47 protein-coding genes, 2 tRNA genes and 1 pseudogene (1 of these 50 only partly in view) are annotated in these 57,671 nt (G+C 44.9%); 24 read left to right on the top strand and 26 right to left on the bottom strand.

Going from position 1 to position 57,671, the window contains the following annotated elements:
• Together clcA and AB4512_RS14310 are read left to right on the top strand one after the other, a co-directional pair.
• Positions 1-1,045, top strand: partial view of a H(+)/Cl(-) exchange transporter ClcA gene (gene clcA, locus AB4512_RS14315; RefSeq protein ID WP_136981891.1) — the 3' portion only. It extends 362 nt beyond the left edge of the window; the window shows 1,045 of its 1,407 coding nt (coding positions 363-1,407); its start codon lies off the left edge, out of view; it ends in the stop codon at positions 1,043-1,045.
• Positions 1,046-1,251: 206 nt separating this feature from the next.
• Positions 1,252-2,232 (top strand): TDT family transporter, encoded by a 981-nt coding sequence (locus AB4512_RS14310; protein ID WP_372175081.1) that lies wholly within the window; start codon positions 1,252-1,254, stop codon positions 2,230-2,232.
• Between the two features lie 158 nt (positions 2,233-2,390).
• Here AB4512_RS14310 and hmpA read toward each other — a convergent pair whose 3' ends face one another.
• Positions 2,391-3,587: an NO-inducible flavohemoprotein gene (gene hmpA / locus AB4512_RS14305; RefSeq protein WP_017062636.1), complete on the bottom strand. Its 1,197-nt coding sequence runs from the start codon at positions 3,585-3,587 to the stop codon at positions 2,391-2,393.
• 368 nt (positions 3,588-3,955) lie between these two features.
• On the opposite strand from hmpA, the gene norR reads away from it, so the two are divergent.
• Positions 3,956-5,548 (top strand): nitric oxide reductase transcriptional regulator NorR, encoded by a 1,593-nt coding sequence (gene norR, locus AB4512_RS14300; protein WP_017062637.1) that lies wholly within the window; start codon positions 3,956-3,958, stop codon positions 5,546-5,548.
• 89 nt (positions 5,549-5,637) lie between these two features.
• The gene (locus AB4512_RS14295; RefSeq protein ID WP_017062638.1) at positions 5,638-5,997 is read left to right on the top strand and encodes a glutaredoxin; all 360 of its coding nucleotides are present in this window, start codon (positions 5,638-5,640) and stop codon (positions 5,995-5,997) included.
• A gap of 109 nt (positions 5,998-6,106) precedes the next feature.
• Here AB4512_RS14295 and AB4512_RS14290 read toward each other — a convergent pair whose 3' ends face one another.
• Positions 6,107-6,742 carry an OmpA family protein gene (locus AB4512_RS14290; RefSeq protein WP_029235219.1) on the bottom strand — a complete coding sequence of 212 codons (636 nt, stop codon included), beginning with the start codon at positions 6,740-6,742 and terminating at the stop codon, positions 6,107-6,109.
• Between the two features lie 258 nt (positions 6,743-7,000).
• Here AB4512_RS14290 and AB4512_RS14285 point away from each other — a divergent pair, with 258 nt between their 5' ends.
• The 6 genes from AB4512_RS14285 to AB4512_RS14260 all read left to right on the top strand — a co-directional run bounded on the left by AB4512_RS14285 (position 7,001) and on the right by AB4512_RS14260 (position 12,606).
• Positions 7,001-7,627: a thioredoxin domain-containing protein gene (locus tag AB4512_RS14285; RefSeq protein ID WP_017062641.1), complete on the top strand. Its 627-nt coding sequence runs from the start codon at positions 7,001-7,003 to the stop codon at positions 7,625-7,627.
• A 76-nt stretch (positions 7,628-7,703) separates the two neighbouring features.
• Positions 7,704-8,177 (top strand): FKBP-type peptidyl-prolyl cis-trans isomerase, encoded by a 474-nt coding sequence (locus AB4512_RS14280; RefSeq protein ID WP_372175080.1) that lies wholly within the window; start codon positions 7,704-7,706, stop codon positions 8,175-8,177.
• A 180-nt stretch (positions 8,178-8,357) separates the two neighbouring features.
• Positions 8,358-8,948: a TetR/AcrR family transcriptional regulator gene (locus AB4512_RS14275; protein ID WP_017062643.1), complete on the top strand. Its 591-nt coding sequence runs from the start codon at positions 8,358-8,360 to the stop codon at positions 8,946-8,948.
• Between the two features lie 143 nt (positions 8,949-9,091).
• Positions 9,092-10,123 (top strand): NADP-dependent oxidoreductase, encoded by a 1,032-nt coding sequence (locus tag AB4512_RS14270; RefSeq protein ID WP_372175079.1) that lies wholly within the window; start codon positions 9,092-9,094, stop codon positions 10,121-10,123.
• Between the two features lie 35 nt (positions 10,124-10,158).
• Positions 10,159-10,779, top strand: a complete 621-nt coding sequence (locus AB4512_RS14265) for a glutathione S-transferase family protein (RefSeq protein ID WP_017064479.1) — start codon at positions 10,159-10,161, stop codon at positions 10,777-10,779.
• Between the two features lie 150 nt (positions 10,780-10,929).
• On the top strand, positions 10,930-12,606 hold the full coding sequence (locus AB4512_RS14260; RefSeq protein ID WP_372175078.1) for a pseudouridine synthase: 1,677 nt from the start codon (positions 10,930-10,932) through the stop codon (positions 12,604-12,606).
• 166 nt (positions 12,607-12,772) lie between these two features.
• On the opposite strand, the gene AB4512_RS14255 is transcribed toward AB4512_RS14260, so the two are convergent.
• The 3 genes from AB4512_RS14255 to AB4512_RS14245 form a co-directional block, all read right to left on the bottom strand.
• On the bottom strand, positions 12,773-13,066 hold the full coding sequence (locus AB4512_RS14255; protein WP_080582263.1) for a YkgJ family cysteine cluster protein: 294 nt from the start codon (positions 13,064-13,066) through the stop codon (positions 12,773-12,775).
• Between the two features lie 175 nt (positions 13,067-13,241).
• On the bottom strand, positions 13,242-14,426 hold the full coding sequence (locus tag AB4512_RS14250) for a D-alanyl-D-alanine carboxypeptidase family protein (RefSeq protein ID WP_017064476.1): 1,185 nt from the start codon (positions 14,424-14,426) through the stop codon (positions 13,242-13,244).
• A gap of 178 nt (positions 14,427-14,604) precedes the next feature.
• Positions 14,605-15,192: a DUF4136 domain-containing protein gene (locus tag AB4512_RS14245; RefSeq protein WP_372175077.1), complete on the bottom strand. Its 588-nt coding sequence runs from the start codon at positions 15,190-15,192 to the stop codon at positions 14,605-14,607.
• 268 nt (positions 15,193-15,460) lie between these two features.
• Between AB4512_RS14245 and AB4512_RS14240 the strand changes: the two genes are divergently transcribed.
• Positions 15,461-15,715, top strand: coding sequence for a YgjV family protein (locus tag AB4512_RS14240; RefSeq protein ID WP_017068159.1), 255 nt, complete (start codon positions 15,461-15,463; stop codon positions 15,713-15,715).
• Between the two features lie 135 nt (positions 15,716-15,850).
• On the opposite strand, the gene AB4512_RS14235 is transcribed toward AB4512_RS14240, so the two are convergent.
• Entirely contained in the window at positions 15,851-17,314 is a 1,464-nt protein-coding gene (locus AB4512_RS14235) for a diguanylate cyclase domain-containing protein (protein ID WP_372175076.1), read from the bottom strand.
• Between the two features lie 294 nt (positions 17,315-17,608).
• Entirely contained in the window at positions 17,609-20,776 is a 3,168-nt protein-coding gene (locus AB4512_RS14230) for a chitinase C-terminal domain-containing protein (RefSeq protein WP_372175075.1), read from the bottom strand.
• Between the two features lie 476 nt (positions 20,777-21,252).
• On the opposite strand from AB4512_RS14230, the gene AB4512_RS14225 reads away from it, so the two are divergent.
• Positions 21,253-22,839, top strand: a complete 1,587-nt coding sequence (locus tag AB4512_RS14225; RefSeq protein ID WP_017072212.1) for a BCCT family transporter — start codon at positions 21,253-21,255, stop codon at positions 22,837-22,839.
• 128 nt (positions 22,840-22,967) lie between these two features.
• Here AB4512_RS14225 and AB4512_RS14220 read toward each other — a convergent pair whose 3' ends face one another.
• Complete coding sequence (locus tag AB4512_RS14220; protein WP_017062654.1) at positions 22,968-23,330, bottom strand: RidA family protein; 363 nt, start codon at positions 23,328-23,330, stop codon at positions 22,968-22,970.
• 281 nt (positions 23,331-23,611) lie between these two features.
• On the opposite strand from AB4512_RS14220, the gene AB4512_RS14215 reads away from it, so the two are divergent.
• The gene (locus AB4512_RS14215; protein ID WP_017064470.1) at positions 23,612-24,058 is read left to right on the top strand and encodes a DUF417 family protein; all 447 of its coding nucleotides are present in this window, start codon (positions 23,612-23,614) and stop codon (positions 24,056-24,058) included.
• 115 nt (positions 24,059-24,173) lie between these two features.
• Here the strand turns inward: AB4512_RS14215 and AB4512_RS14210 are convergent, their stop codons facing one another.
• The 6 genes from AB4512_RS14210 to AB4512_RS14185 all read right to left on the bottom strand — a co-directional run bounded on the left by AB4512_RS14210 (position 24,174) and on the right by AB4512_RS14185 (position 28,860).
• Entirely contained in the window at positions 24,174-24,692 is a 519-nt protein-coding gene (locus AB4512_RS14210) for a GNAT family N-acetyltransferase (RefSeq protein ID WP_372152142.1), read from the bottom strand.
• 69 nt (positions 24,693-24,761) lie between these two features.
• A complete protein-coding gene (locus AB4512_RS14205; RefSeq protein ID WP_372152141.1) occupies positions 24,762-25,226 on the bottom strand; it encodes an acyltransferase in 465 nt (154 codons plus the stop codon).
• Positions 25,227-25,344: 118 nt separating this feature from the next.
• Positions 25,345-25,494, bottom strand: a complete 150-nt coding sequence (locus AB4512_RS14200; RefSeq protein ID WP_017062658.1) for a hypothetical protein — start codon at positions 25,492-25,494, stop codon at positions 25,345-25,347.
• 94 nt (positions 25,495-25,588) lie between these two features.
• On the bottom strand, positions 25,589-25,945 hold the full coding sequence (locus AB4512_RS14195; protein ID WP_372133709.1) for a hypothetical protein: 357 nt from the start codon (positions 25,943-25,945) through the stop codon (positions 25,589-25,591).
• Between the two features lie 213 nt (positions 25,946-26,158).
• Entirely contained in the window at positions 26,159-27,406 is a 1,248-nt protein-coding gene (locus AB4512_RS14190; RefSeq protein WP_017064467.1) for a RidA family protein, read from the bottom strand.
• 569 nt (positions 27,407-27,975) lie between these two features.
• Complete coding sequence (locus AB4512_RS14185; RefSeq protein ID WP_017067592.1) at positions 27,976-28,860, bottom strand: AraC family transcriptional regulator; 885 nt, start codon at positions 28,858-28,860, stop codon at positions 27,976-27,978.
• A gap of 193 nt (positions 28,861-29,053) precedes the next feature.
• Here AB4512_RS14185 and AB4512_RS14180 point away from each other — a divergent pair, with 193 nt between their 5' ends.
• The 6 genes from AB4512_RS14180 to AB4512_RS14155 all read left to right on the top strand — a co-directional run bounded on the left by AB4512_RS14180 (position 29,054) and on the right by AB4512_RS14155 (position 34,995).
• Positions 29,054-30,202, top strand: a complete 1,149-nt coding sequence (locus AB4512_RS14180; protein WP_048615371.1) for an iron-containing alcohol dehydrogenase — start codon at positions 29,054-29,056, stop codon at positions 30,200-30,202.
• Positions 30,203-30,427: 225 nt separating this feature from the next.
• Positions 30,428-31,174, top strand: coding sequence for an amino acid ABC transporter ATP-binding protein (locus AB4512_RS14175; RefSeq protein WP_102333483.1), 747 nt, complete (start codon positions 30,428-30,430; stop codon positions 31,172-31,174).
• Positions 31,174-31,971 (top strand): amino acid ABC transporter permease, encoded by a 798-nt coding sequence (locus tag AB4512_RS14170; RefSeq protein WP_372152140.1) that lies wholly within the window; start codon positions 31,174-31,176, stop codon positions 31,969-31,971. Before AB4512_RS14175 ends, AB4512_RS14170 begins: the two co-directional genes overlap by 1 nt.
• 12 nt (positions 31,972-31,983) lie before the next feature.
• The gene (locus AB4512_RS14165; protein WP_017062665.1) at positions 31,984-32,793 is read left to right on the top strand and encodes a transporter substrate-binding domain-containing protein; all 810 of its coding nucleotides are present in this window, start codon (positions 31,984-31,986) and stop codon (positions 32,791-32,793) included.
• Between the two features lie 138 nt (positions 32,794-32,931).
• Complete coding sequence (locus tag AB4512_RS14160; RefSeq protein WP_102428564.1) at positions 32,932-33,858, top strand: amino acid ABC transporter permease; 927 nt, start codon at positions 32,932-32,934, stop codon at positions 33,856-33,858.
• A gap of 192 nt (positions 33,859-34,050) precedes the next feature.
• A complete protein-coding gene (locus AB4512_RS14155) occupies positions 34,051-34,995 on the top strand; it encodes an ADP-ribosylglycohydrolase family protein (protein WP_102428565.1) in 945 nt (314 codons plus the stop codon).
• 63 nt (positions 34,996-35,058) lie between these two features.
• Here AB4512_RS14155 and AB4512_RS14150 read toward each other — a convergent pair.
• Positions 35,059-35,940 (bottom strand): annotated as a pseudogene (locus AB4512_RS14150) (LysR family transcriptional regulator).
• Between the two features lie 102 nt (positions 35,941-36,042).
• Between AB4512_RS14150 and AB4512_RS14145 the strand changes: the two are divergent.
• Entirely contained in the window at positions 36,043-36,654 is a 612-nt protein-coding gene (locus AB4512_RS14145) for a LysE family translocator (protein WP_102428566.1), read from the top strand.
• Positions 36,655-36,722: 68 nt separating this feature from the next.
• On the opposite strand, the gene AB4512_RS14140 is transcribed toward AB4512_RS14145, so the two are convergent.
• From AB4512_RS14140 to AB4512_RS14115, 6 genes are all read right to left on the bottom strand, one after another.
• Positions 36,723-37,910, bottom strand: coding sequence for a DUF1501 domain-containing protein (locus tag AB4512_RS14140; RefSeq protein WP_372175074.1), 1,188 nt, complete (start codon positions 37,908-37,910; stop codon positions 36,723-36,725).
• 8 nt (positions 37,911-37,918) lie between these two features.
• Complete coding sequence (locus tag AB4512_RS14135) at positions 37,919-39,280, bottom strand: DUF1800 family protein (RefSeq protein ID WP_372152138.1); 1,362 nt, start codon at positions 39,278-39,280, stop codon at positions 37,919-37,921.
• 140 nt (positions 39,281-39,420) lie between these two features.
• Positions 39,421-39,852, bottom strand: a complete 432-nt coding sequence (locus AB4512_RS14130) for a GNAT family N-acetyltransferase (RefSeq protein ID WP_372152136.1) — start codon at positions 39,850-39,852, stop codon at positions 39,421-39,423.
• Between the two features lie 90 nt (positions 39,853-39,942).
• Complete coding sequence (locus AB4512_RS14125; protein ID WP_372152134.1) at positions 39,943-40,437, bottom strand: GNAT family N-acetyltransferase; 495 nt, start codon at positions 40,435-40,437, stop codon at positions 39,943-39,945.
• A 72-nt stretch (positions 40,438-40,509) separates the two neighbouring features.
• The gene (locus AB4512_RS14120) at positions 40,510-40,848 is read right to left on the bottom strand and encodes a zinc ribbon domain-containing protein YjdM (protein WP_017088858.1); all 339 of its coding nucleotides are present in this window, start codon (positions 40,846-40,848) and stop codon (positions 40,510-40,512) included.
• 179 nt (positions 40,849-41,027) lie between these two features.
• On the bottom strand, positions 41,028-42,191 hold the full coding sequence (locus AB4512_RS14115) for a threonine/serine exporter family protein (RefSeq protein ID WP_017058966.1): 1,164 nt from the start codon (positions 42,189-42,191) through the stop codon (positions 41,028-41,030).
• Between the two features lie 523 nt (positions 42,192-42,714).
• Here AB4512_RS14115 and AB4512_RS14110 point away from each other — a divergent pair.
• From AB4512_RS14110 to AB4512_RS14100, 3 genes are all read left to right on the top strand, one after another.
• Positions 42,715-42,789 (top strand) — tRNA-Gly (locus AB4512_RS14110).
• A gap of 38 nt (positions 42,790-42,827) precedes the next feature.
• Positions 42,828-42,902, top strand: a tRNA-Gly gene (locus AB4512_RS14105).
• A gap of 307 nt (positions 42,903-43,209) precedes the next feature.
• Positions 43,210-43,467: a hypothetical protein gene (locus AB4512_RS14100; RefSeq protein WP_065583933.1), complete on the top strand. Its 258-nt coding sequence runs from the start codon at positions 43,210-43,212 to the stop codon at positions 43,465-43,467.
• Between the two features lie 126 nt (positions 43,468-43,593).
• On the opposite strand, the gene AB4512_RS14095 is transcribed toward AB4512_RS14100, so the two are convergent.
• The 5 genes from AB4512_RS14095 to AB4512_RS14075 form a co-directional block, all read right to left on the bottom strand.
• Entirely contained in the window at positions 43,594-44,133 is a 540-nt protein-coding gene (locus AB4512_RS14095; protein ID WP_229648411.1) for a cupredoxin family protein, read from the bottom strand.
• A 103-nt stretch (positions 44,134-44,236) separates the two neighbouring features.
• Positions 44,237-47,380 (bottom strand): efflux RND transporter permease subunit, encoded by a 3,144-nt coding sequence (locus AB4512_RS14090; protein ID WP_372175073.1) that lies wholly within the window; start codon positions 47,378-47,380, stop codon positions 44,237-44,239.
• Positions 47,377-49,119 carry an efflux RND transporter periplasmic adaptor subunit gene (locus AB4512_RS14085; protein WP_372175072.1) on the bottom strand — a complete coding sequence of 581 codons (1,743 nt, stop codon included), beginning with the start codon at positions 49,117-49,119 and terminating at the stop codon, positions 47,377-47,379. Before AB4512_RS14085 ends, AB4512_RS14090 begins: the two co-directional genes overlap by 4 nt.
• 10 nt (positions 49,120-49,129) lie before the next feature.
• Complete coding sequence (locus AB4512_RS14080; RefSeq protein ID WP_372058990.1) at positions 49,130-50,557, bottom strand: TolC family protein; 1,428 nt, start codon at positions 50,555-50,557, stop codon at positions 49,130-49,132.
• Between the two features lie 99 nt (positions 50,558-50,656).
• Positions 50,657-51,121 carry a hypothetical protein gene (locus tag AB4512_RS14075; RefSeq protein ID WP_017064449.1) on the bottom strand — a complete coding sequence of 155 codons (465 nt, stop codon included), beginning with the start codon at positions 51,119-51,121 and terminating at the stop codon, positions 50,657-50,659.
• A gap of 233 nt (positions 51,122-51,354) precedes the next feature.
• Here AB4512_RS14075 and AB4512_RS14070 point away from each other — a divergent pair.
• Positions 51,355-57,671, top strand: a 6,317-nt coding sequence (locus AB4512_RS14070) for a VCBS domain-containing protein (RefSeq protein WP_372175071.1), incomplete at its 3' end; no start/stop codon positions are given.

Raw genomic sequence — 57,671 nt, 5'->3', positions numbered from 1 at the left:
ATGGTGGAGAGTATTGCCAGTAAAATTTTTTGGCGGTATGGGCGCATTAGGCTCTGGTATGGTTTTAGGTCGAGAAGGACCAACCGTTCAAATGGGCGGCAGCATTGGTCGCATGGTCACCGATATCTTTCGAGTCAAAGATGACGACACTCGCCACTCACTATTAGCTTCGGGTGCCGCAGGTGGTTTAGCCGCCGCATTCAACGCACCACTGGCTGGCATCATGTTTGTAGTCGAGGAGATGAGACCACAGTTTCGCTATTCACTCATATCAATTAAAGCCGTCATCATCTCCGCGGTTTCAGCCAACATCGTTTTTCGATCAATCAACGGGCAGTCTGCCGTTATCACAATGCCTCAATACCAACCGCCTGAACTGGATGCTCTGTGGTTATTCTTGTTGTTAGGCGTGTTGTTCGGCATGTTTGGTGTGATTTTCAATAAGTTGATTACACTTTCGCAAGACCTATTTGTGGCAATACACAAGAATGACCGTAAACGCTACTTAATGACAGGTTCCCTGCTGGGCGGTTGCTTTGGCTTATTGCTGCTCTATATACCGGAGTTGACTGGCGGTGGTATTGGTATCATCCCGAACATCACTAATGGTAACTACAGCGCAAACGTGCTGCTGTTAATCTTCTTAGGGCGCGTGCTCACCACGCTACTTTGTTTCGGCTCTGGTGCACCGGGTGGTATCTTTGCACCAATGCTTGCTCTAGGAACGCTCTTTGGTTACGCGTTTGGGCTTATCGCGGCGGCATTCTTTCCTGAACTGAATATTGAACCGGGTATGTTTGCAATTGCTGGCATGGGAGCCTTATTTGCCGCCACCGTGCGAGCGCCTATCACCGGTATTCTGTTAGTTATTGAAATGACCAATAACTACTACCTGATCCTGCCGTTGATCATCACCTGCTTAGGTGCGGTAATCATTGCTCAAATGTTAGGTGGGCAGCCAATTTACAGTCAACTGCTTAACCGTACGCTGAAAAACGAAAAACTAAGACAACAAGATCTCCCTCAACAAGAGGAAGTACGTTAATTACAAATGACTCATGAAACAAAAGCACACATTCAACGTGCTTAATCTCCCGATTCCGTATCAAAATCAAAAAAGCAAACGTTAAACTTGGTATCATCCACTCAAAATTAGTTGAGTGCCCTCAAAATCTATTGATGGAAGACCTACACACTCTAACTAAGGCAAATAGTCCAATATTCTGTAATTAACTAAGTCGGAGCAAGTCGTTGAACTGGAGAAGATTAACCCAAGTAAAAAATGTGCCGCCATCTCAGGCGTCTTTAGCACTTGGCGTTATTGGGTTAGGACAAGCTTGGGCGTTATATATCCCGGGCATTGGTGAGATAATTCGTCCCTACCTCGCTGCATTCGGCGCGCTATTATTGCTGCCTGTTTTACTGCGCTATTTAACGAGCTTTAATACCTTCCTTAATGACATTCGCCACCCGTTAAGTGGAAGCTTGATGGCACCAATGAGCATGGCTTTACTGATTCTGTGCGACTATTTAGCCGAGATATCGCCAGCTATCGCCTACCCAGTTTGGTTCTGCGCGCTATTGCTGCACTTTACCATGATGGTGTTGTTCTTTAGTTTTCAGATCATCAACTTCAAAATGTCGAACATTGTACCGAGTTGGTTTCTGTATCCAGTCGGTTTGATCAGCAGTTCCTTAGCTGGCACACAGTTCGGGCACACCGTATTTTCAGAAACACTTGCGATCACTTGTATTGGTATCTATTTCCTTATGTTGCCAGTGGTGTTGTACCGCTTGGTGTTCGAAGGCAATCTTCCTCGCCGAGCAAGACCAACACTCGCTATCATGGCAGCTCCGGTTAACTTGTCTTTAGCCGCTTACTTGGTTAACTTCGACAATCCAGATCCGATTCTAACAGGCGCATTGTCTGGCATCGCCATCACCATGACACTATTGATTTACTTGTGTTACATCCGCCTAATGCGTTTGAAGTTCCAACCTTCAATTGCTGCCGTCACCTTCCCATCCGTGATCAGCGCTATTGCCATGCATCGTCTAACCACATTTTTCGGCGCGGAATACCCACAATGGTATTGGCTACACAAGTTTGGTTTCTTCGAGCTAACCATCGCCACCATTCTAGTGATTTGGGTTGCCGGTGGTTACGTAAAAATGTACTGGCCTGAGTTTTTCGATTCCGACTACATGTCCAAGAAGATGAAACGTTCTTAGATAGAAGCGAAAAGATCTTAGCTGAACCATCGTGTTCTGCAGTAGTCGATGATGTCAGACAAAACCAACCAAACCCAAAAAGGCCTCACACTGTGAGGCCTTTGAATAGGCAAGGTATTAATAGTTCAGGCGAGTGTTACTAGAAATGCCGAGACCTATTAGAAGTTAGCGTGAGGGCCGAATACTTCGTAGTGAACGCGTGAACGGTCAACTTTCATTGCATCTAGCTGCTCTACGATATTCTTCATGAAACCAACAGGACCACAGATGTAGAAATCGCTCTCTTCAAAGCCTTTAGTATCAGAGATAGACGCTAGATCCATTTGACCTTGATGCGTGTTTTCACATGCAGATTCATCTTTGTTCATGTACCACGTTTTCGCTTCCCAACCTTTGTCGGCAACAATATCTTTAACACGAGTCGTGAAAGAGTGTTGGCCTACGTTCTCACAAGCGTGAAGGTAAAGTACTGGCTCGTTTTTATCTTCCGTGTTTAGGAACTCAAGCATAGACTGCATTGGCGTTACACCAACACCTGCAGAGATAAGTGTTACTGGCTTGCTGCGCTCTTGATACATGAAGTCACCCGCTGGTGCGTATAGGCTAACCTCATCACCAACAGCAACCGTATCGTGTAGGTGGTTAGATACAACGCCTTGTGTCTCTTGGCCTTGTCCTTCACGTTTAACAGAAATACGGTATTGCTTGCCGTTTGGCTTATCAGACAGTGAGTATTGACGAATCTCGCTGTATTGAGAGCCTTCTGGTTTCACTTCGATACCGATGTATTGACCTGGTGTGTAATCCAGAACTTCACCGCCGTCTTTTGGCTGAAGGATAAAGCTTGTTACTAGCGCTGACTCTTCGATTTTGTCTGCAATCACAAACGCACGCGCTGCTTCCCAACCACCAACAGCTTGCTTACGCTGTAGGTAAAGTTCAGCTTCACGATCGATGAATACTTGCGCCAAGAATAGGTAAGCGGCTGTCCATGCTTCTTCCACTTCTGGAGTAAAGGCGTCAGCAGCTAGTTCACGTAATGTCTCAATCAGGTGCAAACCAACAATTTGGTAGTGCTCTGGTTGAATGTTAAAGCTTGTGTGTTTCTGAGCAATACGTTCAACGGCTGTTGTTAACGCTGCTAAATTTTCAATGTTCTTTGCATATGCCGCGATAGCTTCAAACAGTGCTACGCCTTGGCGACCTGTTCTTTGGTGAGTCATATTGAAGATATCTTTCAACTCAGGGTTATGCGTGAACATACGTTGATAAAAATGCTGAGTTAAAGCAGGACCTGCACTCTCAAGTAGAGGGATAGTAGATTTGATGATTTCGATATGTGCATTGTTAAGCATGAATTTACTCCGAACACTGAGCCTTATGACCTATATGTCATTTTGACTACTAAAAATTAAGAATGACTTATCGATTTTCTGAAACCTTAGTTATTTTTAGAAACTGAGTTATTTTGACTCGTTTTCATTTCAAAAAATCGCGAAACCTGATTAATGCAACCTGATTGATTGAGATCAAGAATAGTCTGTTTAATCAGCGCTATAATTGGGCTTCTCTGTATCTTCTGCACAATCAGTGCCAACTTTATCAATCCCCGTCATTACTGGTTTTCTTCTCAAAACTCATCTTATAAAAATGTCAAAAAGACCTTTTTTTTAAGTCAATAAGACTCTATTATGTAGATAAACACACACAGTTAGAGTTTTTTATGCAAGATATCTCCGCATCTACCCTCATGGAAATGACCATTGGCCTCGCAAGTGGTGTCAACGATCAAGATCGTTTCAATCGCCTGATCGATGCCATTCGCAAAACCATAACGTGTGATTGTGTCGCGCTTTTAAGCCTTCAAGGCGACACGCTAGTACCTATCGCAATGCAAGGGCTCAGCCGAGATACGTTCGGTCGTCGCTTTATCATTTCAGAACACCCACGGTTTGAAGAGATCTGCGCGTCTCGCTCTCCTGTTCGTTTCGATGCTGACAGCTCCTTACCCGATCCTTTCGATGGTTTGCTTATTGACCATGATGGCGATTTACCAATGCATGCTTGTATGGGCTTGCCTTTGCTATTTGGCGATAAGCTCTTAGGTATTCTGACTCTAGACAGCTTGAAACCTGATGTCTTCGCGAATATTCCGGCGCGTAACCTTGAAGTACTGGCAGCTATTGCAGCCTCAACCATGCAGATGGCACTGACCTTCTCGCAACTTGAGCATCAAGCAAAACAGTCAAAGCAATTACTCGAAGAATTGAACGTAGAAGCGTGGGAACGTGACGGCGGTGAGTTGATTGGTAACAGTGACACCATGGTCGCGCTTAAGAACGACATCGCTGTTGTAGCTCCATCTGAGTTTAATATCTTGATTCATGGTGACACCGGGGTTGGTAAAGAGCTTGTGGCTCGCACCCTGCACCACCAATCTCAACGTAAACGTAACCCACTCGTCTACGTAAACTGTGCTGCAATTTCTGAAAACTTAGTAGAGAGTGAACTGTTTGGTCACGTTCGTGGCGCGTTCACTGGCGCAGACAAAAACCGCTTAGGTAAATTTGCTTTAGCCGATGGTGGCACACTGTTCCTTGATGAGATTGGTGAATTGCCTTTGGCCGCTCAAAGTAAGCTCCTACGTGCGCTGCAAAACAACGAAATCCAACCGGTTGGCCAAGACAACATTCAAACCATTGATGTGCGAGTATTGGCAGCGACAAACCGAGATCTAAAACAAGAAGTTGAAGACGGTCGATTCAGAGCCGATTTGTACCACCGATTGAGTGTGTATCCTATCGCGGTGCCAGCACTGAAAGATCGTGGTGACGACATCAGCCTATTAGCGGGTTTCTTCTTAGAACAAGCGCGTCGTAAGCTTGGTATCAACCAAGTTAAGTTCCGCTCCGACGTTCTTTCTTTCCTAAACCGTTATGGTTGGCCGGGTAACGTGCGTGAACTTGAGCATGTGATCAGTCGTTCCGCATTGAAAGCGTTAGCGCGCAGCACCAATAAAAACCTGGTGACAATCACCAAGGAAGATTGTGGTCCTCTAGACCAAGATCAGCCAATTGCGACGACTCAGGTGAAAAACACACCATTATCGACACCAACGATCGACCTTTCTGCAGGGCTACGTGGTGCAACGGACGATTTTCAACGCAGTATCATTACTGAGGTGTTGGAAGATGCCAACTTTAACTGGGCACAAGCAGGGCGAGTTCTGAAAACAGACCGAGCAAATCTGACTCGACTGTCTAAGCGTTTAGGGCTAAATGTGGCTAAGTCTCATACGATCGAACGGACAAAATAGATATTAGCGGTTTGTTGCGAGCATCTGACAAAACTTGTGTATATAATGCTGCAAATTGTAACGCTAATTTTAAATATGTAGAGAGAGTTATGAAGTTTATCCGTTGGTTCTTAGGTCGTGTCATCTTGTTATTGAATTTTGTTTTCAGCCCACGTGGTGTGAAGCGTTCTCAAGAAGAACAAAGCAAAGTAAATGAGCAAGCAAAAACGCACACGTTATACCAATTCGAAGCGTGCCCATTTTGTGTGAAAGTGCGCCGCGCGATGAAACGTCAGTCGGTTCAATTTGAACTTCGTGATGCAAAAAACAACGAGCAACACCGTGCTGAGCTTGAAGCTGGCGGCGGTCGTGTGAAAGTGCCTTGTCTACGTATCGAAAAAGACGGTAAAACTGAGTGGATGTACGAATCTTCAGATATCGTGACTTACTTAGAAAAGCAGTTTGCATAAGCAATAAAGCAACAAAAGTCAGATACAAAAAATCCCTCGAATGTGAGGGATTTTTTATGTCTGTTATTTGGCGTTAATCGCTTCAAATTGGGCGCGAAAGTTCAAACGACTACTTCGTGACAATCAGCATCAATTCAACACGGCGGTTACACGCCTTGCCTTGCGCAGAAGCGTTCGTACAAGCTGGAACATACTCACCGAAGCCACGAGTATAGATGGAACGACTTGATACGTAGTTACTCTCTAATCGAGCCTTCACTTCTTTTGCTCGCTGCTCTGAAAGCGGATCATTGATTCGATCTGTGCCCGTGTTATCGGTGTGCCCTTCAATCACCACATCAATATCTTGGCGTTGAGCAAGGTAGCTGCCTAGCGTATCTAGCCATTGATTATACGCTGGCTCAGGGAATGCTGAACCTGTTTTAAAGTTCACGTGCTGCTCAAGCTTTACCATCACATGGTTACCCGGCAACACTTCAAAATCGATACGGTTTTGTCTTAAAAAGACTTCCAGTGGGTCGTTAGTCGAAACGCCACGTCCGTAGTTGGTCGTGATGGTTCTGTGTTGATGAGTGCTACTCTGGATAGAGTACCCACGATTGCTTGCTACATGAGTCGTTTGAACCACACCCCATTCAGGATGCATCAAGTCGTAATCGGTTTGTGGTGCAGTCTCTAGCATGTCACCGCCAAGTAAGTCAGTTGGTGACGTGGCTTCACACCCAGCCAAAGCTATGCTTAACATTATCGCTAAATATCTCATTACTTCACCAACCACTCATGCAGATAAACCATTCACTAATGTCTATATCGGCACCGAGGGAAAAACTTTAGACCAAAAGAAAGCAGAACCCAAAAAAGTGCTGTTGATCACAGTTAACCGTCTACTAGCTTGTCTTCAGCCGCTAGTTCGAACTGTTTGCATTTATTTACCTTATAATTGTTTTCCAATTCGTACTAAATAGTTAGAATCTCACGACTTCTCAACGCTAGAGCAAACATTATGTTTAAACCATTTACTAAATTCATCACAGCACTCGCTGCCGTACTCATTATCGCGGGTTGTAGTGAAACAGACGAGCCACAAAAAGGCGTTCAATACGAAGCGCTTCCTACTGCTCTAACAGAATTTAACTTGTCTCCGATCACTGAAATCTTCTCTCTTAACTGTGGTCACTGCCGTCAAATGGAAAGTGCCATTCCAGAGATTGAATCTCTAACAGACCAAACTATTGGCAAGATGCACGTGACGTTCAACGAAAGCGCTCAAATCAGCGCAATGATCTACTACACAGCAGTGATGCAGCTTGATGCGACGCCTGACCACGCATTCATGGACGACCTATTTGGTGCCGTTCAAATGGGTGCAGATGCAACACCTGAGCAGCGTCAACAAGCACTAGAGACAGCGTTTACTTCTCGTGGTTTGGTTAGCCCATACCAGCTGAATAAAGAACAGCAAGTCGCTCTTTTCGACTACGTTAAGCAAGCAGAAGAGATCTCAGTAAAAGGTCAGATCAACTCAGTACCAACCTTTATCATCAACGGTAAATACCAAGTACTAACAGCAGGTCACCAAGACGTTGCTGGCATTGCAAAAACGATCAACTACCTTTTGACTCAACCATAATCACGGCTTTAGTCAACTGATTAACACATTTTGTATTAACTACGAAATTCAGCACTCAATATAAATAGGTTTTACTATGTCTAAATTTGTCATCCCGGTCATTGTCTTTCTTTTGGCGGGTTTCATGATTTACCGTACTTGGACGAATCATAAGTCTGGCGGAGAAAACTTCGAACAAGGCCAACAATTTCTAATTGAAAACGGCACTAAAGAAGGCGTGATTACGACTGAAAGCGGTCTTCAATACCTTGTTCTTGAAGAAGGTACAGGCACAGAGCACCCAACTAAGAACAGCAAAGTAACGGTTCACTACCACGGTACGCTAATCGACGGCACTATTTTCGACAGCTCTGTAGAGCGCGGCGAGCCAATCTCATTTGCTCTTAAGCAAGTAATTAAAGGCTGGCAAGAAGGTTTGACTTACATGGTTGAAGGCCAAAAAGTTCGTCTATTTATTCCAAGCACTCTAGCTTACGGTAAAGGCGGTTCAGGCCCTATCCCACCATCATCGACTCTGATTTTTGATGTAGAACTCATCTCTATCAAATAATCGAAGTGATTGATTTAAGCCCCAACATACGCGCTATGTCGGGGCTTTTTTATATCTGAACATTTGAAGCCTCTTTAGATATTGAGCTATTTAGCTATTTAACTACTGTAACAACGACCAAATATACCCTCGAAAACCGACCACTAGACGACTGGTCTAATTTAACTTATAGTACTGCCCATGAACGAAAAAACGAATGACACACGCCTGCATGTTTTAGATGTTGGCTACCAATTAATAGTGAACAACGGCTTTAACGGCGTTGGCTTATCGCAATTGCTTAAAGAAGCGGACGTGCCGAAAGGGTCGTTTTACCACTACTTTAAATCGAAAGAGCAATTTGGCGAGGCTCTGATCCAGCACTATTTTGAGACCTACATCAGCAGAGTTGAAACTATTTTGGTTCATGGTGAAGGCAACCATTACCAGAGAATTGTCAGTTATTTCACTCGATGGTCACAGATTGAAAACGGCACCTGCAATGCTCATAAATGCTTGGTCGTTAAACTCAGCGCGGAAGTTTCTGATCTTTCTGATCCTATGCGCCAAGCGCTATTAAAGGGTGCAGAAAAAGTGACGAATACCATCGAACAGTGCATTGTCGGCGGTATTGAAGATGGCTCCATAAAGGTTGAAGAGAGCCAAGAAGCAGCTCAGAACCTATACTCAATGTGGTTAGGCGCCAGCTTATTGAGCAAGCTGAGCCAAAGCTCACATAGCTTACAGTCAGCTTTGAGCCTTACCGAACGAATTTTAAAAGGTGAAAGCTAATAACGCGCAGCGCGCTTTATTGGCTTTAACTTAAAAAAATCACCCGCCCTCTTATCAATTTGATGACGGCGGGATTTTTAGACAACAAGACTAGACGACTGGTCTAATTCTAAATGTATAAAATACACAATTAAGGACATCCAATGACTCAACAAGACAATCGCCGAATCGTATTGGCTTCTCGCCCAGTTGGCGCACCGACTCAAGACAACTTCCGTTTAGAGACAATAGCTGCGCCAAGCATCAAAGACGGCGAGATGTTACTTCGCTCAGTTTACCTTTCTCTAGACCCCTACATGCGTGGTCGTATGAGCGATGCTAAATCTTACGCAGACCCTGTCGAGATTGATGAGGTGATGGTTGGCGCAACCGTATGTCAGGTTGAAGAATCAAACCACGCTGATTACGAAGTTGGCGAATGGGTACTGGCTTACACAGGTTGGCAAGATCTTGGTGTGTCTAACGGTGAAGGCCTAATCAAACTAGGTAAAGAACCAACGCACCCTTCTTACGCGCTTGGCATCATGGGTATGCCTGGTTTTACTGCTTACATGGGCTTGCTTGATATCGGCCAACCTAAAGAAGGCGACACGCTAGTCGTTGCAGCAGCAACAGGTGCTGTAGGCGCAACCGTTGGACAAATCGGCAAACTAAAAGGCTGTCGTGTTATCGGCGTTGCAGGCGGTCAAGATAAGTGTCAGTACGCGAAAGAGATTCTTGGCTTTGATGAATGCATCGACCACAAAGCTGACGACTTCGCGGAGCAATTGGCTAAAGCGTGTGACAACGGCATCGACGTTTACTTTGAAAACGTTGGCGGCAAGGTATTCGATGCAGTAATGCCTCTGCTTAACACAGGTGCTCGTATTCCTGTGTGTGGCCTTATCTCTCAATACAATGCGACTTCACTGCCTGAAGGACCAGATCGTATGTCTAGCCTGATGGGTATGCTGCTTGTTAAAAGAATTAAGATGCAAGGTTTCATCATCTTTGATGACTACGCACACCGTTACAACGAATTTGCTGTTCAAATGACAGAATGGTTGTCTCAAGGCAAGATGCACTATCGTGAGCACCTGGTTGAAGGTCTAGAAAATGCGCCACAAGCATTCATGGGCCTATTGGAAGGTCAGAACTTCGGTAAGCTTGTTATCAAAACGAACGAAGCTAAATAAATTCAATAAACTGAACCCGTTAACTAGGTAGAATCATGATTACTTTGCATCACCTGAATAAGTCGCGCTCAAAGCGCATCATCTGGCTATTGGAAGAGCTTGGGGTAGATTACCAAATCAAACCCTACCAACGAGACAGTGTCACTTTTCTTGCACCACCAGAACTCAAATCCATTCACCCATTGGGTAAATCTCCTGTCATTGAAGACGATGGCGTCGTGATCACTGAATCTGGTGCTATCACGGAATACCTAATCGACAAATACGGTCAGGGTAAGTTCGCACCTACACGCGGCACCGCAAACTACGTTGAGTATTCGCAATGGCTTCACTTCGCTGAGAGTTCAGGTATTTTGCCAATGCTGCTTAAGATCTTTGTAATGAAGGACGGCTGTGAAACTAACTTCCTAGGCGGTTATGCAGACGATGAAAACCAAAAGATCCTCACTTACGTGAATAATGCACTTGAAGGTAAAACCTACTTGGTTGCAGACACACTAACAGGTGCAGATTTTATGATGTCGTTCATCGTAGAAATCGTGGGTAACTTTGGTGCAACTGCGCTTTACCCTAACATCGCTAAATACGGTGAACTTTTAAAGAGCCACCCTGCTTACCAAAAAGCTGAGCAAGTAGAGCTAGAACACTCGAACTGATCGAGTTTCACTCAAACACGTGCTTGCTAGAGTAAACACAAGAAACTAAATGAAGCCAAAGCCGATTTATCTTCTGCTTTGGCTTCTCATTTGTCTTCATTTCGACAACAATACCGAACTCTAACTGAACAGCCATAGAGTTTGATCTTAATGCCAACAAACCTCGCTCAATACACACCTCTGCACCTAGCAAACACGAATGTCGATTTAGCGCTACCGACTCGTTTTACGTTTCCGTATTACTATACCCCGCACCCTGTGTGTGAATTCGCTATGCTGCAGCTTCAGCAATCACTTGTCGACTGTGGTGTGAATGAAACCTCGCAAGGTAATCTCTACGCTGTGCTTCTTGTTCAGAATCCAACCACACAAGGGTTAGGTTACCTTTCTGCGTTTTCAGGCTTGCAGTTAGATCCGGCTTTGGTCTCTCAGTTAAACAACATTCACTTTGTTCCACCAGCCTTCGATTCAAAACAGTTTCAATCTCAAAACAGTGCGAACCTTGCTCGACAATTGCAGCTCTCGGACGACATTGAAAAGCTGCAACAGTCGCACAATCTAGACACATTATTGGCCGAGCTTGAAGGGTTAAAAATCGAATCAGCAAAAGCTATCGAAGCCTTTCTGTTAGCAATGGCCGCAAACAAAGCTCAGCGTAACGAACTCAGAGAACAAGCCAATCAAGAAAAAGCATTAGGGAATCTAGAGTCAGCGGCGAATTTGCTCAAACAACTGGGCAATCAAAGTAGCCAAGAGAAACGTGACCTAAAAGCACTTCGTATTGAGTGGAAACAGAAGATCGCAGAGCGCCAATCACAAATTGATTTGATTGAAAGCGAACTGAAAAACCGTAAGCAAGATCACCAAGCAGTTTCACAACAGTTGGAAACTCAACGCCTCTCTCACTATCGCTTTATCAATCAAGCCAAGCAATCTAAGAATTTACTCGAGTTGCTCGATGGTAAAGACGCGCTTGAAGGCTCTGGTGACTGCTGCCTACCTAAGTTGCTTAACTTTGCGTTTGAACACGGGTTCAAGCCGTTAGCATTATCTGAGTTTTGGTGGGGATTACCGCCTACAGACATCATTCGACAACACGCAAACCTCTACCCTGTTTGTCAGAGTAAAAGCTTTGAGATCCTCGAACACCAGTTAAGTGGCATAGAGCTAGAAGATAACCCGCTTATCGTGAACCCTGCGGTTGGTAAGTCTTTTAATATTGTTTATGAAGACGATGAAATCGTAGTCGTCAATAAGCCTGAAGAGTTCTTGTCGGTTCCCGGTAAGTTCATCGAAGATTCAGTTTATACCCGCATAAAAGCGCGTTACCCGGATGCGACTGGTCCTTTGATTATCCATAGGTTGGATATGTCGACGTCAGGTTTGTTGATCTTGGCGCTCACGGCGGAATCAAACAAGCATATTCAGAAGCAGTTCATTAATAGAACCGTAGAGAAACGCTACACCGCTTTGTTAGATGGCGAGATAACGGGCGAATCTGGCAATATCAGCCTTCCTTTGCGCGGCGACATCACGGACAGACCAAGACAACTGGTTTGTCACCAACACGGCCGAAATGCAGAGACCCATTGGCAAGTGGTTAGCACTCACAATGGCAAAACCAAGGTTCACTTGTACCCTAAAACAGGGCGAACCCACCAGCTGCGAGTGCACTGTGCTCATCCATTAGGGCTTGCTGTACCTATTCGTGGTGACGACTTATACGGATACAAACGCGAGCGCTTACACCTGCACGCTGGCTACTTAAAGTTGATTCACCCGACAACCGGTGAATGGATGGAGTTTGAAGTGCCTTCCGAGTTCTAAACTCTAACTTATCGAGCTAAGACTCTTATCTCACTCAATATTTGATCTCATAAAACGCATCAAGGTTCTACAACTGCTTAAGGTATAGAACCCTGATATTTAATTTTAATGTGATTATCACAGTTCATTAGCGTACTTTAGTTACTGAGTTCAATACTGCAGACGCCTAGCCCATCACATCTTTGCGCTGGTCAACACATTCGAAAGAGCCCATTTCGAACTCGCGACAGATCCATGGTCGGTTTTCGTAGATAGTACACATCAGTGTTTCTCTATCTACCGCAGAACACCAGCCGTCGTCTAAGCGCTTCATGGTTTCACCGCCCCATTCATCATAAGCGATGTGCTCTTCAGGTACGCCCGTATCTGTGATGATCATAACCTCTAAACGACAACAGCATGCCTGACAATTTGCACAGGTTACTTCGGGTTCGGTTACGTTCTTTATATCTATCGTCATAAGTGACTACACTGCTAAATTTTGCGTATAGTAATCGAAACCGCCCGCTACGGCTAATAAAGATAGTGCGGCGCGGCGTTTTCATTGATGTAGAAATAACAAAGGGCGCTGTGATTCACTCACAACACCCATAATATTTCGACTTTTCAGCGCGGCTTATCGCCACAGGCTCTATTTAGAACAGGCTCGCGAAGAACAGCTTAACGTAGTCTATTAAACGTTTGAACAAACCGCCCTGTTCAACCGCTTCAAGCGCGATCAAAGGCTGAGTTTGAACATCTTCGCCATCAACGGTGTAATGAACCACACCTAGAGTTTGACCTTCTGCAATTGGCGCTTTCAGTTCAGAGTTAAGCTCGATAGATGCAGTCAGCTTTTTACTGTCTGACTTAGGCAACGTAATGAACGTGTCTTCTGCCACACCTAATTTCAATGTGTCTTGCTCACCAAACCATACCTTCTCTTCAGCCACTTGATCGCCGCCTTTATGCGGGTTTAGTGTATCGAAGAAACGGAAACCGTAGCTCAACAGCTGTTTGCTGTCTGATTCACGGCTCTTAACGCTTGATGCGCCCATCACAACCGCGATAAGTCTCATCTCACCTTGTGTCGCTGAACTCGCCAAACTGTAGCCAGCACCAGAGGTGTAGCCCGTTTTCATGCCATCAACGGTTAAGCTTCTATCACGCAACAAGCCATTACGGTTATGTTGAGTGATGCCGTTGTAACTGAAAGAGCGTTCGCTGTATAAGCCATACACATCCGGTAAATCACGAATAATGGCACGACCGAGTAACGCGATATCGTAAGGAGTCGAATAGAGGTCGTCTGCATCCAAACCATGTGCATTGGCAAAATGGGTGTTTTCTAGCTTCAGAGAGGTAGCCCAAGAGTTCATCAGGTCAACGAATGCATCTTGTGAGCCTGCAACATGCTCTGCAATCGCAACGCTAGCATCATTACCGGATTGAATAATCAAGCCACGATAAAGATCCATCATTGCTACATCGGTGTTTACTTCGATGAACATTTTTGAAGAGTCTGGGAAGTTCTTCGCCCACGCGTTCTCACTGATTCGTACCTGATCATCGGCAGAGATGTTGCCTCGCTTCATCTCTTGACCTGCCACATAACTGGTCATCAGTTTGGTCAAGCTTGCTGGGTTTAACTTCGTATGTGCGTTTTTTTCTACCAGCACATCACCAGAATTAAAATCAATTAACACATACCCTTTTGCGCCTAGGCTAGGTGGGCTTGGTACTATAGAAGGTGCTGCGATAGCTGCATTACTTACCATCGCGGCGTTACTTACAATGAATATACTTAATAGAGGGAGAGAGTATTTGGAAAACAGTTTCATTGAATCAAACCTAAGTTAACGTTTTGAGCAGTATAGACAAATGCTAGCAAAAGAAGCGCGAACTTTACGTTGCTTTACGTATTTGTACCATTCGTTACAAATAAAAAAGTATAATCTGCGATCTGACCATATTTTCCACAACTAATATTTACTCCACGAATGCATTCAACGCCTAATACTATCGCTCAGGCATGCGTCTAAATAACATTTCAACAAAGCCAGTAATACGCTGTTTGCTCTCGCTTGGCTCTAAATCAGGTTGGATGCCAGACTGTGCTAATGCTTGCCATTGTACGACCTCTGAGTTAGGTACGAAAAACGCAATGTACAACGACCCTTTCTCCGCGACTTTACCTTCACCATCGTAAAATGGCACACCAGTAGATAGCTTAATCGCATCGAAGATAGACTCATCGTTCAGTTCCGATTCTTCCGCTAATCCAAAGCCTACAACAACATCACCGACACCATCCTGCTTTAACTGATAACCTTTACTTGAGAGCTGTTCTTGAATCGAATCACGCACTAAATCGGTTACCACGGTTTCATCGTATTTTTGAGAAAGGTAAACCTTTTCTGACTCAGGGTGCCAGGAGTACGTCATCACGCCGTGTTTCATGAAACCAAAGTCACCGCTAGTGACCACACCATAATTGTGTGTGGGTGGTATTTCTTGCGTAGAGCATGCGGTCAGCCCAATAGCCATCAAAGCCAATAGTGCTGCTTTTTTTATCCTTTTTGTTGCACAAATGGATCGTTTTATCATTCGAGGCTTCCTTACCTATATAAGAATAACTATCAATTCAACATCCAACATAAATAGTAATTATGTTAATAGAAAGGTCATTAAACGTTTGCGTAATCGCTAACCTTCACCTCTGTCTGTTTTGGGGGTTTAATCACAAAAACAGAGTTGGTATAGTTCTCCCCGTTAAACAAAACCAGACCATTCGAGGCACGGAGCTTCCTCAATCATCTCATGAAGAGAAGAATTGGTACCGACAAAGTATCGGCAAATTTAAGAGGGTCAAACAATGGAATTCAATATGGTTGAAATTTTAGGTTACGCTGCGTCTATTATGGTCGCAATTTCATTAACAATGAAAGATATCGTTCGTCTGCGTGTCCTTAACTTTATTGGCTGTGCACTCTTCACAGCATACGGCATCATGATTGACGCATGGCCAGTTGCAGCCACCAACGGCTTTATCGCTTGTGTAAACATCTACTTCCTTGCAAAAATGCAAAAGGAAAAAAAAACGGAAGCGATGAAAGCAGCGAAAGCTTAAATTAACGATTAGCCTTTCAAATAATTCTGAAAAAGCCCAAATAGAGCGATCTATTTGGGCTTTTTTGTGTTTGTCGTTCTCAAGAGCTCGATTTGTGTGAACAAAACTTTTCAATTCAATGAGGCTTTCAACCGATCACATGTAAGCAACGTGATATTCGTTCTCTCGATACGCTTGAGTGTTGTTACGTCCACTCTCTTTTGCTTGATAAAGCGCTTTGTCGGCTTTATCGATAGCGGTTTCAATGTCAGTCAGTGCTTGAGCATGGCAACAACCAGCGCTGATTGTTACTGGCGACACTAAGCCTTGAAGTTGCTCAACACATAACCGTAACGCCTCTGATAATTCGAATAACTCATGTTCATCACAATCAAACGTCACCAAAATAAACTCTTCACCGCCATAGCGTGCAATCAAACGACGACGGTTAACAAATCTCTTCAGTGATTTTGCGACCTCACAGATAAACCTATCGCCTTGAGCATGACCATATTGATCGTTCACCCGCTTGAAATGGTCAATATCCAGCAAAATGACACCGACATTTGTTAGCGGATAAGGCGACCTTTGAGTAATTTTCAGTTTTAGCTGTTCGATAAAACTCCGTCGACTAGGAAGCCCAGTAAGGTAATCGAGGCTTGCCACATCCAAGATTCTAAGATGACGATGCCGCAGGTAAAGCACCAACACGACAATAATGCTCAACAAACTTACAACCAAAGCCATCAAGCTAATAAACAATAGGCTATGATTTCGATTAAGCTCTTGCTCTAAGATACCTGCAGAAATGACCCAATTAAGATAAGGGTAAAACTTATAGAAGATTTTTTTGTTGGTCGTGCCACTATCACTGGAAATCGAGTAACTGAATTGACCTTCTGGTTTGGTGGCGATTCGATCAATAAGCAGTTCAGACGAGTAGCCTATTAAGGATTTCAATGATTTGTGCTCATAATCTGGATGAAGCACTAAGTTACCCTGCAGATCGACAATGTACACATATCCGCTATCACCAAACGCATACTTTCTAAGTTTATCTTTTAAACCTTCAAGATCGACCAAATACATCAATTCTTCTTTATAGGTCGTCGCAACCAAAGTATTACCACTCGGTAGCCTCATCGAATAAGCGACTTTGGCTCTGCGGCTTATCTCATGAGGGTTAGCGTGAAAGTACTCGATCATGCCAGAGTCAATAGTGAGCTGTTTTTGGATATGAGTAAGATGCCCACGCTTCTGACCTTGCAAGAATGGATGGTAGAGATGGACGCCTTGGGGTGACATCAAATAGATATAACCCGATTGTCCAATATGCAATTCACGGGCAATTTGGCTTACCTGTTCAACTTCTTGTTCTGCCGTGGTATGCCATACATGAGACGCAACGGTATCCGTAATTCCTTTAAGATATGTCTTTATCGCCTCATTAACTGTGGTGTCGACAATATCGTAACTCGCGTTCACAATCGTACGAAAAAACAGTTGGTTAGATTCCAACAATGACCTTTCAGTTCGATTAAATTGAAAGGCAGAAAGAATCATCGACACGACGGCGAGCGCAATTGAAAAATTAAGAATGTATTTACGTCTGACTTTCAAGATTACCCCGTAGATTTATAATTTCAGGTAACGCTGTGACTTCTCTTATATACAGACTGTTTTATATCATGTTTTTATTTTTTACTGAACGAGTGTCGATATTTTTAAGGGTTTCTATACGTAATCTGTGACTTATAACAAAAACGCCGAACTGGATTCAGTTCGGCTTTTTGATTTTACGTCTAGATTGATTACTTAATTGATACTAATTCCTGATAGATAGACTTAAAAGCATTTGTGTTTATTACCTATTACTACACTCTATTGTCTATAAATAGTTTGCTTAGCATTAAATTAAGAACAAACTTGAGTCCAGCTACCATCGCTACCCGGTTCAGAACTTGTCCACCAGTTTGCTTGGTAAACACTACCGTTGTGAACCACTTGGTCTCCTGTGTTTGCATGGCTTGGGTTACCTGCCCAATCTTTCTGAGGTAAGTCTGGGTAAACCGCTAAACCTGCCGTATCACATGTACCTGGATTGGTGCCACCATCGCCAGGGTTACCGCCACCTGAACTGATATCACCTAATGGTAGATCTGGCTGCTCGAAGCTAAACGCGTAATCAACGCCACCGACATTCACCGCGTAGTTAGCAGGGCCAGAAATTGGCAAGTAATACACCATGTCTAACTCATACACACCGCCAGCAGGAAGCTCTTCCCATGTCGGCAACGTAAACGCCACTCGGTGCATGGTTCCATCTAGTCCACCGATGTTATCCGCGCGAGTATGACCTGAAGCAATCACGGTCAAACCACCACCCGATTGATCTTTCGCGTTATCAGGTGCAGATACTGGGATATCGAATTGGAACTCAGTTCCACCCGGAAGAGCTTGCCCTGTGTTGTTCGTGAACGTGATCTTAGGGTTGATTGGGTAGTTCTGGTCACCGACTTTGAAGCCACCAACCGATACCGCGATATCTAGCGCTTCTGTTGGAATAGCACCCGTCGCTACTTTGTTTCCATATGGTGTTGCAGACTTAAACTTATCGTAGATAGCTTTCGTCATGGTGTTACCCATGTGGAACTCACCGTTACCGCTGTTACACGCTTGCTCAGTCGTATCGATAGAGCTTCGGTTGCCATTCGCATCGAGAACATAACAGTTATAATCCCCTGCTAGTTCCCAGAACATAATGCCGCCGATCTCTTTGTCGATAACGTAGTCCGCTTTCACGTCGATAGACTGTTTATCTTCTGTTGAAAGGAATACGCCCTTCTCTGCGTTCCACAACCAAGGGGCAACCGCCACACTGTCGTAGTTTCTCGTGTAAGTGCCCGTTAGAACATCTGAAGGATCATTCACAGGATCAAGCTTGTAAGCTTCAGCGTAAGAGCCCCAAATACCCTTCTCTAGGTTCTTCGCGTGCCACATAGGGTTAGAACCCGCGCCCATTTCGTTACCTTTTGGATCGGTATCGTGCCACATGTTGTCGATACCAATAGCGCCATGGCCACAGTTGTTTTTCTCGCCTTCACCCGTACCCGCTGAACATTCAGATTGGTTTGGCAGTGCTGCTCGGCCCCAAAGACCATTCTCACCACCCGTTACGCCTTGCCAACCACGAGTGTAGTAAGGCACACCGATGTTAATACGGCCTGCTGGCATAGAACCACGGAAGTAATGGTAAGCCCAATCCGTGTTCAGATAACCAATACCACCGTAAGCCGCCGTGTCGTATACGTTCCACTGCGCTAGCTCTGAATCTTTACCCGTATCAAACAAGGCTGCGTTATGACCTACGTGATCGTTCCACGCACCGTGAAGGTCGTAAGACATGATGTTTACGTAATCGAGGTACTTGGTTACATCGAATGTTTCCATACCGCGTAATAGGTAACCAGAAGAAGGCGCTGCGATCGTTAACATGTAGTGATTGCCATCTTGCGCAGACGCCGCATCGAGCTTCTCACGTAGCACTTTCATCAACACTTGGTACGACGCCCACAGATATTGACGACGCGGCTCCATGAAGTCTTTGTCGTATGGGTTACCTGCGCCAGCCATAGAAGTTGGGTATTCGTAATCGATATCTAGACCATCGAACTGGTACTTACGCAGCATTTCGACCGCTGAAGTCGCGAATGTTTCGATACCTTGATGGTTGATAGAACCATCAGCATTGGTCGTCATGGTGTAGAAACCACCATCAGCCACGCGGCTGCCATCAGTCGCGAAGTGACCACCTGTTTCAGCCCAACCACCGATTGAGATTAACGTTTTCACGCCGTGTTTTTTCTTCGCTGTCGCTAATGCACCGAAGTGACCTTTGAAGCCTAATGCCGGATCAACTTCCACACCCGGCCACTCTTTACCAACCGCTGCGTTATTTGGATCGTTTACATCACCGACGTTTACTTTGCCATCTGAACCGATGCTCACGAAAGCGTAGTTAATGTGTGTGAGTTGTTCCCAAGGAATATCATTTACTAGGTAAGCAGCTTGTGGGTCATCCCCTGCACGCCAACTTGTGAAGTAACCAATGACACGACGGGGATGGTCTGCGCCCATTTTCTCACGGCCTTCATCATCGTAAATTGTACAGTAAGGAACATCGACACCTTGAGTTTGATATAAGCCATCAGGGCGACATGTGCTCACTGTTGGAGCGCCGTTCACGGTCAAAGATGCCAACGCAGAATCTGCAGTCGCACCTTGGTCGTCTGTTGCTTTCGCGTAAACCGCTAAAGAACCCGCTTGAGTTGTTGTGTAATCTAACGTGTAAGGGCTCGTTGCAGCAGTGCCCACAACAGCACCCGCTACGTAGAAATCAACCTTATCAACCGTGCCATCGCTATCTGCTGCCGTTGCTGTCAGTGTGACTACACCACCAACATCAACAGATGTCACTGAAAGTGCAACTGAAACTGTCGGTGCTTCATTCCCTGGTTGTGCTGAATCAACAGAAACAGAAACCGCACTTGCAACACTTGCTGCGCCTTCATTATCCGTTGCAACAACAGAAACCTGATGATTACCCGACGTTGCAGCCCAAGTCGCTTCGAAAGGTGCCGCTGTGACTACCGCAACAGATGCGCCATCAACAAAGAACTCAACCGAAGCCACACTGCCATCAGAATCTAGTGCTGTTGCACTCAATACAACATTATCGCCTTCAGTAATCACGTCAGAAGCAGAGGGTGCCGTTAATGAAGCCGTTGGTACTTCATTTGGCGTACCGCCACCTCCGCCACCACTACACACATCAATCTTTTTCCATTGTGCATAGTCACCCTCAAATTGGCTCGGGTTGTTATTTTGATTCCAGTAATTCGCTGAGTACGCGCTGCCGTCATGTGAAACCTGATCACCACCGGTGTACACCGTGGCGGAATCCCACGCTTCTAACGTTGAACAATCCACAGCCGCGTAGCTGTTGAACGCCATTAAGCATGACGCGGTGAGAGTACTGAGTGTAAAAACTTTCTTGGCCACTCTTCCTTGGTTTAGGTGCATGTTAGCTGTCCCTTAAGTTATTGTTTCAAGATGCTTAATTTAAGTGTCATATTTCTCATCACTTAAATCTCTTCGCAAAACAACTGTAGGTAACAGTGCCAATTTAACACCTAAAATATTCGATATTTATAAAATGACTCGCATTAATTTGTTTATAGCATGCAATGAGTCGACACTTATTTTGCACGAACAACTAATATTAAATTTATTTCGGTACGCTAAAAAATATCGCCTAATTCGTATCCTTAATTACAAAACTCTATTCATATCTGCTTTATTTGTTCGTTCTGAAATTTCGTTTTAAAACTAACCAAAAGGGATTGATTTCGCCGTAGAACTGATTTCTTTTCTAAATTTGCCCACTTTTTCTTAACAATTGTGGTAGTATCGCGGATTTTTTTGACGAACCTCACATTTCCAATGCAAGTGTGGGAGAAATACATAGGCTCGAAAGAGCCAAATATAGCGAAGAAATAATGTCCAACTTGACGCAAGTCGCCAACGAAAACATCAACGCAGAATCTACTTCTATCGATTTCAATAAAGCTCAATCTTTGGGTGAAAAACTGGAACTCGGAAACCCAGTCTTTTGGCTTAGTGGCAGTTTTTTAACCCTCTTTGTCATCCTAGCCTTCACCAACACCTCCGTGTTGTCCGAACTTGTAAACATCGGCTTTAGTTATTCAACTAAGTGGTTCGGTGCTTTCTGGCAAGTCCTACTACTTCTCAACTTCATTATCGGTTTAGTGCTTGCACTAGGTCGCACCGGCCACGTTCGCTTAGGAACGCTTGCCCTACCTGAAATGACCACCTTTAAATGGATGTCTATCGTCCTATGTACGCTGCTAGCCGGCGGTGGTGTGTTCTGGGCAGCCGCAGAGCCTATCGCTCACTTTGTTTCAGCTCCGCCACTGTATGGCAACGCAGATCCTCAAGCGATGGCGTTCAATGCTCTATCACAATCTTTCATGCACTGGGGTTTCCTTGCATGGGCAATCTTAGGTGGTTTGTCTTCCATCGTGTTAATGCACTTGCATTACGACAAAGGCCTTCCTCTTAAGCCTCGCACTCTGCTTTACCCAGTACTTGGCGACAAAGCGATTAACAGTTGGGTTGGTAACGTTGTCGACGCATGCAGCATCGTGGCTGTAGCCGCAGGTACTATCGGCCCTATCGGCTTCCTTGGCCTACAAATCAGCTACGCACTGAGCGAACTGTTTGGCATTTCAGACAGCTTTGCAACTCAAAGTGTTGTTATTATCTTTGCTATCGCAATGTACACGCTTTCTGCTTTGAGCGGCGTGAACAAAGGTATCCAACTGGTAAGCCGTTACAACATCATCTTGTCTGTGTGTCTAATCGGCTACATCCTTCTTGTTGGCCCAACGAGCTTCATCGTTGATGGCTACCTGCAAGGTATGGGCGAAATGGTTGATAACTTCATCCCAATGGCGCTATACCGCCAAGATACAGCATGGCTAGGTGGCTGGACTGTGTTCTTCTGGGGTTGGTTCTTAGGTTATGGCCCAATGATGGCGATCTTCATTGCTCGTATCTCACGTGGCCGTACTATTCGCCAAATGATCGTTTCTATTAGCATCGTTGCACCGCTTGTAACGTGTTTCTGGTTCAGCATCGTTGGTGGTAGTGGTCTAGCGTTTGAATTAGAGAACCCAGGTGTGATTTCTAGTGCGTTCGAAGGCTTCAACCTTCCGGCGGTTCTTCTAGCAATTACCGCGCAACTGCCGTTCCCAACTCTGATTGCAATTCTGTTCCTGATCCTGACGACCACGTTCATCGTGACAACAGGTGACTCAATGACTTACACCATCAGTGTGGTAATGACGGGTACGACAGAGCCAAACGCAGCGGTACGTACTTTCTGGGGTATCATCATGGGTGCGGTAGCGATCGCACTTATCTCAATGGGTTCAGGCGGCATCTCCGCTCTACAGTCGTTCATTGTAATCACAGCGGTTCCGGTATCGTTTATCTTGCTCCCGTGTCTATGGCACGCGCCGAAGATCGCGAAGCAGATGGCAAGAGATCAAGGTATCGCTTAATACCTGACCCGATTTAGTTTCGGGTAGCGTAGAACACTAAAAAGCCACTCAAGTGATTCACCTGAGTGGCTTTGTTTTATCTGTTCGTTACTTCTATCTACGAAGCTTATTTCAACCGATAGTTCGGCTTATTGAAACTTTTCACCCGCAGCAACCATAAACGACATCTCAACCAGTAGCTCAGGATTAGCAAGTTCTGCTTTCACGCATGCACGGCTTGGCGCGCAGCCTTCAGGGAACCACGCTTCCCAAACTTCATTGAGTGCATCAAAGTTAGCGAAATCCGTGAGATAAATAGTCACTGACAATACGCGAGATTTGTCGCTGTCTACCAAACTCATCATTTCTTCGGCTTGTTCGAAGATTTGCTGAACCTGACTCTTAATTCCTGCTGTTGTATCCGTCTCTGCCACTTCCACAAAGCTTGCAATACCGTTAAAAACAGTTACATCAGACCAACGTTTGGTCGGGTTAATTCTATGAATTTTCACTGGTTATACTCTTCTTATAATTAGGGTGAACATCAGCGTAATCTAATCCAAATCGCGAATATTGAAAACAAAAATTGGAAAACTCGCGGTACCTTTTGAACAGCACTATCGCTTCCCCATTGCTTTGGTTCTCAACATCACTAGCCTTTAAGCCCCTATCGAGACAATAAGTCGCCACGTGTCAAATCTCTAGATAAATATATTAATTATTATTCTCAATGCGAAATTTAATCTGAACTCTTGCGGTCATATTCAAGGATTTTATTAAATGGAGTACTTTTATGCATGTTCAAACCTATGATTTAAAACAGAGTAATGTGGGATATAACCTTGGAGTGGTTGGAGTAGCATTAGTGCTCGCTTGGATTGGAATTTATAAGTTTACGCCAACTGAAGCGATGCTCATTGAACCGCTAATCGCGAATCATCCTGCAATGAACTGGCTTTACAATCTGTTCTCAGTACAAGCTGTGTCTAACATGGTGGGTGGCGCGGAGATCATCGTCGCGATTGGATTGATCGTTGGATTTAAGAAGCCGACAGTAGCTTTCTACTCAGGCATTGCTGCATCGGCTATCTTTGTTGTGACACTTAGCTTCCTGGTTACAACGCCAAACGCTTGGAAAGTATCGGATGGCATCTTAGTCACTAACTTCTTCCTAGTGAAAGATATCCTGTTTTTGGCTATCGCGATTAGCGTAATCGAACATAACAAACCTCAGAAGTAACCGTAAATCTAGAAGTGGCCAAACCTAGAAGTAACCTTAAACCTTTAAATAAAAAGACTCGAAGCTGGCTAGAAGGACGCTGCCAGCTTCTAATGTATAAGGCACTGATAGTCACCTAGTCAGCTAAAACCTTACGATAATAATTAGCATCTTGATGTTCTCCTTTAAACACCGCGTAGCTCTCAACATACTCGACCAATTCAAAACCGGTATTGGATAAGATTTTGTTGGAACCGATATTGCCCACTAACGCATAGGCATCAACATATTTAAGGTTGGTCTGTTCCTCCAAATAGAGTAGAAACTGCTTTACTGCGTTAGACGCAATGCCTTTTGAAGCAAAGGAACTACCTACTCGATACCCTAGCTCTCCACTATGGGCGATCTGGTCGATATCGCGGATGTTGATTCTTCCACAGACAGTGCCATTGGCATCTTTGATCAACATAGGAATCATCTCACCATTCTCGTATTCAGTTAGAAAGCTGGTGATTTGCTCAGTCACACCTGCATTTGAATAGAAGCTATCACCCCTAACTGGAATAAATTGCTCAAACCACTCTCGATTTTCGACCTCAAAATCCAAAAGCGCACTCGCGTCATTCGGTTGAAGTAAGTGTAAAAATACATCCATGACAAATACTCTAATGTTTCCCTAAAAAGCCGCACCTTATGATTCATGAACCACGGCTTATTAATACGGTTACGGTAAACCTCTCAATTTCTTGGCTGGGTTACCTGCATAGATACCTTTCTCAGTAATGTCTTTCGTTACCACACTGCCCGCGCCGATTACTGCACCTTCGCAAATGCTGACAGACAGAACCGTAGCGTTAGAACCGATCGTGACGTTGTCAGCTATCAAGGTACGCCCCCAACTTTCAGGATTAGGATCTGGCTTTCCCTCTTTGAATAAGTCGTTGGCAAACATGACTCCGTGACCAACAAAGCAGTCACTTCCAATGGTCACATACTCACAGATAAAGGTGTGAGATTGAATCTTGCTTCTCGCACCTATCACGGTGTTCTTTTGAATCTCAACAAAGGGGCCAACGAACACATCATCTTTAAGCTCACAGCCATAAACGTTATTTGGCTCGATGATAGTGACATTCTCGCCACAGGTAATATCAGTAATCTGTGACTTTAATACTCTTGGACTTGCCATACTTCACTTCCTCTCGACATTAGCGTCACAATTCAACCTAAGAGATTGTGCCTTAAGCATTAAAGTGCAGCAAATAGATATGTTGAGAGTTGGCAATGGATCAGAAATTCTGCATAAATTAAAACAGCCCCACCAGCACAACTGACAACAGCACCCCACCGATAAAACTTGGGGCGTGGAATGGCTGAGCTTTAGATCTAACGTACTCTTTTTGAAGGTCTTCTTGGTAAGTTTTAACGGCGAGTTCTTTTACGTAGTTATTTTGCATAATAAGCTCCTTCTTAATCAGTAAGAGAAGCTTAAGACTTGAAGTTAGGTTGAGGTAAAGCAAAAAATCAGATTAATTGAACACTTTATTTTTGTTACTCGAGGATTACCCTGAACACATCGTTATTCACGCCGCCAACATCTACTAACTCTCCCGGTTTCATTAGAAGCGAGGTGTTCAGCTGTCGTGTGGAACGTGGCTCTTTTGTTTCTCGAATCACTAACATATCGACAAAGTAGCCTGAGTCTTGCTTTGATATTGAGCCCGAAAACGTAACGCTTTCAACCCTATCGGCAAGGACTGAATTGAATGTTTTATCCTCTAAAACACCTGCGGCGATGGATGTATCACCATAAAATAGCGTGATGGTTGTTGGGTCGGGTACCAACTCTTGATTGGACGAACACCCTATTAGGGTAAGGCATAGCAGTAAAATGGCTCGAAATTGCATAAACTGGTTTTCTTTATTACGTTAAGCGTCTGTTTTTCATATTAAAACACTTCAACCTTATAAATACCATGTTTACGGGATAAGCTTAGGTGTGTCGCTTCGATGGACTTGAGTAATGAAGTGAACGGATCAGATCTCGGCCTGTTGAGTTTGCTCCCTATTTGGAAGCTAAACCGAGATCTGATCGATATTATCGAGAAGGGTTCAATTGATTTATGCAACAACGTCTTGTGGAGGTGTCCCTTCACAGTTAGAAACGACAGCATCAATTTGTACTAAAGCATTCATTGGGATTTCTGAAACCCCTACTACCGTTCTTGCAGGCAGCTCAGCATTAAAGAATGTGGTGTAGACTTCGTTTACCACATCAATATCTGAAATATCCTTAAGTTGAATATTAATTTTCACCGTATCGTCCATGCTATGGTCAACGCTTTCAATTATCGCCTTAATATTGTTTAAACATTGTTCCGCTTGTTCTTTTACCCCGCCAGCAACGATTTCATTTGTTTTCGGATCTAAAGGTAATTGGGCTGAAATATGATTGTAGTGAGAGAAAGCAACAGTATGCGAATAAGGCATGAATGGTGCAGAAACAGTATTATTGGTTTCAATAACCAGTAAGCGAGTGTCTTCTGGTAATTGCGGCGGTGTACCGTCGCCATGTGAAATGGATGTATCAATTTGAATTAAAGCACCCATTGGTAATTCAGCTGCGTTAACAACAGTACGAGCAGGAACGTAGCTTGGGAAGAATTTAGCACATACTTCATTTACCACTTCCGCATCTGCGATATTTTTTAGGTAGATAGTCGTTTTAACCACATCATTCATGACGTGTCCGATGCTTTCTAAAATAGCTTTAATGTTTGATAGACATTGCGCTGTTTGCGCTTTGATACCACCATCAACCAACTCACCTGTGGCTACATCTATAGGCAACTGAGCTGAAAGATTGTTGTAGTGAGAAAAGGCTGCAGTCTGCGTAGACACAGCACTTTGAGGTGCGTTATCCGTATTTCTTGAGACCTTAATTAGCGCGCAAGGAGCTTGTGGTTTAGTGCCTTCACCGTTAGAAATAAGCGCATCCATTTGAACCAGCGCATCGCTGCTTGGCAGTGCAGTGACACCCACGACAGTGCGTGTTGGAAGGCTGTTGTGGAAGAAGTTTTTGTAAACTTCATCAATAGCATCGATATCAGAAATATTCTTAACGAAAACATTAATCTTCACGACATCATCCATAACATGGTCGATGCTTTCAACAATCGCTTTAATATTATTCAAACATTGTGCTGCTTGATCTTTAATATCACCGATGACTATTTCACCCGTTTTAGGGTCAATCGGAAGTTGAGCAGAAAAGTTATTATAATGAGAAAAAGCGACCGTTTGTGTAGATACAGAATTAATTGGTGCGTTTTCAGTGTTTCTTGAAATTTTAATGATATCGCTACTCATCGGTATTATCCTTTAAATAAAATAGGTATACGTATTTATATTTAACAATCGTATTTGGAAGAATGATTAAAGTAGCGCCATGTTAAGTGAATTATTTTAGGGTAAACGTGATATCCATCAGACTCTCAGTTGACTATAAATCAGCAAGTTACAGAATAATTAGTCATCAAACGACTAATTATCCGTCGTACTAGGCTTTATCAACTGCTAAATTATCTTTAATTTTAAGTCTATTCAATAATCCTGAATACTCTCTCTGATAGTACGGTGAGTAATTCCAGAATTTTAGATAATATTTGATAGGTTGTTCACACTAAAACTTCGTTAATAGCTAAGTTAGTGAGTTTCTCCCCTATACCTGTGCATAAACTCTTAGGCTATTTAATTAATTATTTTCGAGAGCTTATTTTATATAAGTACGTTAATAATATATTCGAGAATCAAATACCTACAATCTGACAATGCCTATGATTAGATACATTTACTCATATAATTCAACAAATATGAGCAATCGTCACCATAGCTTTTGGCATTATAGCTCTCAACACATAGTTTCGTTGAAAGAAGAACTAAACCGCTCTTGGAGTAGTATTGAAGTGGCGCTTAAATTCGCGGCTAAATTGAGATGGGCTGGAGTAACCGACTCGACGTGCAGCATCACTAATACGAAGGCCTTCTAGTTGAATCAGCTCTTTGGCTTTATTAAGTCTAACCTTTTTCAAGTATTGAAGAGGTGATTCAAAGGTGACATTACGGAATGCATTGTGGAAGGCAGACACGCTCATGTTGGCTTCGTCAGCAAGCGATTGAACGGTGATGGTTTGGTCGTACTCTTCATGCACTTTAGACAGCGCTTTGGCAACACGTGCGTAATGGCCATCATGATGAGCTAAATCAAACAGCACACGCCCTTCTGAACCGGTTAATGCGCGGTAGACAATCTCCGTTACCATGGCATCGCCCAATATGTTGGCCTCAATGTCGCAATGCAGCGTTTTCACCAATCGGGTAAAGCTCTCTAGCATTTGCTCTTCCATTGGCGTCGATTCTAAGCCACTCGAGTTCTGTTTGTGCTTGTTGCAGTAGCTCTCTAAGAAGCCTTGATCTTCGAGCTTTTTGACTAAGCTATGCAAGCGTTGAGAATCAATGCTAATCGACAAGCCAAGCAATGGTTCACCATTAACAGGCAAGGCTTCGCACTCTAACGGCATTGGCACACCCACCACAAGATAATCACCTGCAGCGTAAGTCACTGGCCTTTCGCCAATGTAGATGTTCTTTTTACCCTGTCCGAGCATGATAATGCCAGACTGGTAAGTAAATGGCTGACGCTGATTCCCTCCACTGCTTCTATACAACCACACGCCGCTAATTTCAGTTTCTCTGATCCCTTCGAGATCATCCCAACCTTTGTGTTCTACATATGACTGTAACAACTGAGCGAGTGTTTTCATAAGTGGCGACTTTCCATTCCAAGTGCTAAGAGTAAGTAAGCTAAAGCAGAGGAAGAATATCAAGTTTGTAGAAATAGGCAATTTATTTGGAGGAACAGCTCTTCATTGACCTAGATTACTGTACTAATATGCAAATATAGAAATTGAGCAATAAACCAAAATAACAAATTTCGCTTTACACAAGGAATCTCTGATGCAATTTACTTACGTTAACCCTACTGTTATCCATTTCGGCCAAGGCCAAATCAACGCTATCAGCCAAGCGGTTGATACTTCGAAGAAAGTACTGGTCATCTATGGTGGCGGTTCAATCAAGAGCAACGGTGTTTACGACCAAGTTGTAGAATCTTTGAAAGATCACTCTTGGATCGAGTTCTCTGGCGTTGAAGCAAACCCTACCAAAGAGACGCTAGACAAAGCAGTCGCTCTTGTTAAAGAAGAAAACGTAGAATTCATTATCGCTGTTGGCGGTGGTTCAGTAATCGACGGCTCTAAGTACGTTGCTGCAGCGGCTAAATATGACGGCGACGGTTGGGACATCCTAACGGGCAAACACCAAGTAACTGAAGCGACGCCAATCGGTGCGGTACTGACACTTCCTGCGACAGGTTCTGAATCTAACATGGGTGCGGTAATCACGCGTAAAGCGACTCAAGAGAAGCTTGCTTTCCTTAACCCTGCAGTACAGCCTAAGTTTGCGGTTATGGACCCAGATGTAATGAAGTCTCTACCTGAGCGCCAATTGATCAACGGTTTAGTTGATGCGTGGGTACACGTGTGTGAGCAATACATCACGATGCCAACAGACGCGATGGTTCAAGACGGTTACGCGGAAACACTGCTTAAGAACCTACTTGTACTGGGTAAGCAATACGACGAGCGTGACAACGACGCATGGCGTGCAAACCTAATGTGGACAGCAAACCAAGCGCTTAACGGCCTAATTGGTACGGGTGTTCCTCAAGATTGGGCAACTCACATGATTGGCCACGAATTCACAGCACTATGGCACGTAGACCACGCACGTTCGCTTGCGATTGTTCAACCTTCACTACTTCGTAACCAAATCGAAGCAAAACGTGGCAAGCTAGAGCAAATGGGTCGTAACGTATTTGGCCTAGAAGCGGGTGCTGATTTAGCAGAACGCACAATCGCTGCAATCGAAGCGTTCTACCACAGCCTAGACGTAGCAACCATGTTTGACGGCTACGAAACAAACAAAGCAACGGCGATTGACAATGTTGTCGCTCAACTTGAATCACACGGCTACCTACAACTTGGTGAGAATCAAGCAATCACGCCAGAGAAAACACGTGAGATTCTAGAGTCTGCGATTCACTAAGAATCGGGAAAATAGAGAGAAAGTAAAGATAGTGGTCATACAACGATGAATTTTCACATCTGACTGAACCCATTACTTTTTTCTTTCGTACAACAGAAGCAGCGTTCATTTTGGGCGCTGCTTTTTAATTTGCCCTACAAGATGCTATTAAATTCTCATAAGTCCCTAATTTTATGTGCAATCATATTTCTATATTGTTAAGGTAAACCTGTCTCTTTACTAGGTATGAACAACGATTTGAACAATCTCAAGGAAATGGTTAAGTTTAAGTCACTTAACAAGTGGTATGGTGATTTTCATGCCCTAAAGGATATCGATTTAAATATTGAACAAGGAGAGATAGTGGTGATTTGCGGGCCGTCTGGTTCGGGTAAATCAACATTGATCCGTTGTATCAATCAGCTAGAACCTTTCGAAAGTGGCGAACTTTCCGTGCTAGAACAAGTACTCCCGAGTAAGTTCAACACACCGGGCCAAGTCGGAATGGTGTTTCAGCACTTTCATTTATTCCCCCATCTTACCGTGCTTGAGAACCTAACTCTGTCGCCAATTCGTACGCTTAAAAAAAGCAAACAAGAAGCCGAGAAGATAGCAATGCACTATCTAGAGCGTGTGCACATTGCAGAACAAGCCAACAAATACCCAGTGCAACTTTCTGGCGGCCAGCAACAACGCGTGGCTATCGCCCGTTCGCTGTGTATGAAGCCGGAATTACTCTTGTTTGACGAACCCACTTCAGCGCTTGATCCGGAGATGATCAACGAAGTGCTCGATGTGATGGTTGAACTGGCGAGCGAAGGCATCACTATGGTGTGTGTGACCCACGAAATGGGCTTTGCAAAACAAGTGGCCGACCGCGTTATCTTCATGGATGAAGGACAAATTGTGGAATCGAATACTCCACAATCGCTTTTTGAAACCCCTCAACATGAACGTACTCAAGCGTTCCTAAATCAGATCCTGACTTATTGATGTTGATTCGAATTATTAAACCCGCCCTATCTGCTTTGGTACAGATTGTTGTACTGGCGGCTGCTGTTGTTTGGATTCTCGACTCTGGTGCACAAACCATGGGATACAGCTGGCAATGGGAGCGTGTGCCGGACTATATTGCTTTCTATGAAGATGGTGAATGGTGGCCTGCAGAATTAGTTGAAGGGCTACTAGTTACCATCAATATCTCTTTGATTTCTTTGGTTGCAACGCTGGTGATTGGCTTAACCACAGCCCTATTGCGAAACTCCAATTCGGTGGTTGGACGCACCTTAGCCACCAGCTATGTTGAGTTGATTCGTAACACGCCGTTATTAGTACAAATTTATTTGCTCTATTTTGTATTTGGCCCCGTATTAGGGCTGGATCGTTTTAGCACTGCCGTTTTGGCCTTGGCACTTTTCCAAGGTGCTTACACCGCCGAAATCTTCCGTGCTGGTTTAAATGGTATTGCGAGAGGACAATTTGAAGCAGCTCAATCTTTGGGTTTATCAAAGACCTATACTTACTGGGATGTGATTCTTCCTCAGGTGGTGCAACGCACCTTGCCACCTTTGACTAATGAAGTGATCTCTCTTATCAAAAACTCTTCGATTGTGAGTGTCATGGCTATCTTTGACCTAACAACCGAAGCCAGAAACATAGTTTCTGAAACCGCGATGCCATTTGAGATTTGGTTCTCTGTGGCGATCATTTACCTTGCACTTACACTTTCACTTTCTGCCTTTGCAGCTTGGCTTGAGCATAAGCTCGGAGCTAACTGGCGAACACAATAAGGATTTATCAGCATGAAGCTATTTAAAACCGCAATTACAGCCCTACTTGCGCTTGCCGTCAGTTTGCCTGCACTTGCTTCTGAAACGCCTAACCTAGACAAAATCAACGAACGTGGCTCTCTACGCGTTGGTATGTCGACATTTGTTCCTTGGGCGATGCGTAACAAACAAGGCGATCTTGTTGGCTTTGAAATCGATGTAGCAAAACGTCTTGCTGAAGATTCTGGCTGGAAAGTTGAATTCGTACCGACGGCATGGGACGGCATCATCCCTTCTCTACTTTCGAACAAGTTTGATGTAATCATTGGCGGTATGTCTATCACTGAAGCTCGCGCTAAAAGCGTATTGTTCACTGAACCTTACTCGCACTCCGGCGTCCAACTGGCGGCGAATAAAGAGCTAGCAGAAGGTTATACACAAATCTCTGATTTTGATTCTCGCCGTGTAAAAATCGCTGCGCGTCGTGGTGCGTTCACAGTTCAAGTGGCTCGTGAAACCTTCCCTAAAGCGAAAGTTCTACAGTTCGATGACGATGCTCAAGCATTCCAAGAAGTGTTAAACGGAAACGCGCACGCAGTTATCGCGTCTAGCCCGAAACCAGAACATGAAGCGATTAAAAACGCAGACACGCTATTTATTCCATTCGAAGAACGCCTATCAAAAGGTAATGAAGCATTTGCAGTTCGCCTAGGTGAAACTGACAAGACAGAATTCTTCAACGAGTGGATCAAAGCACGTACTGAAGACGGTTGGTTGAAAGAGCGTTACGAGTACTGGTTCTCTACTCTAGATTGGCAAGACCAGATTGCTCAAGGTCAGTAATCAACTGCCAATTAGACGCTAAAGAACCAATCAAGGCAGTACCTTGCTGGTACTGTCTTTTAAGAAACACCCGAGATAGCTATAAACTCATAGCCACTCTCACAGCATATTAATTATCATTGTTTAAACAGGAATGACGTGAGTAGTACTAGCGCATTATCAACGCCCAAGCCCAACCTTCACACGAAGCCTTGGTATCAACGCCTCAATCTATTAGATGGAGTGTTGTTTGCGATCATTTTCGCGTTCGCAGGTTGGCTTTATTATCGTTCCGCTGTTGGTATTAACTACCATTGGCGCTGGGAAGATGCGTTTACCCTGATTTTCATTCCGCCTTCTCAAGGCAATATTCCTTACTTTTTCCAAGGCTTGATCGCGACACTGCGCTTGAGTGTTTGGAGCATGGTTTTAGCACTCTCTTTTGGCACATTACTTGGCGTTGCTAGGCACTCTAAAATTGCTTTCTTTCGTACGCCTGCACTGATTTTTATCCAACTGGTTCGAAATATTCCACCACTGGTTTTTGTCTTCATATTCTATTTCTTCGTTTCTAACCAACTGATTCCATTACTTGGTTTAGAAAGTATCTTACGTGAACACAACGGCGAGATTAACGCTGTTCAAGCCTTTCTGTTTGGTCCTGCTAACCTTTGGGAAAACTTGGCGTCTGGTGTTATCTGTATTGGTTTGCTCTCTTCGGCTTACATCGCAGAAGTGATTCGAGCTGGCTTAGAAAGTATTCCTAAAGGGCAATGGGAAGCGGCCGATTCACTCGGCTTATCGGCGTTGTCTAAGTATCGATTTGTGGTTGGCCCGCAAGTATTAACGGCCATCACACCGCCTTTAGCAGGTCAGGCAATTTCTCTAGTAAAAGATACCTCGATTGTATCCCTGATTTCGATTCAAGAGATGACATTTGTTGGCACTGAAATGGCGAACTCTTCCGGTTTGATCTTCGAGATCTGGCTGATTGTAGGCTTCGTATATTTTGCTTTATGCTTTGTGCTTTCGCGTCTGTTCAAAGTGATTGAGCAACGTTCTAGTGCTTACCTTAACCATCAGTAACGTCATTAATAAGAAGTACCGACTCGCCCAGCTATTCATCACCCTTACCCATTTCACCTGATTGATTTAAGTTATTGATCAGTCAGAATTTATTCCTTCATATTTCTTCTTAGAAACACAGCAAAATGCTCGGCTAATCACTATACTTAACGTATCGAACTACGTTGATTCATCTCAAGGACATCGCTCAACATGGACAATCATAAAGAAAGAGCTTTTTACGCCGTTGTCGGCGCATTAGTTGGAGACGCTGCTTCAATGGGGCTGCACTGGCTATATGACCAAGAGAGGATCTTACACGTAGCAGGTTTTGAGCCAGAATTTCGCTCACCGAATCAGTTCGATTATCAAGACAAGGGCTACTTTGCTCACCAAGGAAAAACCGCAGGTGAACAATCACAGTATGGTGCTCAGCTATTGGCGATGGTCGACAGTTTAGTCGACAACCAACAGTACGATGAAGCGAGCTACATCAAGCACTTCCGATTCTGGTTTGATTTTGGTGGTAGTTGGAAAGGCTACATTGATAAAGCGACTCGTATGAGCTTGTTGAACATCCATCAATTAGAATTGGCAAACGCTCCGATTACAGCGTGTGGTGCGGATGATACACAGCTCCCCACAGTCTCAAAGATCATTCCATTAATCGCATGTACTTATACTTCTCACACCTTACCAGCAATGGTAGAGAGTGCGGTACGAGTGACCAACAACAACGACAAAGCCGTGGAATGGGCACAAGCCATCACCTTATTGGTTCAAGCGGCAATTCAAGGCAACTCTCCACTGCAATCGGTAGAAATGGTGCGACAAACTTGTAGCAAGTTCATACACGATCAAATCGACGAAGCACTGGCTGATCCAGAGCTTTCGATTACAGATGCCGCGAAGAAGTTTGGATTGCATTGTGAACTGAGTGCCGCGTTCCCCTTGCTGATTCGCATTATTGCAGGTGCTCAGAGTTATCAACAAGGCATTCGCGACAACATCTTATGTGGTGGTGACAGCTGCGGTCGTGCGATTGTAATTGGCGCGGTATTAGCGGCGTGTTTCTACGAAGGAGATGGCGAAATTCCAACCGAATGGCTAAAACAAGTCGAACTCAATGGTGGCGTGCTGTCTTTGCCTATTGAGTGATTTCCACAACAACGAACTAGAGCCTGACATAAGACAAGCACACTTCTAGGTCGGATGTCGTTCCTATAAAGTTGGAACACACTGCGATAACTCATTCTTCAGCCAAACAACAAACGGGCTTTCTGGCTCTTCATGGTTGCTATCTTGCGTGAGCAATATGTACTGGTGACCAGAAGGTACGAAGCCAAACGGCGCGATCAAGTTACCTCTTTCAAGATCGTCGGCGACAAGTGGATAAGACCCAAGCGCTATGCCTAACCCATCGACAGCCGCCTGAAAGCAAAAGTAGAAGTGTGCAAATGTTTGGTTCGCTCGAGCTTTTGACCACTCTCCACCATTAACTTTATCTATAGTGATAGCACCCCAATGACTCCAAGCACCTGGCCGTGTACTGCTGTGCAGTAATTTCACATCATCTAAGTTATCTTTTACCTGCTGCCAATAACCCGGGGAACACACAGGGCCTACCCACTCTTCAACTAGTGGTATCTGTTCGTAACGCTCGGTTAATTTAAAGTCATCTCGGCGAATCGCCATATCGAGCCCTGTCGCATTCAAGTTCACAGGCCCACCAGCAGTCGACAATCGAACATCAATTCCGGATTCGTTATAGAAATCACCGAGTCGAGGCATTAACCAACGCATGGTCAATGTGGGTTCGCATGAAACTTCCAACGCTTGATGATTCAGCTGATTAAGCTTATGGACTCCAGTCTCCAAGGCTTGGAACGCTTGCTCTGTGTAACCTTTGAGTAATTCCCCTTCTTTGGTGAGACACACATTCCTGCCCTGTTTGTAGAACAAAACTTGGGATAAGTGATTTTCCAATACCTTGATCTACTTACTCACCGCGCCATGTGTGATATTGAGTTTATCCGCCGCTTCACTGTAACTACTCGAATGCGCTGCTACGTGGAAAATATGAAATGCTTTCAAATGTCTCATGTGTGATTTTTTCTCACAGATAGGTGGAATTCATTTCGATTATAGGCAGCAATAAAAAACCATACAATGCTGGCTCATCAAATATAAAGAGTTGGAGTCATTATGGAGTGGTTAATCCTAGCAGTATTGGGACTATTGATTGTTATCAGCCCAGGCGCTGATTTCGTTTTAGTTTTGAAAAACAGTGTCAACCAAGGAAGACAAGCAGGGATTTGGACTGCAATCGGTGTGAGTTTAGCGATTTGTGCTCACATCAGTTATTCAATGCTTGGGATCAGTTACTTAATCTCACAGAATGAGCAGCTGTTTGACATGATTAGATACGCAGGTGCGACCTACCTTATTTATCTAGGGCTAAAAGGTATCTTGAGTGCGGACAACAAGCTTGCACCGATGGAAGATGCAAAGCAAAGCACCAGTGTTTGGCGCTATTTAGCCCAAGGCTTCTTATGTAACGTGCTCAACCCAAAAACCATGTTGTTCTTTTTGAGCATCTTCAGCCAAGTCATCTCACCTGATGCAGAAAACCAGCATGTCGCGCTCGGCTATGGGCTTTACATGATCGTTCTTCACGGTTTATGGTTTGGCGTTGTCGCTATGCTGTTTACTTCGAATACATTGCAAAAGCATCTATTGAGAGCAAAGAAAAGGCTTAATCAAGCATGTGGATTTGGCTTAGTGACGTTCGGAGCACTGTTGGCGATTAAATCGTAAACAAGCGAGTCACAAATAGAGAGCGATTCAAACGACTGAATCGCATCTAACTGGGTCTTGGTAAAACTCTAAACAAGATTCATCGGTCTAATATCGGCACTATCAGGGAAGATAGCGTTGAGTTGTTTCACTTCTATCGATAAATGTCGGTTGAGCACACCCTTGATAACCGAACGCATATCAGTCGTTGGACTAAGGTCTCGGCCTTCATATAGCTGGCTTTGGCTCAAGCCTGGCCAATTGGTAATAACCTTACCACCCGCTCCTTTCAACGATGGCAGCGCACCACCCGCAACAAACATGACGTTGCCAGTGCCATGGTCGGTTCCTTTGGTGCCGTTTTCTTTTGCTGTTCGACCAAATTCACTGGCTGCAATGATCACTGTCTTCTGCCAACGATCACCTAGTGAAGCTTTGAGAGCCGCTAACCCAACATCCAAAGTTTTAAGCTGATTACTCAACCGTCCATTTACGTTGCCTTGATTGGCGTGAGTGTCCCACCCACCGAGTTCTAACGCTGCGATGTTTGGTCCGTTATCAGCCGACAATATGTCGCCTGTTTTACCCATCAATGATTTAAACTGTTTGCCGACACCTTGGTCGCCTACCAGTTGATCTATCTTCATGACACTTTCAAAGTTTGAAGACAGCATTTGGTCACTTTGAAACAACTCTTCCAGCAGTTCCGTTTGTTTATCACGTGTTTTTAAGCGGTTTGGGTACCAACTTGCAACGGTCGATTCGCCCTGCATGATGAGTGGTAAGCCCGAATCAATCGCTATTCCATCGTATTTTTCTGAGCTCAACGTGAGTAAACGGTTAATCCACCCTACGGTGTTAAACGGGTCGGAAGTGCCATTCTCCAATATCTTCTGTCCATCAAAATGTGAGCGCTCGCGATAAGCGGTTGAACAAGCGTGTACAAAGCTGAGTTCGTTACTCTCATACCATTGATGGCATTGCTTTAGGGACGGATGGAGCCCAAAGAAATCATCCAACTTCACTAGCTGTTCAGGTTTTAATCCGATGTTGGGTCTCAAATTAGAGTAATCCGGATCGGCATGCGGCACTACAACATTTAAACCATCCATCGCGCCACGCAGTGATACCCAAATGAAGATATTGTCTGAACCTGTTTTGGCAAAGCTTGGAAATGGCAGTATCGCACTGACGCCAACAGCCGCCGCAATACCCATGAACTGGCGGCGGTTAATACTATGTGGCGCTTTATTCTGAGAACAATCTGACTTTTTCATACCCACTCCTAACGATATTGAAACTGCGGACTTAGCCACAACAGGGAAAGTTGCATTGCAGCGCTGTCGGCTTTGTTCAATACAATTTGGGTGTGTTCATCAATAGCATCGCCATATAAACCCGCGATCACTTTATCCACTACCGCTTTCGGCTTAACTCCTGACGCTTTAGCCGATTTTATTGCAGCAGACGCAAGCCTATTCGCAACTTGCATACGTTGAGTCAACGCCGAAGGGCTATTGTAGTCTCTGTCTTGATCCGACCAGCCTGCAGGTGAACCCGGTTTAAAAGGAGGCTGCCCTAAATTGTTGAGTGCATTGAATGCCTGTTTCTCGTTTAAAGAAATATCGGCACTACGAAGAACGGCAAACAGCCACTCCTTCGGCGGTCTAAAACGATTAGGGTTAGGTTTACTCGCCTCAGCGCTGTTCAATAACAAGCGATAGATAGGCAGTAAATCTCCCTCGCCTTTCAGATATTCAGCAACCATTTGCTCTGAGAGTTCTTTAGATATGTCGCCAATGAAATGCTGGCAAAGCTTATCAACCAAGTGCGCAGCAGTGTCTTTGTGGGTCGCTAAGGTTTTTAAACACGACTCTCCTTGCGAGACGCCGGATTGAGAATAAGCCTTTCCAAGCAGTGTGATACTTCCTGGCTCATGCAGGTTATTAGCAAATCGAAACCCAGCATCAGGAGATTTGAATTTAATGCCCCAGCCTGAAATCGCTTTTGCTAAGGCAATGACGTCTTGCTGAGTGTAAGAACCGTCAACGCCAAGAGTGTGGAGTTCTAAGATCTCACGAGCGAGGTTCTCATTGAGCCCCTTATTACGGCGCTTTCCGACTTTTGAATTGGGACCAATCGAGAGTTGATTGTCGAGATACAGAAGCATCGCAGGATGTTTAGAAGAAGCCATCAGCATCTCGCCAAAGTTACCATTCCAATGCTGGCGAACCACATCGTTTTCAATGCTGGCGGCCAAGGGCATCAGTTTTCGATTATCGACCGAGATGGCGAAGTGATTGCTCCAAAACTGAATGATGCGCTCTTGAAAACCATAAGGAGTTTCAACACTTTGTAGGTGGCGAGCTTGAGCTTGTTGTCGATACTGCGTTCGAAGAAAAGACTGCGCTTCTTTCTTCGTGGCTTGCATCTGTTGTTCGTCACCCTTGGCCTTCATTCGTTGTACACGATTCTCTCCTACTTTAATCAGAGTAGATTCAGTACTCGGTAAGTCTTGTATAGCTTGGTGAACGAATGGCTTTTTATCCAACTGTTCTACAGGAGAATAATAGGTTGTTTGACCTAGTTTTGGCCCAAAGCCAAACCTTTGTTCACCCACGATTTTTGAAGTCGGGTAATAATTCATTGCACACTCCCTTACGCTCGATCTTTTCTAAGTGTAATCGCTTAGTCATCAAGCATAGGGAGCTTTACAAGGTTTTACGTTAGATAAGTGTCAGGTGCCTATCAAGTTACCGACACGGTGTGATCATTTTGAATGAGTGTCTATTTACGCCACATATAGACAAACTGCTCGTTTTGCGAGGTGATTTCAAAGCCAAACCTCAAGTACAACTCCCCAACTCGATTACCTTGCAGGTAACAAAGTTCGACGGGTTTATTGAGGCTGTCAGCCTTAGTTAAGCAATCTTTCAGTACTTGGCTACCAATGCCCTTTCCATGATACTCAGGCAATAAGAAGAATCGGCAAAAATAGAAGTGTTCGCCTTTGTCTTGCAACAACACACTGCCAATCGCCTTGCCTTGATATTCAATGATTTCAGGCCGTTCTTCTGCCCACTCTTCAGCGTGTATATCTCGTTGAACCTGCTCATCCCAGCCAAATACGGCCTTGATAGGTTCGAACTCAGCGGCCCTCTTAAGCTCGAACAGAAATTCATAATCTGATGACTGAGCAGCTCTTGTTGAATACTTCAAAATACCTCCAACAATAATTGGCTGTGGTTTCATTTTCGCTAAAACCGGAATTCAGCGCCCCCGATAAAACTAAATGCCACGCTTAAATGTTCATTTGGGTTCTAGTTGGTAACGTAAGACTTCGTGTTTATCTTGCTCTGAGTAAAAGGTACTCAGGAATTGTCCACCGCACTTCACAATCACTTTTTGCGAAGCAATATTACCCCTCTCACAGGTAATGATAGCGCTTTCAGTCAATACCTGTCGTTGAATCCAAGACAACATATGACTTGCGATACCCCGCCCTCTGGCTTGCGGCAGCGTCTCATATCCGATATGTCCAATGACATCGTGGATGTACGGACTGGTACCATGACGAACTCTTATCACTCCAAGAATACGCCCAGACTCAAAACAAAAATAAGTAGAAGCAGGCGTCCACCCTTCTGGCAAACCCTCACCTTTTGAATAAGCAATTCGTCTTTCTAAATAGGCATCACTGCCATCGGAAATCCCCGTGTAAATATCTACCCCATCCTCAGCGCAAGCGTTCACATAGTAATGAAAGGCCGTTGAATGTGAAAGAGCAGCTTTAACCATGTCCATATGATGTTGATTCTCCAACGGCTTCTACGCTATTTAGTTCAGGAGCGACTCGCAATTTTGACCTATTATCGACTACTGCTTCTTAACGTACTTCGCCGTAACCAGCATTTCACCGCCACCATCCAGCTTGCAATCTAGTTGGTGATCTTTGCCTTCATTGATGCGTCGAATCACAGCTTTGGTGCCGATTTTCAGAACGCTGGAACTGCCTTTAATTTTTAGATCTTTAATGAAGGTAACTTTATCGCCACTTTCCAATACAACGCCATTCACGTCCTTAACACGCGCGGCTTCTCTTTCTAAACGCTCTTCTTCTGGGTTCCATTCGTAGGCACACTCAGGGCAGATTAGGTTGTTTTGGTCTTGATAGACATATTCAGATTGGCATTGCGGGCACGGAGGTAGAGACATACGTTAATACTTCATTTAAATAGAATTTGTTCCATTTTAATGGCTCTTGTCAGGCTTAGCGAGCATAAATCTAACAAGTTTTACGGAGAGCTCATTGTCTTTAAAAAAAGAGCAGTACCTAAACGAACAAACACAGCCGCTAAGCTGTGTTTGTTTAAAGGTTTGAAAAGCGGAACGGCTTAACGTTCGACTTTTGGTGAGTAAATCGAGTAAGCGGTAATTTGCCCTGCCACGATTGCCGAGAACATGAATAACGCCGATAAACCAATACTCGGGATAGGCAAAATCGATTGTTCAAACACCGACTGGCTGGCACTCACTAATACTCGGCTACCCGGAACCAAGATGATGATCCCTTGCACGATATAAATAGAACCCGTGAGCTCCATCTTCTTGGCAATCCAAGTTCCGTACAAAGTAATAAGAACCGTCGTCACCCAAGTGCCGACAACCCAACCACTATCAAAACCTAGATAGAATGGGCCCCACATACCGAGAACGGCAACTGGCAAACCAAGTAAGATGTCTTTAGGGCGAGCATTGAACATCACACCGATAGACACAGAGATCAGCACCAAGCCAGATATGTGCATCCACATCGGTACCGCGTTGGTATAGTCGATGGAGACCGCTTGTCCCCATATCGCTTCACCGATGTTGAGCCCCATGATAATCCCGACAAACAGCTTAATCAGGGTTAAGGCGCTCTGCCCTAGCAAGCTGGTACCAGAAACCAAGTCATTAAACGCCAAACATTCTAATGCGTTAGCTATGGATAACCCGGGGACAAACAAGACAATCGAGGCGATACACAACGCCCACACCGGAATCGGCAACCCTGTGCTCGCCAGAAACGCCACGAAGATACCGGTTAGCAGTGCCGAGATGAACTCAACCGCGATAGCACGACGTGAATGAAGAACTTGCTGACATACCCACACCATCAAACCCAATAACGCAGAAAAGCCCACCGCTTCCAACGTACTGCCCACCAGCATCAAATAAGCAGGCGGAATACCCATATTGGCAAGTGCAGTCACAAATTTTGAGTAACCGACAGGTTCTGGTACAGGCTCACTGCTTGGCTGGTTAATACGAATGATCGTATTGGCCAACAAACTCAGGTTAATTGACGCAGGCTTTAGACGCTTAAGAATAACGGCGTTGTTATCGTCTGGAAACTGATAATTAATCGCGGTTGGCGTTGCTTGGATCATCACATCCACACCATGCTTTTTAGCATAATATTGTGTATATTTTTCAAGCTTATACGGAGCGCAACCACTGCGGTGAAGAGTATCACCAATTTCAACAATTTTGTTAATTCGGAACTGAGAAGGCATGGGTATTTTAGGGGAGACAAAATGTGCGGCAAATGTACCAAACGACAGACGGAATGACGAGGCTTTTGCGTGAATTATCAACTGAACTCGTTACTTTTTTCTGCAAAGGCTTAGAAGTCTCTATAACTCTACTCATTTGGGATTAGTTTACTGAATGTTTTGACCGACTAATAAGTTAAATTTATGCATTCAGATTGTTATTAATGGACGCCAAAACACGATTAAAAATCAGTTTATGTTAACACTCCAAATTCCTTAATTTGTATGGGTTTTATGACAAGCTAACACCAACAAACTGGTTTATAAATCAAACCGAATTTGTCACAGAAATAGCGGGGGATTTTCCATTGTTTCTCGCCCTCCGTTTAACGAGAGTTTAGTCACATTTTATTCACTCTGAAAACGCCGAACATGATTGAAAAACTAGCGGAGTGGTGGTTATGCGAGCACTTAGAATAAAAATGAAAGAAAAAGGTTTCGTTTTCAGTTAGATGTGGCATTATCACTCTCGTTAAGACGATGTGCGTACATCGTATAATGGCTATTACCTCAGCCTTCCAAGCTGATGATGCGGGTTCGATTCCCGCTGTACGCTCCAGTCTTCTTGATGCCTCAGTCTTACTCTTAAGACAGTGTGCGTGCATCGTATAATGGCTATTACCTCAGCCTTCCAAGCTGATGATGCGGGTTCGATTCCCGCTGCACGCTCCAACTTCTCCTTATGCTCCATGACGTGCTTTATTCCAGCGACACGCTATTCAAAAACTTTCTCCGTTAGTTAAATCCATAGTCATTAAATCTATACTGATTAAACTTATTTTGTTTAAGCTTAGATTGACCAACCAAAGCTATTAACTCCTTAATTCGCTTCGTATTTCTGACACCTATCCAAATCACACATTGCAGTTCAGCTTTTAATGATTTTCAAAATTGTTCCAATTTAATAATCTTGGTCAATATCTGCAAAAATCATTGTGTTAATGTGCGCGCATTAGCAACAACCCATAAATAATAAAAAATGTTTAAAAGCAATGAGTTAACAATTAGCATCGAAGCAATTAATGTCGCGCTAGCAAAAGTTGAAAATGCCAATAAAATTCAGCTAGATACATTGAAAGGTTATGTGAACAGCGAGCCTGAACAGGCTGTACTGGCTTTTCGATCGCTGAATGAAGCAGAGTCAATCGATGACAAGTTTAAAAAGATCATGGCAGAGCTACCGCATCTGAGCGGCGAAGCACACCATCTGCTTGAAACTTCTATCTTGCTACAGTGACTATAAATAAAGATAAGCCTCAGCGAATCCCTCACAGCAAAGCGCTTTAGGTATAAGTTAAGACTTATCTTTAATTTTCTAGCCCTCATTGAATTTCTAATTCAACAAAGCGCTATTGATTAACGTCTAAAGCGTTAACGACTTCACCATACCCGCTTCAGCGTGACCAGGGATATTGCACGCTAACTCTACGTTATTATCACCATGGAAATGCCACAGCAATTGCTTCGCTTTACCCGGCTTAACTGTAACTGTGCTACCCGAGTCATGGGCGTGATTACCCGTGTTTTTCATCATTTCACGGTGCTCTAGCTGCTCTGAAGCAGAACCAATCGAGAATTCGTGATCAATCTTGCCCGTATTCATCACAACAAACTGCACCACGTCGTTTGGCTCAATATCAACCTTGTTCTTAAATGTGATTTTCATATCGTCACTTAGCAGAACATGAACCACTTTATCCGGCTTTGCGCCTGTCGCAGGCATACCCACTTCAGACATGCCTTCCATATTCATCATCGAATGGTCCATCTTTCCATCCTTCATCATGCTGTGATCCATTTTTGAATGATCCATCTCTCCATTTTTCATCATTGAGTGATCCATTTCAGCAAAAGCCGTTGCAGTGGTCAGTGTTAGAGCGATAGCAATTAGTGTCTTTTTCATGGTCGTTCCTTAGATTAATTCTGTTTTATGTTAGTTTCACATATTCATGTGGTGCGCCCTTACCTACTCCGGTCTCGCAAGTAAGGGCTTTATAGTCAGTGCGTTATTTACTTGTCTCGTTTTGGCTCTGAGTAATCTCTCGCTGTTTCCAGAGCTTAAAGATTGCAGGCAAAACCAGTAGGGTAAGCAACAGTGCCGACGCCATTCCGCCTATCATCGGCGCGGCAATTCGCTGCATCACTTCAGAGCCCGTTCCCTCGCCATACATAATTGGAATGAGGCCAATGATCACCGTAAGTACTGTCATCATCACAGGACGAACACGCAGTCCTGCACCCTCACGAATCGCATCCGTTAAGTCTTCACTCTGAAGTGCTTGCTGGTTCTGCTCCGCATCCAATTTTTTGTAGTGCCATGCTTGGTTTAGGTAGACCAACATGATCACACCTATCTCAACAGCTACCCCGGCAAGGGCGATGAAGCCCACCCCCACTGCAATGGAGAAGTTGTAATTGAGGATATGCATTAGCCATAAACCACCAACCATCGCGAGTGGTAATGTCAGCATGATCATCATCACCTCACCGACACGGCGGAAACTGAGGTAGAGCAACAACATGATGATGGCGATGGTAATTGGCACAACGACACTTAAACGTTCTTTGGCGCGTTCCATGTACTCGTATTGACCAGACCAAGCCAGTGAGTAACCCGCAGGCAAAACAATTTGATCTGTAACGACTTTTTGTGCCTCTGCCACATAAGAACCAAGGTCACGCCCTTCGATATCCACGAACACCCAACCATTAGGACGCGCATTCTCTGTTTTGATCATCGGAGGGCCATCTTCATATCGAATATCCGCGACATCAGAAAGCGCGATACGAGCACCGTTTGGTGTCACTAACGGTAGGTTCTGTAACTTAACGACAGAATCACGATAGCTTTGTGGATAACGGACATTGATCGGGTAACGCTCTAGTCCCTCAACGGTTTCACCCACGTTCATGCCACCAACCGCAGTCGAGATAACCTGTTGCACTTCTTTAATGCTCAAGCCATATCGCGCAGCAGAGCGGCGTTTAATGTCTATCGTGACGTAACGACCGCCCGCAACACGCTCGGCGTAGACAGAAGCCGTACCACTGACGCTGTTGAGGGTGGGTTCAAGTTGCGAACCAATATCCTCAATCACGCTCAGATCTGGGCCTGCGATTTTGATACCAATTGGCGTTTTGATACCGGTCGCCAACATGTCGATACGCGTTTTGATTGGCATGACCCAAGCATTGGTCAAACCGGGGAATTGAATCAGATCATCAAACTCTTTACGCAGAGACTCCGTAGTGACACCGTCACGCCACTGATCTCGCGGTTTAAGCTGAATAACCGTTTCAATCATAGTCAGTGGCGCAGGATCGGTTGCTGTCTCTGCTCGACCAATTTTGCCCCACGTGGTTTCGACTTCTGGAATGGTTTTGATGAGTTTGTTGGTTTGTTGCAACAACTCACGCGCTTTACCAATTGAGATGCCCGGATACGTGGTTGGCATGTACATCAAATCCCCTTCATCCAAAGGAGGAATGAACTCACTACCAAGCTTACTGGTTGGGTAATAAGCAGACGCCATTAAGCCAAGTGCGATAACAATCATCACCTTGGGATACTTGAGGCTGAGGTTCAGAAGCGGTTTATACATCGCCACTAGGCTTCGGTTTACTGGGTTTTTGTGTTCAGGTAACACGTTGCCGCGAATGAAGTAACCCATTAGCACAGGAACAAGCGTGATAGCCAAACCGGCTGCAGCGGCCATTGCATACGTCTTGGTAAATGCAAGTGGCGAGAACATCTTGCCCTCTTGCCCTTCTAGCGCGAACACAGGCACAAAACTCAAGGTAATGATAATCAGAGAGAAGAATAGCGGAGCGCCAACTTCTTCTGCTGCCTTACCAATCACCTGCCAACGGTTTTTGTCAGTGAGCGGAGTCCGTTCAATGTGTTTATGAACGTTCTCGATCATCACGATGGCACCATCCACCATGGCGCCAATCGCAATCGCGATCCCGCCAAGAGACATGATATTGGCGTTAATACCCTGCCAATGCATCACAATGAATGCACCTAAGATACCAACAGGCAGACTTAGTGCGATAACCAACGACGAGCGGATATGGAACAAGAACAGCGCACACACCACGGCGACCACGATGAACTCTTCAGCCAGCTTCTTCCAAAGGTTTTCAACGGCTGAATAAATCAAAGTCGAACGGTCATAAGTCGCGACAATCTCAACACCATCAGGCAAGCCAGCTTGCAGTTCAGCGAGTTTGGATTTAACCGAGTCGATCACTTCACTGGCATTTTCACCAAAGCGCATCACGATAACGCCGCCAACCGCCTCGCCCTCACCGTTGAGTTCCGAGATACCACGACGCATTTGCGGGCCGAGGTTAATATCAGCAATGTCACCTAATAGCAGCGGAGTACCTTTGTCGGTCACTTTTAGCGGCAAAGATTGAATGTCTTCAATGCTTGTCAGGTAACCCGTCGTACGAACCATGTGCTCGGCTTCCGCAATCTCAACAACAGACGCACCGGTTTCTTGATTACCATCTTGGATTGCTTTGTTGATCTGTTGAAGCGTTAGGTCATAAGCACGTAATTTGGCCGGATCAATCTGCACTTGATACTGCTTCACCATACCGCCAACGGTCGCGACTTCAGATACACCATCTACGGTTTGTAGCTCGTACTTCAAGAACCAATCTTGCAGGCTACGGAGTTCCGCTAAGTCGTGCTGACCAGTTTTGTCTTGCAATACATAGCTGTAAACCCAACCCACACCGGTTGCATCTGGCCCTAATGTTGGCTTAGCACTTGATGGCAAATTAGGCGCCACTTGGCTTAAGTATTCCAACACGCGAGAACGCGCCCAATACATATCAGTATCATCATTGAAGATGATATAGACATACGAATCGCCAAAGAACGAGTAGCCACGAACCGTTTCAGCACCCGGTACAGCTAACATGGCGGTGGTTAATGGATAAGTCACCTGATCCTCGACCACTTGCGGCGCTTGCCCCGGATAACTGGTTTTGATGATCACCTGAACATCTGACAAATCAGGAATGGCATCGACAGGTGTATTTTTAACGCTGTATAAGCCGCCAAATACGATGGCTACAGTGGCAACCAGCACTAAGAAGCGATTGCTAATAGACCAGCGAATGATTGCATTGATCATAGTTCGCCCTCACCCGTGCTATTCGTCGGTTCGAGAGATTTGAGCACGTAATCAGAACCTTGCTTCGCCACTAGAAACTGAATGGTTTGACCCTCGGAAAACTCAGATAAATCAAGGTCATCACTGGCTTGGAAATTCATTTCACCCGCTTTCCAATTCCACTCTGGGACTGGCTGATGTTTTACAGTGATCATGCCAAAATCAGCCATCAACATAGTGATTTCACCCGTTACCCAAACTTCGCCTGCGATCTTGTGTTTGTTGACCTTGTAATCAACAACCTCGTACTGCCCTGACTCTGTCTTTCTCATCTCAAAATCAATCGCCTTACCACGTTGCACGTCACTCATGTCTAAGCCTTCCGCAAACGTGAAATTCATCACCATGCCCGGCCAATCCCATTCTGGAACAGGCTGATGGTTAATCGTCACCATACGGCTGCCTTGCATAACATCGGAAATTTCACCGTTTGCCCATACGGTTTCCGCTTCTTCCTCAACACCATTGATGCGTGACAGATCAGCTGATTGGCTCGATTCAGAGTCCAACATGAAGTGTGCAGAAGTGACAATACTCTCACCTTGCTCTAGCCCTTGAAGCACCTCTATTTTTTCGCCAGCTTCACGACCAACCTCAATACGAGCAGAGCGATACTTGCCAGAACCTTCTGACATCACCACTCGAGTCATACCACCGGAGTGAATCACCGAAGATCTTGGGATAGTAAGAACCGCTTCATCACTAATGGGTTTCAGCGCAATATTTGCAAACATATTTGGCTTAAGCTCGCCATGGGGATTGGAGAACTTCAAACGAACGCGCAAGGTTCGAGTTTTCGGGTCCAGAATTGGGTAGACATAATCGACGTTGCCCTGCCACTCCTTACCGGGAATCGCATCCAGTGTCATTTCGGCATTGCTGCCTGATGAGATCCAGTGTGCTTGGCGCTCAAACACCTCAGCATCAACCCATACCTCGCCTAATGGGCCAGCACTGATCACCGCTTGTGCAGGTGAAAGATAACCACCTTCTCGAATATTCAGGCTAGCGATGACACCATCCGCAGGCGCTTTGATTTCGATGGTTTGCGAGGCTTTCCCTTTACGAGCGATGGATCGTATCTGCGCTTTATCTACACCTAGGGTGACCAAGCGTTCAGTCGAGCCCTTGATCAAACCTTTACGACCCGTTTTATAAGCACTGATCAACTCTTCTTGTGCTTTAACAAGCTCTGGAGAATAGAGTGTGAAAAGTACATCACCTTTGTTTACCTTCTCACCCACTGCGTTGATGTAGAGCTTCTCAACCCAACCAGCTGCTCTTACGTTGGTTTGCCACAATGTACTTTCATCGAACGCCACATAACCCACGGTTTCAATGCGCGGTGATAGCGCTTCTCGTTTGACTTGTGCGGTTTTCACGCCAAGGTTATTTTCCACGGAAGAATCAATAAACACGGTTCCGGGCTTATCTTTAGCTCCGCCGTTCACATCGTCTGCATACACAGGGATAAGATCCATCCCCATTGGCGACTGGCCCGGCTTATCACGCTGATAATTTGGGTCCATCGGAGCTACCCAATACAAAGGCTCATCGCTGGCCTGTTTACTTACATCTGCGCCTGTACTCGTTGCCATTGCTGACATGTCGTGTGCTGGATTAATCAGAAAATGGTTCACACCAAAACCCAATGCACCACCGACCAATAAAGCGATTGTTGCTACTTTTACTGAACTCATTATCTATCCCTTACTGATTCTCTGTGGTTACAAGCTGTGGTTGATTTACTTGGTATTCAAAGCCACTGACTAACGCCGCCAGTTTGCTGTTAACGATGTTGAGATCGGTGATCAAACGTTGTTGCTCTAACTTAAGCGCCAGCTCATCGGTCGTTGCTAAAATGACATCGTTAAACTGAGCGGTATTGTTTTGATAGCCCCTCTCAACCGCACTGATTCGTGCTGCAGTTTGAGGAAGCAAGGACGTTTGATAGCGATCTAATCGCTGGATCAGATTTGATCTGTCCACCAGCAATGCGTTCACTTGCGCGTTCATTTGGGAAAGTAAGGTGTCTTTTTGAGATTTAGCCGCACCAACTTGATACTGAGCAGCCGATAAGTTTTTATCTTGTCGGTTCCCTGTAAACAGCGGGATGTCGACTGTCAGATAAGCACTCACCAGATCAGAAGCTGGTTCACCCGCCATGTTATTGGCTTGACGGTGTGCATACATCACTTCCACCCCAAACTGCGGGGTATAAGCTTGCTCGGCTAACTCGACCTGAGTTTGATTGGAGGAAATACTGACATCGGAGATCTTAACCAAAGGATGGTCAGTCAGTAGCTGGTAGTGCTTGGTTGAATCGATATTGGTCGCTAATTTGCTTTCCAACAATGACCAATCGATTTGGTTAGTTGCATTCAGTGTGCCCTGAGAATCAAGAACCTGAGAGCCTAGCCAATCAGAACCCAACCATTCAGAAAGCTGAGAGATTAGACGACGCTGAACCTGCTGGTTTGCCTGAAGTTTCTCATCAAGCTTGCTCACTTGGAGCTGAGCATTAAGCAGATCTTGCGCTTCGCTTTTACCAATCGAGTAATTGGTTTGTACATAGTTTTCAAGCTCAACCAACAAACGACGATTTTGACGAATCACCGACTCAGCCTTTTGCTGATAACCTAACTTAAGCCAAAGCTGCGTCATGCTATTCGCAACCGTCAATTCTCTTGCTTGCACCTGCAAAGCTAAAGCATCTGCCTGTTGGCCTGCCTTTTTTTGTTGAAGGTTAAGCGTATCGCCACGCTCAAACTGCTGCATCAACCCTACCGATATATTGGTCATCGGGTCTTCGTCGAATTGAAAACTATCGACAGGCAAACCGCCAAATCCAACTTTTAATTTAGGATCCATTAAGGTCGAGCTGGCAATGCCCGTTTCTCGCATCGCTTGAGACTGAGCAAAGTACTGTTTGCGATTTCCATCTTCGCTTAAAGCAATCTCAATCAGTGTATTGAGTTGCTGCGTCGAGCTTGCTTGGTCATGTGCTGAAATGTGTTGAGCATTTGAAGCTGACGCCGTGGTAGCCGCGAGCGTAGCACTTGAAAACAAGGCCATAGGCAAGGTAGCAGCAACCACTAAGCTCGTGTTCATGACAAACACAGAGGTTGTTGGTTTCATATTCACAATGAATGTCCATATCTAACGCTAATTAGCGCATAAAAAAGAATGGCTTATCAGATTTATCTAACTGATAGAGCTGTATTTTTAGATATAGATTTATGCGGAAGGTGGGCGTAGCAAAGATTGAGCGCGTGCGACTTTCTGGCCAATCGTGACCGATTGAAAACGAGCTAATGAAAAGGAAAGTTGATCAACGGCTTGAACAGCCTGAATTGGATAGGGACTTGCAGAACACATTGAGGCACAGCAATCGACACTCGAACAATGGTTACCCATCATCGAGCTACCGTCTTCGCTCATTGAAGACATATCGCATTGAGCCATCAAAGCATGGGCACTCATGTTAGAGTCTTCAGCGTGTACTTCTTCACTCATCACATGACACCCCGCCATTGAATCATTAACCGAAGTATCGCTGTGGTAACAAGCCGACTTGCTCGACCCCATTTCCATCATCATTACTTCAGTCATCAAGGCTGAGGAGCTTGAGGCATAGCTAGACATCAACATCGCAATGATGCTGAAAACAATAATCCAAGTTTTTCGGAATGTGTTTGTCATAGCTTACCTTTGAATTTACACCGCAACTATAAACGTTACCCTTAGGGTAAGGTCAATGCCATTGTGCCGATATTTGCCTGACCGTTGAAAAAGTATTCATCCTCTCTTTCATCAAAATGAGATAATTCTTCGACTTTGCAGTTTTTTCTTTAAAAATTATCCAATTAGCTAGCGAAACCTCTATCTGTGTATTTTACTTAAGATAGTGCAACCACGATTCACGGATGATAAAAATGGCTAACAAAAAAAACGTCGAAGCAAACAAGAAAAATACAGAAATCAAAAATAAGAAAAGTAACAAGCTAGAACAAAAGAAACCAACACAAAAAAAGAAGCGCAGACTGCATTCACATCTAAAAGTGAATATCCCACTTTTTCAGTCACTCATGATGATTTTGCCATCATTGGCTAAACACGCTGCTGCAGAAAGTATAGACAATGCCAGCGACGCTGCAGATCAAGTAACCGCAAATAACGTGACCGAAAAAGATGTCACCGATGACCATAGCAAGGCGGACTCATCAGCGGTTGCTCTCCAAGACGCTCAGGCGAGTGACAACGACGTAAACTCAACCTTAAGTGCAAGTCATGCCGCCCATGGTTCGAGCTCTAACTTGGTTCCTTCTCATCATTTGTCGACGCTTTCTCACCCGCAAGTCCATTACATTCCTTCGGTATCGATGCCGACTATCTCCTCAGGAAGTAACGGTCAGCCGACTCATTCAAATGCGCCGACGACACCCGCTTTACCCGTCACCTTTATGCCAGAAGTCATAAAAGGTACCTACGGAGAGCTTCATGTTGATGCAAATGGTCAATACACATTCGTATTGAATCCAAATTCTCCTCAATACATCCTGTTAAACCAGCACCAACCAGGTACTGATCATTTTGCGTTACATCTATCTAACGGATCGAGCATCATTGTTCAGATACCGGTAACAGGTAAGCAAGACACGCCAAATATTTCTGGAGACTTAACAGGTGTGGTAACAGAAGATCACAATATTGATTCACAAGGCTTGTTACATGCGAACGGCAAAATCGATGTCATAGACCCTGACCAAAATGAAAGTTCGGTTACGCCGGAAGTTATCTCAGGTAAATATGGTTCATTAACTATCGATGCTGATGGACATTGGCAGTATCAAGTTGATAACTCGCTCTCTAATGTTCAAGCTTTAACCGCAGCCACTTCACTGCATGAAAGTTTCACAATTCACACCAAAGATGGCACACCGCAAACGATCGATATGACGATTGGCGGAAACGACGACAATGCCGTAATTACGGGTGTGGATGCTGGCACGTTAACTGAAGATTTAACGACACAAGTTCAAGGGCAGCTTTCGGTAACGGACTCTGATCTTGGAGAGGACCACTTTCAAGCCTCACAAGTGACTAGTAATTTCGGTACGCTAAGCATCACCAAAGACGGTGCGTGGACATACAGTTTAGACAACAATAATCCAGTAGTTCAAAGACTTGGCCAAGGTTCAACTGCGACAGACATCGTCACTGTTCACTCTGCCGACGGTACACCTCACAACGTAACTATCAACGTGAGAGGCACTAATGATAATCCAGTAGTAAGCAGTCAATCTCCACACCTCCCCTCAAAGGCAAATATTAGTGCACCTCCTTCGGGACTGGGGAAAACCATATATGAGGATGTAAATGTGCAAAATGGCCATTTACATACCGGCGGTCAATTACATGTTGATGATAAAGACTTCAACGAATCAACATTTTTGCCTGAGAATCTACATGGGGCTTATGGCGAATTAAAACTTACGAGTCAAGGCACTTGGTCTTACATTGCTAACAATAACAATCCGAATATAGAACAACTGAATAATGGCGACACGCTAACCGAGCGCTTTAAAATACATACAAAAGATGGATCGGTATTTGAACTTAATGTTTATATCAATGGCACCAACGATAAAGCGACGGTCAGTACAGCAACGGTCAGTATAGATGAAACCGACAGAGCGGTAACGGCTTCAGGTACGCTAACCAGTACTGACGTGGATAACCCAGACAATACCTTCACGCCAGGTTCCATTGCAGGCACAAATGGCGACCTCACCATTGATGTCAATGGTCATTGGGCGTTCACCGCCAACAGCGCGTTTAATAAATTGAACGTCGGCGATAAAGTCGAAGAAACCTTCACGGTGTCATCCATCGATGGCACACCGTCGACCATAAAAGTGACGATCAATGGCACCAATGATAAAGCTACTGTCAGCAGTGCGACCGTCGCCATCGATGAAACCGACAAAGCGGTAACGACATCAGGAACATTGAACAGTACCGACGTAGATAATCCAGATAATGCATTCACACCGGATTCAATTACTGGCACCAACGGTGACCTGACTATTGATGCCAATGGTCATTGGTCGTTCACCGCCAACAGTGCGTTTAACCAATTAAACGTCGGCGATAAAGTAGAAGAAACCTTCACTGTCACTTCCGTTGATGGCACACCTTCGACCATTAAAGTCACGATTAACGGCACTAACGACGCCGCTACTGTCAGCAGTGCAACCGTTGCTATCGATGAAACTGACAAAGCGGTAACCACGTCAGGCACCCTAACCAGTATCGACGTCGATAATCCAGATAACACATTCACACCGGATTCGATTACTGGCACTAACGGTGACCTGACTATTGATGCTAGTGGACATTGGGTGTTCACCGCGAACAGTGCGTTTAATCAATTGAACGTTGGCGATAAGGTTGAGGAAACCTTTACCGTAAATTCTGTTGATGGCACACCGTCGACCATCAAAGTGACGATTAATGGCAACAACGATAAAGCGACGGTCAGTACCGCAACGGTCAGTGTGGATGAAACTGACAAAGCGGTAACGACATCAGGAACGTTGACCAGTACTGACGTGGATAATCCAGATAATGCATTCACACCGGATTCTATTTCAGGCACCAACGGTGACCTGACTATTGATGCTAATGGTCATTGGGTCTTCACCGCCAACAGTGCATTTAATCAATTGAATGTCGGCGATAAGGTCGAAGAGACCTTCACGGTGTCGTCCATCGATGGCACCCCTTCGACGATCAAGGTCACGATTAATGGCACTAACGACGCCGCTACTGTCAGCAGTGCGACCGTCGCTATCGATGAAACCGACAAAGCAGTAACGACTTCAGGAACATTAACCAGCACCGATGTCGATAATCCGGATAATGCGTTCACTCCAGACTCCATTGCAGGCACAAATGGCGACCTCAACATTGATGCCAATGGTCACTGGGTATTCACCGCTAACAGCGCGTTTAATCAATTGAATGTCGGCGACAAGATCGAAGAGACCTTTACGGTATCGTCGGTTGATGGCACACCGTCAACCATCAAAGTGACGATTAACGGCACTAACGATGCAGCGACAGTCAGTACCGCAACAGTCAGTGTGGATGAGACTGATAAAGCGGTAACGACATCAGGCACGTTAACCAGTACCGATGTTGATAATCCTGATAACACATTTACGCCAGACTCCATTGTTGGAGCTAATGGCGACCTAACTATTGATGCTAATGGGCATTGGGTGTTCACCGCCAACAGTGCGTTTAATCAATTGAACGTCGGCGATAAAGTCGAAGAGACCTTCACTGTATCGTCTATTGATGGCACAACGTCAACGGTCAAAGTGACGATTAACGGCACTAACGACGCCGCTACTGTCAGTAGCGCGACCGTTGCCATCGATGAAACTGACAAAGCAGTAACGACTTCAGGAACATTGACCAGTACCGACGTGGATAATCAAGATAATGCGTTTACACCGGATTCGATTACTGGCACCAATGGTGACCTGACTATTGATGCTAATGGCCATTGGGCGTTCACCGCCAACAGCGCGTTCAATCAATTGAACCTTGGCGACAAGGTGGAAGAGACATTTACGGTCACGTCCATCGATGGCACACCGTCAACCATTAAAGTCATTATCAATGGCACCAATGACCGCCCTACTATCTCAGGTACCTCAAGTGGCGCGGTGATCGAACAGGGCTTGAACACGGCAGGAAACCCCGATGCGACAGGGAGCTTAATCGCGACTGATATAGATAAGTCCGACACCGTTACGTGGGCAATCAATCAACCCCAAGGTCAATGGGGAACGCTGTCGATTGATCAGCATGGTCATTGGCACTATCAGCTAGACAATTCAACCGGCGGTGCCGCGGATAAACTCGCGGCTGGTGAACATCAGTCTGAATCATTCTGGATCACCGCTACCGATTCAACAGGAGCGACAGTCCCTCATAAAGTCGTTATCGATGTGCAAGGCAGCAACGACAAACCAATTGTCAGTGCGTGGACTCAGCTTCCTGCGGGTAAAGAGGATCAACCCGTAACCATCAAGGCTTCTGACTTGCTAACACATGCAAGCGATGTGGATAGTAGCGATGTATTGCACGTGACAAATTTGCAAGCGACACACGGTAGCCTGACTGATAATAAAGATGGCACTTATACCTTCACGCCAGATAAAGATTTCAATGGTGAGATTCGACTCACCTATGATGTGGTTGACGGCCATGGGGGCAGCGTCAGCACTCAAGCTAAGTTTGATCTTATCGCAACTCCAGATAACGCGATTATTACCGACGCACAAGCCAATGCAGACTTACGGGGAGTAACTGAAGATCGCGGCTATATAGATACCCACTACCAACTGCATTACGACGGCAGATTAAACATCCAAGACCCTGATAAGGGAGAGGCACAGTTTGATCCGAATATAGGCTCACAAACCTATCAAGGTATTGGCTACGACACCAAACTGGGTGGGCACATACTGCTCATGCGCGACGGTCACTACACCTATACCCTCGACAACCGCAATATACAGAACTTAGCGCAAGGCGAAGTTAAACACGATTCAGCCATTATACGCTCAGCAGATGGTACAACACACACGATAGAGCTAACGGTTCATGGTACCAACGATGCCCCAACCATCAATGCTCAGTCCCACTCAGTGACTGAAGGTGGAAGCGTTCTAAATGGACAAATGGTTGGCCAAGATATTGATACCGGTGCGGCCTTGACTTACAGCGCACCGCAGATTGATGGCTTGGTGGTTAATCCGGACGGCAGTTATAGCTTCGATCCTGCTCACTCTAGCTATCAATCGTTAGCATCAGGTGTCACGAAGACATTGACTGTTCCAGTAACAGTCACAGACGAGCATAATGCGAGCAGCACTCAAAACCTCTCAATAACGATTACAGGGGTTAATAATTCTGCCGTTATCGGCGGTGTCTATACTGGAGATGTTCATGAAGGGCATACCTATACAGCACCAGATGGTACAATGTCTGGTGGCTACGTCGATGATCGCTCACCAGATCATATGCATGGAAACATCGGCAAATTATGGAACGACGAAATACACACTGATGGTCACCTGAACATTGTTGATCCAGACTCCGGTGAAAGCCATGCCCAAACCGGCGTTTATTACGGCACTCATGGTCGTGTCATACTTCAGAGTAACGGAGATTGGAGCTACTACGCTTCCATAGGCCAAGACGCAACAGGTAGAAAGATTGATCACCTCGGCCAAGGTGAATCGATAACGGATACTGTCACCGTCAAATCGGCTGATGGCACCACTCACGATATTGTTGTCACCGTTCATGGCGATAACGACCGTCCGTATTGTTCTGGTGAAGTGCAACTGAACAGCGGTAAAGAAGATCTTGCTCAAACCATCACAGCAACCGAGCTAATCGCTAATACTGTTGACGTAGACGCCAACGATGCAGGTAAGCTCACTATCGCTAATTTGCATGCTGACCATGGCTCGATTCAAGACAATCACGATGGAACCTTCACCTTCACTCCAAGCCACAATTACAACGGCAGCGTCCACTTCACCTACGATGTGAAAGACGCGCATGGTGGTACAACGCACACTGGCGCATCAACGACGCTCTCGGCTGTTGGCGATAAAGCCCAAATCGCTGGCGTTGATACTGGTTCAATAACCGAAAACAGCGCGGGTGTCGACATGTCACCCGACTATGCTCACTCAGGCATCGCCACACTTGGCAATACAACACTCTATGCTGATGGCAAGCTGACCATCACAGACCCCGATGTAGGCGAGTCAGGATTTGAACGCCAAGGCAGCAATGGTTACGACTATCACGGCACCTATGGCGATCTAATCTTACTCACCGATGGCACCTGGCATTACCATGCCGATGCTGGGCATCTATCAGGTATAGGTGCTAGACCCACAACGCGTGGCACTGCAATTGACCAACTTGGTGAAGGGCAAAGCTTAACCGATACGATTACAGTCCATTCAAAAGATGGTACAACACACGATATTGTCATCACCATTCACGGCAGTAACGACAGACCTTACTGTTCATCTGAAGTGGTGCTTGCAAATGGCAGTGAAGATACACGCCAAACCTTAACCACCGCGCAACTATTAGCGAATACCGTCGATGTGGATGCCAATGACGCCGGTAAACTAACCATTGAAAACCT

The organism is Vibrio sp. 10N.222.52.B7 (genome assembly GCF_041474275.1).
Taxonomy (GTDB): domain Bacteria; phylum Pseudomonadota; class Gammaproteobacteria; order Enterobacterales; family Vibrionaceae; genus Vibrio; species Vibrio crassostreae_C.
This window is presented reverse-complemented; position numbering and strand designations above follow the sequence as displayed.

Excerpts from the sequence above, each read along its gene's own strand:
- AB4512_RS14115 (WP_017058966.1), bottom strand. The coding sequence starts at position 42,191 with ATGCCTTCTCAGTTCCGAATTAACAAAATTGTTGAAATTGGTGATACT.
- AB4512_RS14280 (WP_372175080.1), top strand. The coding sequence starts at position 7,704 with ATGTCTAAATTTGTCATCCCGGTCATTGTCTTTCTTTTGGCGGGTTTC.
- AB4512_RS14135 (WP_372152138.1), bottom strand. The coding sequence starts at position 39,280 with ATGAATTATTACCCGACTTCAAAAATCGTGGGTGAACAAAGGTTTGGC.
- AB4512_RS14215 (WP_017064470.1), top strand. The coding sequence starts at position 23,612 with ATGCATGTTCAAACCTATGATTTAAAACAGAGTAATGTGGGATATAAC.
- AB4512_RS14290 (WP_029235219.1), bottom strand. The coding sequence starts at position 6,742 with ATGTTAAGCATAGCTTTGGCTGGGTGTGAAGCCACGTCACCAACTGAC.
- AB4512_RS14260 (WP_372175078.1), top strand. The coding sequence starts at position 10,930 with ATGCCAACAAACCTCGCTCAATACACACCTCTGCACCTAGCAAACACG.
- AB4512_RS14240 (WP_017068159.1), top strand. The coding sequence starts at position 15,461 with ATGGAATTCAATATGGTTGAAATTTTAGGTTACGCTGCGTCTATTATG.
- AB4512_RS14250 (WP_017064476.1), bottom strand. The coding sequence starts at position 14,426 with ATGAAACTGTTTTCCAAATACTCTCTCCCTCTATTAAGTATATTCATT.
- norR (WP_017062637.1), top strand. The coding sequence starts at position 3,956 with ATGCAAGATATCTCCGCATCTACCCTCATGGAAATGACCATTGGCCTC.
- AB4512_RS14285 (WP_017062641.1), top strand. The coding sequence starts at position 7,001 with ATGTTTAAACCATTTACTAAATTCATCACAGCACTCGCTGCCGTACTC.
- AB4512_RS14275 (WP_017062643.1), top strand. The coding sequence starts at position 8,358 with ATGAACGAAAAAACGAATGACACACGCCTGCATGTTTTAGATGTTGGC.
- AB4512_RS14210 (WP_372152142.1), bottom strand. The coding sequence starts at position 24,692 with ATGGATGTATTTTTACACTTACTTCAACCGAATGACGCGAGTGCGCTT.
- AB4512_RS14195 (WP_372133709.1), bottom strand. The coding sequence starts at position 25,945 with ATGCAATTTCGAGCCATTTTACTGCTATGCCTTACCCTAATAGGGTGT.
- AB4512_RS14125 (WP_372152134.1), bottom strand. The coding sequence starts at position 40,437 with ATGGACATGGTTAAAGCTGCTCTTTCACATTCAACGGCCTTTCATTAC.
- AB4512_RS14140 (WP_372175074.1), bottom strand. The coding sequence starts at position 37,910 with ATGAAAAAGTCAGATTGTTCTCAGAATAAAGCGCCACATAGTATTAAC.
- AB4512_RS14295 (WP_017062638.1), top strand. The coding sequence starts at position 5,638 with ATGAAGTTTATCCGTTGGTTCTTAGGTCGTGTCATCTTGTTATTGAAT.
- AB4512_RS14230 (WP_372175075.1), bottom strand. The coding sequence starts at position 20,776 with ATGCACCTAAACCAAGGAAGAGTGGCCAAGAAAGTTTTTACACTCAGT.
- AB4512_RS14270 (WP_372175079.1), top strand. The coding sequence starts at position 9,092 with ATGACTCAACAAGACAATCGCCGAATCGTATTGGCTTCTCGCCCAGTT.
- AB4512_RS14075 (WP_017064449.1), bottom strand. The coding sequence starts at position 51,121 with ATGACAAACACATTCCGAAAAACTTGGATTATTGTTTTCAGCATCATT.
- AB4512_RS14255 (WP_080582263.1), bottom strand. The coding sequence starts at position 13,066 with ATGACGATAGATATAAAGAACGTAACCGAACCCGAAGTAACCTGTGCA.
- AB4512_RS14205 (WP_372152141.1), bottom strand. The coding sequence starts at position 25,226 with ATGGCAAGTCCAAGAGTATTAAAGTCACAGATTACTGATATTACCTGT.
- AB4512_RS14090 (WP_372175073.1), bottom strand. The coding sequence starts at position 47,380 with ATGATCAATGCAATCATTCGCTGGTCTATTAGCAATCGCTTCTTAGTG.
- AB4512_RS14265 (WP_017064479.1), top strand. The coding sequence starts at position 10,159 with ATGATTACTTTGCATCACCTGAATAAGTCGCGCTCAAAGCGCATCATC.
- AB4512_RS14095 (WP_229648411.1), bottom strand. The coding sequence starts at position 44,133 with ATGAAAAAGACACTAATTGCTATCGCTCTAACACTGACCACTGCAACG.
- AB4512_RS14155 (WP_102428565.1), top strand. The coding sequence starts at position 34,051 with ATGGACAATCATAAAGAAAGAGCTTTTTACGCCGTTGTCGGCGCATTA.
- AB4512_RS14185 (WP_017067592.1), bottom strand. The coding sequence starts at position 28,860 with ATGAAAACACTCGCTCAGTTGTTACAGTCATATGTAGAACACAAAGGT.
- AB4512_RS14245 (WP_372175077.1), bottom strand. The coding sequence starts at position 15,192 with ATGATAAAACGATCCATTTGTGCAACAAAAAGGATAAAAAAAGCAGCA.
- AB4512_RS14190 (WP_017064467.1), bottom strand. The coding sequence starts at position 27,406 with ATGAGTAGCGATATCATTAAAATTTCAAGAAACACTGAAAACGCACCA.
- AB4512_RS14225 (WP_017072212.1), top strand. The coding sequence starts at position 21,253 with ATGTCCAACTTGACGCAAGTCGCCAACGAAAACATCAACGCAGAATCT.
- AB4512_RS14175 (WP_102333483.1), top strand. The coding sequence starts at position 30,428 with ATGAACAACGATTTGAACAATCTCAAGGAAATGGTTAAGTTTAAGTCA.
- AB4512_RS14085 (WP_372175072.1), bottom strand. The coding sequence starts at position 49,119 with ATGAGTTCAGTAAAAGTAGCAACAATCGCTTTATTGGTCGGTGGTGCA.
- AB4512_RS14180 (WP_048615371.1), top strand. The coding sequence starts at position 29,054 with ATGCAATTTACTTACGTTAACCCTACTGTTATCCATTTCGGCCAAGGC.
- AB4512_RS14165 (WP_017062665.1), top strand. The coding sequence starts at position 31,984 with ATGAAGCTATTTAAAACCGCAATTACAGCCCTACTTGCGCTTGCCGTC.
- AB4512_RS14100 (WP_065583933.1), top strand. The coding sequence starts at position 43,210 with ATGTTTAAAAGCAATGAGTTAACAATTAGCATCGAAGCAATTAATGTC.
- AB4512_RS14200 (WP_017062658.1), bottom strand. The coding sequence starts at position 25,494 with ATGCAAAATAACTACGTAAAAGAACTCGCCGTTAAAACTTACCAAGAA.
- AB4512_RS14170 (WP_372152140.1), top strand. The coding sequence starts at position 31,174 with ATGTTGATTCGAATTATTAAACCCGCCCTATCTGCTTTGGTACAGATT.
- hmpA (WP_017062636.1), bottom strand. The coding sequence starts at position 3,587 with ATGCTTAACAATGCACATATCGAAATCATCAAATCTACTATCCCTCTA.
- AB4512_RS14080 (WP_372058990.1), bottom strand. The coding sequence starts at position 50,557 with ATGAAACCAACAACCTCTGTGTTTGTCATGAACACGAGCTTAGTGGTT.
- AB4512_RS14145 (WP_102428566.1), top strand. The coding sequence starts at position 36,043 with ATGGAGTGGTTAATCCTAGCAGTATTGGGACTATTGATTGTTATCAGC.
- AB4512_RS14120 (WP_017088858.1), bottom strand. The coding sequence starts at position 40,848 with ATGTCTCTACCTCCGTGCCCGCAATGCCAATCTGAATATGTCTATCAA.